This window comes from Pseudomonas sp. TSRC2-2, assembly GCF_049897785.1.
Lineage (GTDB): Bacteria > Pseudomonadota > Gammaproteobacteria > Pseudomonadales > Pseudomonadaceae > Aquipseudomonas.
This window is the reverse complement of sequence record NZ_JAFCWZ010000003.1, coordinates 509,033-566,703: the sequence shown is the minus strand read 5'-3', so window position 1 is coordinate 566,703 and position 57,671 is coordinate 509,033. Positions and strand designations below refer to the sequence as shown.

The window sequence follows — 57,671 nt, the reverse complement described above, 5'->3', positions numbered from 1 at the left end:
CGATTCTGCAGCCGGACACGCTAATGAGCGATGAGGACACCCGCCACGTCGCTGGCCTGATGCGCATCAACCACACCGGCGAGGTCTGCGCCCAGGCGCTGTATCAAGGACAGGCGCTGACCGCCAAGTTGCCGCAGGTGCGCGAAGCGATGGAGCACGCAGCTGAAGAAGAGATCGATCATCTGGTCTGGTGTGAGCAGCGCATCCATCAATTGGGCAGTCACACCAGCGTGTTGAATCCATTGTTTTATGGCATGTCGTTCGGCATCGGCGCGGTCGCCGGGCTGATCAGCGACAAGGTCAGTCTTGGTTTCGTAGCGGCGACCGAGCATCAGGTTTGCAAGCACCTGAACGAGCATCTGGAGCAATTGCCGGTCGAGGATGAAAAGTCCCGTGCGATTCTCGAGCAGATGCGCATTGATGAAGAACATCATGCGGAGAGCGCCCTGGATGCCGGCGGGTTTCGCTTTCCGGCGCCGGTGAAGTTCGGCATGAGTTTGTTGGCGAAGGTGATGACCAAAAGTACTTATCGGATCTGAGATATGTATCGCCCGATATAGCCCTATCGCTGGCAAGCCAGCTCCCACAGGGTTTTGTGTAAAGCAAGAAAAAGGCGACCAGGAGGTCGCCTTTTTTGTGCCCGAGAATCTCAGGTCGGCATGTTGCGCGCGTAGAAGATTTCCAGCATTTCGTGTTTCACACGGTCGGTCACCTGGGCACGTTGCTCGGGCGAAAGATTGCTGGTGGCGTCGCCGAACAGGTAGTTGTCCAGTTCGAAGTTCTTCAGCAGCATTTTGGTGTGGAACAGGTTTTCCTGGTACACGTTCACGTCGGTCATCTGGTACGCGTCGCGGGTGTCTTCGGAGAGGTAGTTCTGGATCGAGTTGATTTCGTGGTCGATGAAGTGCTTGTTGCCTTCAACGTCACGGGTGAAGCCGCGCACACGGTAATCCACGGTCACGATGTCCGAATCGAACTGGTGAATGAGGAAGTTGAGCGCTTTGAGCGGTGAAATGACACCACAGGTCGACACGTCGATATCCACACGGAACGTCGCAATACCATCGTCCGGATGGATTTCCGGATAGGTGTGCACCGTGATGTGGCTCTTGTCGAGGTGGGCCAGAATGATTTCCGGCAAGGGGCCCGGCGACTCTTCGATCTGGCTGTCAGTCGGGGTTACCGGCTCTTCCGAAATCAGAATCGTGACGCTGGCGCCCTGGGGTTCATAGTCCTGACTGGCGATGTTCAGGATGTTGGCACCAATGATCTCGACAACTTCTGTGAGAATCTGCGTCAGGCGTTTCGCGTTGTACTCTTGATTGATGTACTCGACGTAAGCCTGCTGGTCTTGCGGGGTTTCCGCGTAGCAGATGTCATAGATGTTGAAGCTCAAGGTCTTTGTCAGGTTATTGAACCCGTGGAGCTTGAGTTTGCTTTTCACCGTTAAAAACTCTCTATGTATGCGGCCCGGCCGCGTGATCAAGCATGCCCGTCAAGTGCGAACGACGCACCTGCGTAGGACGGTTAACACCTCTTCGCGATGGCGATTTTGGTTGTCTGTTCAGGCGGATGATCCGTCGGCTGACCGATCACTGCCCTGAAAAAAGTGGCGCATTATGCAGACGTCAGCGGGGGATCGCCAGAGTCTGCACTGCTTTTATGATAGTTGAATGTCGGATCAGCCGAGTTCGACGATTTCATAGTCGTGAGTGATTGCCACACCAGCCGCGCCGAGCATGATCGACGCCGAGCAATACTTCTCGGCAGACAGCTCGATGGCGCGCTTGACCTGGGCTTCTTTCAGGCCCCGGCCCTTGACCACGAAGTGCATGTGGATCTTGGTAAAGACCTTGGGATCTTCAGTCGCACGCTCGGCGTCAAGGAAGGCTTCGCAGCTTTCCACGGCCTGACGCGACTTTTTCAGGATGCTGACCACGTCGAAGTTGCTGCAACCGCCGACACCCAGCAAAAGCATTTCCATCGGGCGAACCCCGAGATTACGCCCACCGGCGTCCGGCGGGCCGTCCATCACCACAACATGACCGCTGCCGGATTCGCCGAGGAACATGGCTTCGCCAGCCCATTGGATGCGTGCCTTCATCGCCCAGACTCCACTGTAAAAAAAGGGTCGCCAGCTTAGCACAGCGCTTTGTCCCGGCAGGAACGACGTCCTAGGAAGGTTGCTTTCTGGCTGTAGGTAATTTCTCGAATTTTCGACGAAGTGTCTGGTAAGCTGGCGCCAATTCGCTGGCGCTCATTCGTCAGCCCTGTAGCGACCGCCTTCAGCGCCTCATAAAAACATCACCGTGCAGTCTTTTCGGGATACAACCATGGTTGCTATTACCCCCACACCCAAAATCAAGAACATCGACAAACTGTTGATGCATTGCCAGCGCCGCCGCCACGCAGCCAAGAGCAACATCATCTGCGCCGGCGATCGCTCGGACACGCTGTTCTTCATCATCAAGGGCTCGGTCACCATCCTCATCGAAGACGACGATGGTCGCGAGATGATCATTGCCTACCTCAACGCCGGCGACTTCTTCGGCGAACTGGGTTTGTTCGAACAGGCCGGCCACGAACAGGAACGCAGCGCCTGGGTGCGGGCCAAGGTCGAATGTGAAACTGCGGAAATCAGTTACGCCAAGTTCCGCGAGTTATCGCAGCAGGATCCAGACATTCTTTACGCGCTCAGCGGACAAATCGCACAGCGCCTGCGCAACACCACGCGCAAAGTCGGCGACCTCGCGTTCTTCGACGTCACCGGCCGCGTCGCCCGCTGCCTGCTGGAGCTCTGTAAACAGCCGGACGCCATGACTCACCCGGATGGAATGCAGATCAAAGTCACCCGTCAGGAGATCGGTCGAATTGTCGGTTGCTCGCGAGAGATGGTCGGCCGCGTGCTCAAGGATCTTGAAGAACGCAACCTGGTCGATGTCAAAGGCAAGACCATGGTGGTCTTCGGAACGCGCTGAGCCCGTCAATCAGGCGCTGTAGATCTGCGCCAGCATCAAACGAAACAATTCATCGAGACGCAACAACGCCTGTGGCGCGTTGAATTTTTCATGCAGGGCGATATGGCTTTGAGCCCGCACCCGCTGCTCCAGGTCGCAGGCTTCATTGAAGCGATTGACCGCGGCGACCATCGCTTCACGTTCGTCATCCATCAGCATCGCACCATGCACCAACCCCACCGGACGTTGGCCGCCCTGACTCTGGCGCCAGCGCTGGGCGGTGCCGACCATCTTGCGACCGTCGAGATTGACGTTGAAACGTCCGTCACAGAATGCGCCGTCGATTTCGCCGACCGACGAGGCGCCACCCAATTCATCCAACAACTGACAGATCGGATCGCACAGACGGCGGTAGCCGGTTTCGATGCGGTTCAGGTCACCTTCGCTGCGGGGCGGGGCATACACCAAGGCAATGTTGATGGTTGCAGCGGATTGCGGGACAGGTTCGCCGCCGGTCTCGCGCAACAGCACCGGCCAGCCGGACATAGCAGAGACTTCGCAGGCGTGGTCGAAGTGCGGGAGTCGGTTTAGGCGACGCGGCATCACTAGCGCGCGGTCGGTGGGTTGCCAGAACAGCAGGCCGAATTCGGCGTCACCGGCGCAGACCGAGGCCAACAAGTCCTGTTCGGCTTGCAGGCCGGATTCGATGGTCAGCGGGGTTGGCAGCGACATGGTGGGCTCCGGCAAATCTGCAATCTGTGGGGGTTTTGAGGGTCTCTTCGCGAGCAAGCCCGCTCCCACATTTGGAATGCACTTCCCTGTGGGAGCGGGCTTGCTCGCGAATGAGTCGACTCGGTCTGGAGCGAATCAGTCGAGGGTCGAACCGCTTATTACCGGACCGCCACGTTCCGGGAAGAACAGGCGCTGCAATTCAATGCCCGGATTTTCGGCGCGCATGAACGCTTCCCCGACCAGGAACGAATACACGTCGCTGATTTCCATCAGTTCGACGTCGGCCCGGTTGAGGATGCCGCTTTCGGTGATCACCAGGCGATCGCGCGGGATGCGCGGCAGCAGGTCGAGAGTGGTTTCCAAGTTGACGTCAAAGGTGTGCAGGTTGCGGTTGTTGACGCCGACCAGCGGCGTGTCGAGGGTCTTCAACGCGCGCTCCAGTTCGTCACCGTCGTGCACTTCGACCAATACGTCGAGACCGACACCTTTGGCCACGGCGGCCAGTTCGGCCATTTTCACGTCGTCCAGTGCGGAGACGATCAGCAGGACGCAATCGGCGCCCAGCGCGCGGGCTTCAACGATCTGGTACGGATCAATCATGAAGTCCTTGCGGATTACCGGCAGTTTGCAGGCAGCGCGCGCCTGTTGCAGGTAGGCGTCGGCACCCTGGAAGTAATCGATGTCGGTCAGCACCGACAGACACGTCGCCCCGCCCTTCTCGTAGCTTTTGGCGATGTCGGCTGGTACGAAGTCTTCGCGAATCACGCCTTTGCTCGGCGAAGCCTTTTTGATTTCGGCAATCACGGCCGGTTGTTTCTTTTTCGCTTGCGCCAGCAATGCCTGGGCAAAACCACGGGGTGCATCGGCCGCCTTGGCCAGACCTTCCAGCTCGCTCAGGCTGACCCGAGCGCTGCGCTCGGCGACTTCTTCAACCTTGCGCGCCAGAATCTTTTCCAGAACCGTCGGTACACTCATCCTTCATTCTCCACTTTGAATACCGCGGTAAAGGCACCCAGCTCCTCGAGCTTTTCCCGAGCGAGGCCAGTGTGCAGCGCATCGTGCGCCAGCTCCACACCTTGTTTCAGACTGCTTGCCAGGTCGGCGGCATACAGCGCCGCACCGGCATTGAGCACAATCATCTCGGCAGCTTTCTGGCCGTTGTCGGTTTTGCGCTTGCCGAGGGCATCGCGGATCAGCGCCAGCGACGCTTCCGGACCTTCGACCGAGAGACCGTGCAGGCTCTGGCTCTTCATGCCGAGATCTTCCGGTTCGACCCAATATTCAGTGATCTGGTTGTTTTTCAGCTCGGCGACAAAGGTCGGCGCGGCCAGGCTGAATTCGTCCAGACCGTCCTTCGAATGCACCACCAGCACGTGTTTGCTGCCCAATCGTTGCAAGACCTCCGCCAATGGGCGGCACAGCGTCTGGGTGAACACGCCCACCACTTGATGCTTCACGCCGGCCGGATTCGTAAGCGGGCCAAGCATGTTGAACAGCGTGCGCAGGCCGAGTTCGCGGCGCGGGCCGGCGGCGTATTTCATCGCTTTGTGGTGAGTCTGGGCGAACATGAACCCGATGCCGACGCTGTCGATGCAGCGCGCCACCTGAACCGGCGTCAGGTTCAAGTAGATGCCAGCAGCCTCCAGCAGATCGGCGCTGCCGCTCTTGCCGGACACCGCGCGGTTGCCGTGCTTGGCGACGGTGCAACCGGCCGCAGCGACAACAAAGGAGGACGCAGTCGATACGTTGAAGATGTTCGCACCGTCACCGCCAGTACCGACGACATCGACTACGCCGTCGAGGGTTTTCAGCTCGACCTGATCGGCGAGCTCACGCATCACCGACACGGCGCCAACGATCTCGTCGATGCTCTCGCTCTTCATGCGCATGGCCATCATGAACGCGCCGATCTGCGCTTCGGTGCATTGCCCGGTCATGATTTCGCGCATCACATCGCGCATTTCATCGGTGCTGAGGTCGAGGTGTTCGACGATACGGCTCAGGGCTGTCTTGATATTCATGGGAAGTCCTTAGCGCGTGCCGCCGGTTTGTTTGAGGAAATTGGCAAACAGTTCATGACCCTGCTCGGTGAGGATCGACTCGGGGTGGAACTGCACACCCTCGATATTCAGGGTCTTGTGACGCAGGCCCATGATCTCGTCGATCGAGCCGTCATCGTGCTGGGTCCACGCGGTCAGCTCCAGGCAATCGGGCAGGCTGTCGTGCTTGACGATCAGTGAGTGATAACGGGTAACGGTGAGCGGATGATTGAGACCGGCAAACACACCCTTGTCCTCGTGGAATACCGGGCTAGTCTTACCGTGCATGACCTGGCGGGCGCGGACCACGTCGCCGCCGAAGGCCTGGCCGATGGACTGGTGGCCAAGGCAGACGCCGAGAATCGGCAGTTTGCCGGCGAAGTGTTTGATCGCGTCGATGGAAATGCCCGCCTCGGTGGGCGTGCACGGCCCAGGGGAAACCACGATGCGCTCGGGATTCAGCGCTTCGATTTCGGCGATGGTCAGTTCGTCGTTGCGCACCACTTTGACCTCGGCACCCAGCTCGCCGAGATATTGCACAACGTTGTAAGTAAAGGAGTCGTAGTTGTCGATCATCAGCAACATGGCGTTTCGAACCTCTTGAATTCTGACTTGATGACAGCCTTCAGATGACTTGCCCGCAGGGCGCTGCGCGATGTCGGACGCGCAGAGGGCGCCAGCACAGCGGCATTTCAAACAGACAAGGAAGGCAAAGCGATACAGATCCGGCGAGGCCGGCAGAGAAGATTCAGGCGCGCCAACGCCAGCGGGCGTGTGCCTTGATGACTTGATCCAGAAGTTTGCTGGTGATCAACACGGGGAAGGTCTCGTTCATACGTTCCGGCACAGTAACTTAGCTGGGCGGAGCGTGCAATATGGCGGGGCCTGCGGGTTATAAAACGGCGGAAGGATTCGCGACCGATGGCAAAATGCCGAACGTTTTTGGTACTGTCGTTTCGTTCACCTACAACAATAAATAAACGGACTTGCTCATGATCAGACAGACGTTGTTTGTACCGCTGGCCAGCTGCGTGCTCGCACTCGCGTGCGCCCAGGCCAATGCAGCGCCCAATCCTTATTCCAGTTTCATTGTGTTCGGCGATAGCCTCAACGATGCCGGCACCTTCGCCGACACAGGCGGCCCGGCGGGTTCCACCGAGCGCTACACCAACCGCACCGGGCCGGTGTATCAGGACGGCAGCGGCGAAGTGTATTCATTGAATTCCACACAGTTGCTTGGCGGGCGCCTGGGCTATTCGCCGGACCAGACAGCCTCTTCCAGTTCCGCCGTGCGTGCGGAAAACGGCCAGCCCGACGGCAACAACTGGGCGGTCGGCGGCTATCGCACCGACCAGATTCTCGACTCGATCACCACCCAATCGGCCACCGGCGAACGCACGCGCCCCGGTTATCTGCCATCAAACGGCTTTCGCGCCGACCCGAATGCGCTGTACTACATTTCCGGTGGTGGCAACGATTTCCTCCAGGGCCGCATTTTGAGCCTGCCCCAGGCCAACGCCGCAGCCGATCGCCTGGCCGACAGCGTGCAGACGCTGCAGACCGCCGGCGCGAAATACGTGATGGTCTGGCTGCTGCCAGACGTGGGCCTGACCCCGGCACTCAACGGCACGCCGCTGCAAGCGTTCAGCAGCACCCTGGCCAACCAGTTCAACAGCCAGTTGGTGACGCGCCTGCAAGGCATCAACGCCGAAGTCATTCCGCTGAACATTCCGGTGCTGCTCTCGGAAGTCTTCGCCGACCCGGGGCGCTTCGGTCTGGCGACTGACCAGAACCTGACCGCCACCTGTTTCAGCGGCGGCGGCTGCCCTGAGAACGCCCGATACGGAATCAACAGCGCCACGCCAGATCCGACCAAACTGATCTACAACGATGGCGTGCACCCGACCGAATCCGGACAAAAACTGATCGCCGATTACGCCTACTCCCTGCTCGCAGCACCATGGGAATTGAGCCTGTTGCCGGAAATGGCTCACGGCACCGTGCGCGCGCATCAGGATGAATTGCGTAACCAGTGGCAGGCGGATTGGGAAAACTGGCAGGCGGTCGGCCAATGGCGCGCTATTGTCTCGGCCGGCGGACAGCGTCTGGATGTCGACAGCCAAAACAGCGCCGCCAGTGCCGATGGCAGCGGTTATAACCTCAACGTCGGTGGCAGCTATCGTCTCAACGAAGCCTGGCGCGTGGGCGTGGCGGCCGGTTTGTACCGGCAGAATCTTGAGGCCGGCCACAACGACTCTGATTACAAACTCAACAGCTACATGGCCACCGCGTTCGCCCAGTTCCAGCAGAACCGCTGGTGGGCCGACGCCGCGCTGACCGGCGGCAAACTCGACTACGACAACCTCAAGCGCAAGTTCGACCTCGGCGCCAGCGAGGGTGCGGAGAAAGGCGATACCGACGGCAGCCTGTGGGCGTTCAGCACGCGCCTGGGTTATGACATTGCGCAACCGGGCAGCCAATGGCATCTTTCGCCGTTTGTAAGCGCCGATTACGCCAGTGTCGATGTCGACGGTTACTCGGAAAAGAGCAACCGCGCCACGGCGCTGACCTTCGACGACCAGAGCCGCGATTCGAAACGTCTGGGCCTGGGGATTCAGGGCAAGTACAACTTCACCGCGCAGACTCAGGTTTACGGCGAATACGCTCACGAGCGTGAGTACGAAGATGACGTGCAGAAGGTCAATATCGCGCTCAATACCCTGCCGGCCAATGACTTCACCCTTGAAGGCTACACGCCGGCCAGTCACCTGAACCGCTTGAGCCTGGGTGTCAGTCACAAGCTGACGGCGGATCTGGCGTTGCGTGGGGGTTATACGTTCCGTAAGGATGATGACTTCAAGCAGCAGGGATTGAATGTCGGGGTTGTGCTGGATTTTTGAGTCGTAGATGCAAAAAAGCGGCGCCTGTCAGGGCGCCGCTTTTTTTGGCTACACACAAATCGAATGAGGGAGCGGGCTTGCTCGCGAATGCATTCGGTCAGTTGATGTAAAGGTCGACTGATCCACCGTTTTCGCGAGCAAGCCCGCTCCCACAGGGGTCGGTTGTGGGCTCAGGCTTCCGGGGTTTGCTCGGCCAGGGCCACGGCGCGGAACATTGCGCGGCGTTTGTTCAGGGTTTCTTCCCATTCCAGCGCCGGCACCGAATCGGCGACGATGCCGCCGCCGGCCTGCACGTGCAGTTCGCCGTTCTTGATCACCGCCGTACGAATGGCAATGGCAGTATCCATGTTGCCGTTCCAGGCAAAGTAACCGACCGCGCCCCCGTACACACCGCGCTTGACCGGCTCGAGCTCGTCGATGATTTCCATCGCGCGAATCTTCGGTGCCCCGGACAACGTACCCGCTGGCAGAATCGCCCGCAGCGCGTCCATCGCGGTCAGGCCCGCCTTCAACTGGCCGGTGACGTTGGAGACAATGTGCATGACATTGGAATAACGCTCGATGACCATTTTTTCGGTGAGCTTCACCGAGCCGATTTCCGAGACGCGCCCGGTATCGTTGCGGCCCAGATCGATCAGCATCAAGTGCTCGGCGATCTCCTTGTCATCCGAGAGCAGATCTTGCTCCAGCGCAGCATCGGCTTCTTCGGTCGCGCCGCGTGGGCGCGTGCCGGCGATCGGGCGTACGGTGATCAGGTTGTCTTCGACGCGCACCAGCACTTCCGGCGAACTGCCAACGACATGGAAATCACCAAAGTTGAAAAAATACATGTACGGCGTCGGGTTGAAGCAGCGCAGCGCGCGGTACAGATCGATCGGCGCAGCCTTGAAGTCGATCGACATACGCTGCGATGGCACCACCTGCATGCAGTCGCCGGCAAGGATGTATTCCTTGATGGTGTCGACGGCTTTTTCGTAATCGTTCTGGGTAAAACTGGAGCGGAACACCGGATCGGCCGATTGCTGTTTGCTGAAGTCCAGGCCACGACGCGGGGTGATCGGCTGGCGCAGTTGCTCAAGCAGTTCCTGCAAACGCGCCTGACCGTGTTCAAAGGCATCGGCCTGCGCCGGGTCGGCCAGCACGATCGCATGCATCTTGCTGGCGAGGTTGTCGAACACCACAACAGCGTCGGAGACCATCAGCAGAATGTCCGGCACGCCCAGCGGATCGGGATTCGGGCATTTGCCCAGACGTTTTTCGACATAACGCACGCAGTCGTAACCGAAGTAACCGACCAGGCCACCGTTGAAACGCGGCAGACCGGCAATGGTCGGCACGTTGTAGCGCGCCTTGAAGGTTTCGACGAAGGCCAATGGATCTTCAACGTCGTGGCTTTCGGTTTCGATGCCGTCAACGGTGATGCTGACATGATGGTCATGCACACGCAGAACGGTGCGGCACGGCAGGCCGATCATCGAGTAACGGCCCCATTTCTCGCCGCCCTGCACCGATTCGAGCAGGTAGGTGTTGGGCTGGTCGGCCAGTTTCAGGTAGATCGACAGCGGCGTGTCGAAGTCGGCCAGGGTTTCACAGGCCAGTGGAATGCGGTTATAGCCGTCAGCGGCCAGACGCAGGAATTCTTCGCGGATCATGAGGTGCCTCGTGGAATGAGGTGTAATCGGTCAGGTAGGCAAACGCGCCGGCAGGCCGGCCAGAATCAGTCAGGCGCGCCAACGCCAGCGGGCCAGGGCCTTGATGACTTTCATCCAGAGTTTGCGGGTGACCACCACGATGGCGTTTCCAGAAGGGGGTTGAACAGCGTCGGGCAACGTTATCCCACCGGCCAGATCCAGGCAACCGGGAATTAGTTTGCGCAAATCGTCGATCACCAGCGCTGGGGATTCCTCGGCAATCGGCCGGCCATGGTTGTAGCCGTAGCTCAGCGCCACACATTTGACCCCCGCCGCTTTTGCCGCCTGCACATCGCTGCGCGAGTCGCCGACGAACAACGATTGCGAGGCCGGAATGTTGGCCATTTTCATCACGAAAAACAGGGCCGCCGGGTCAGGCTTCTTCTGCGGCAAGGTATCGCCGCCAATGATCCATTTGAAGTAGCGCCCGATCTTCATCTGATCGAGCAGCGGCGCGACGAAACGCTCCGGCTTGTTGGTGATCAGCGCCATGGCCACGCCTTGCTTGTGCAGCCACTTGAGCGTGTCGCGCGCACCGGGATAGACCACGGTCAGCTCATGGCTGGCGCCGTACGCTTCCATAAAGATTTCCAGCGCGCGCTCGGCCTCGGCATCATCCACCGCCGAATGATCGATGCTACCGGCCAAGGCCCGACGCACCAGCACTGGCGCGCCATTGCCGACCCACTCGCGCACCGCTTCGATGCCCGCAGGCGGGCGGCCGAGAGAGAGCAGCATGGTGTCCACGGCCGCTGCCAGGTCGGGAACCGAATCGATCAGCGTGCCATCCAGATCGAACATCACCAACCGTGGCAGTTGCCCCGGGAACAACTGCTCAAAACCGCTCATGGGCGCGCCAGTGCCAGTTCGGAACGCATCTTGTCGATGACTTCCTGATAGTTCGGCGCGTTGAAAATGGCCGAGCCGGCGACAAAGGTATCAGCACCAGCAGCAGCGATTTCGCGGATGTTGTTGACGTTGACGCCGCCATCGATCTCCAGGCGGATGTCACGCCCCGACGCATCGATGATCGCCCGCGCTTCGCGCAGTTTGTCGAGGGTACCGGGAATGAACTTCTGCCCGCCGAAGCCTGGGTTGACGCTCATCAGCAGGACCATGTCGACCTTGTCGATCACATACTTGAGCACGTCCAGCGGGGTCGCCGGGTTGAATACCAGGCCGGACTTGCAGCCGCCTTCACGGATCAGTTGCAGCGAGCGATCGACGTGCAACGTGGCTTCCGGGTGGAAGGTGATGTAGGTGGCGCCGGCTTCGATGAAGTCGCCAACGATGCGATCCACCGGGCTGACCATCAGGTGCGCGTCGATCGGCGCGGTGACGCCGTACTTGCGCAGTGCTGCGCAGACCGTCGGGCCGATCGTCAGGTTCGGCACGTAGTGGTTGTCCATGACGTCGAAATGAACGAAGTCGGCGCCGGCGGCGAGAACGTTGTCCACTTCCTCGCCGAGGCGGGCGAAGTCGGCGGAGAGGATCGACGGAGCAATTACGAAGGGCTGCATGACGCACCTGTGCTGAGCTAAATCACGATGGCGCGCATTGTATACCTCAAGTTTCCACGCGCGCACCGGGACCGCGATGATTGGGTTGTGCCATGAGCGCTCAGCGAGCCTAGCTCAGTAGGCTGCGCGGTAGATCTTTTCGATGTCGACGGCGCTGAGCTGGCGCGGGTTGTTGCGCATCAGACGCTCGATGCCGGCGGCCTCCACGGCCATCGCCGGGATCGCTTCCTCCGGCACACCAAAACTGCGCAGCCCGGCAGGGATTTCCACCGCCGCACACAAATCGGTCATCGCCTGCACGGCTTTGTCCGCCGCTTCGGCCGCACTCAGATGCGCAGTCTTCAGCCCCATGGCTTCGGCAATATCCTGCATCCGTTCGAGGCAGGCCATCTTGTTCCAGGTCATCACATACGGCAGCAGCAAGGCGTTGCTGACGCCGTGGGCAATGTTGAAGCGCCCGCCCAGCGGATACGCCAGCGCATGCACCGCGCCCACGCCAGCGTTACCGAACGCCATGCCTGCCATCAGGCTGGCGGTGGCCATGTCTTCGCGCGCTTGCAGATTGGCACCGTTGGCGTAGGCCTTGGGCAGCGCCCTGGCGATCAGCCTGATCGCACCGATGGCAAGGGAGTCGGTGATCGGCGAGGCATTCACCGACAGATAGGATTCGATGGCGTGCACCAGTGCATCGACACCGCTGGCGGCGGTGACGCTGCGCGGGCAGGTCAGGGTCATTTGCGGGCTGACCAGAGCGACGTCCGGCAACAGATAGTCGCTGACGATGCCTTTCTTCAACTGCGCGACCTTGTCCGAGAGGATCGCCACATTGGTGACTTCGGAACCAGTTCCGGCGGTGGTGGGAATGGCAATCAGCGGCGGGCCTTTGCGTGGCACCTGATCGACGCCGAACAGGTCCTCCAGTGCCCCGTGGTAACCGGCGTAAGCGGCGACACTCTTGGCGATGTCGATGGCACTGCCGCCGCCGAGGCCGATCAAACCGTCATGCCCGCCGTCGCGGTAGGCGCGCATGCAGTCTTCGACAATGGCGATTTCCGGGTCGGGCAGCACTCGGTCGAAAATCTCGTAGTCACGCCCGCCAAGTTGCGCCAACGCCAGCTCGACGGTACCGGACTGGACCAGCGCGGCGTCGGTCACGATTAGTGGATTATCGACATCGAGGCGGGTGAGCTCGGCGGCCAGTTGTTCGATGGCTGCGGCGCCGGTGATCAGTTTATGAGCGATTTTGAACTGGGACAGACTCATGGTGCGCAGCCTCTTATAGATGTGGGAGCTGGGCACAAGATTAGCTGGGGATTTGAGGTTGTCTGCTATTCAGGTCATGAATGACCAAGAACGTTGCACACGACATAAATCCATTGTGGGAGGGGGCTTGCTCCCGAAAGCGGTGGATCATTGGCAATAGATGTTGCCTGACCCACCGCCTTCGGGAGCAAGCCCCCTCCCACATTTTTGAGCGCGTGCGGATTCAGACCTGCGCGGTACGCAATTTCTCGCTACGCCCGCGTAGCCATTCCAGCGTCAGCAGCAGGATGACGGAGAAGGCAATCAGCAACGTCGCCGCAGCGGCGATCGTCGGGCTGAGGTTCTCGCGAATCCCGCTGAACATCTGCCGAGGCAACGTCGCCTGCTCGGGGCCTGCGAGAAACAGCGTCACCACCACTTCATCGAACGACGTCGCAAAGGCAAACAGCGCCCCGGAAATCACCCCCGGCGCAATCAGCGGCAAGGTCACCCGGCGAAATGCGGTCAGCGGCGAAGCACCGAGACTTGCAGCCGCGCGCACCAGATTGTGATTGAAGCCCTGCAACGTCGCCGACACGGTGATGATTACAAACGGCACACCGAGCACCGCGTGCACGACGATCAGCGAAAAGAAGCTGTTGCCCAGGCCCAGCGGCGCGAAGAACAGATAACTCGCCACGCCGATGATCACCACCGGCACCACCATCGGCGAAATCACCAGCGCCATCACCAGCGATTTGCCGGGAAAGTCGCCCCGGGTCAGGCCGATCGCCGCCAGCGTGCCGAAGATCATTGCCAGCACCGTCGCGGCCGGGGCGACGATGATGCTGTTCCTCAGTGCGCGCATCCACTCCGCCGAGGCGAAGAAGTCGTGATACCACTGCAGCGAGAACCCCTGCAGCGGGTAGACCAGAAAACTCCCCGAGTTGAACGACAGCGGAATAATCACCAGCACCGGCAGGATCAGGAACAACAGGATCAGGCCGCAGAGGATCCGCAGGCTGTAGAACCACACCCGTTCGATGGGCGACATGTAAGGACTCAGCATCGCAAATTCCCCTTAGCTCAGGCGCAGGCGACTGGCGCCGACCAGCCAGCTGTAGATCAGATAAAGCACCACGGTCGCCAGCAACAGCAGCCCGCCGAGCGCGGTGGCCATGCCCCAGTTGATGCTGGTGTTGGTGTAGAAGGCGACGAAGTAGCTGACCATTTGGTCGTTCGGGCTGCCGAGCAGCGCCGGGGTGATGTAGTAGCCAATGGCGAGGATGAACACCAACAGGCAGCCGGCGCCGACGCCGGCGTAGGTCTGCGGGAAGTACACGCGCCAGAAACTGGCGAACGGGTGGCAGCCGAGGGAAATCGCCGCGCGCATGTAGGTTGGCGAGATGCCTTTCATCACGCTGTAGATCGGCAAAATCATGAATGGCAAAAGAATGTGCACCATCGAGATGTACACGCCGGTGCGGTTGAACACCAGTTCCAGCGGTTTATCGATGATGCCCATCGCCAACAGCGCACTGTTGATCAAGCCGCCCGATTGCAGCAGTACGATCCATGCCGCCACCCGCACCAGAATCGAGGTCCAGAACGGCAGCAGCACCAGAATCATCAGCAGATTGCTCTGCCGCGACGGCAGATTCGCCAGCAGGTAGGCCAATGGATAAGCAAGCAGCAGGCAGATCACCGTAATGACCAGGCCCATCCAGAAAGTGCGAGCGAAGATGTCGAGGTAGATCGCCTGATCAGGCGTAGCCGGGGCCAGTTCGCCGAGGTCGTCGATACGATGGTCGACCGCCGCCAGCAGGTAATAAGGAGTGATGCTGCTGGTGTTGCGTTTCACCGCTTGCCAATAAGCCGGATCGCCCCAGCGTTCGTCGAGCGCTTCCAGCGCTTCTTTATAAGAAGCCGGTTCGCTGGCGAACGGCAGCGCCCGGGCAGTTTTGGTCAGCAGGCTGCGATAGCCGGCCAACTCCATGTTCAAGCGCTTGGACAGATCGCCCAGCGTCTGGTTTTTACGCGCCTCGGCGAGGTCTTCGCTGGCAGCCTTGTACACCGGCTCGGCAGGCAGGCCACGGCCGTCCCAACTCGCAATGGCCGTGACAGTGCGCGGCATGCCGCCGACCACTTCGGGGTTGCCGACGCTTTTGTAGAGCAGCGCCACGATCGGCACCAGAAACACCAGCAACAGAAACAGCACCAGCGGCGCAATCAGCGCCTGAGCTTTCCAGCGGTTGACCCGCTCGGCGTGCCTGAGCTTCTGCTTCAAGGTGGGGCTGGCGCCCTCGTTCAGGGGAACGGCGATGGCCATGACGTACTCCGCAAATCTTTGATCGTTACAGAGGTGGCGAGCCACCCCGATCGATTGATGCACTCAGATCCAAACGTGGGAGCGGGCTTGCTCGCGAAGGCGAAGTTTCAGTCGACATCAAGGTTGAATGGACTGAAGCTCTCGCGAGCAAGCCCGCTCCCACAGGAGGGCGAGCCCTCGGCTTATTTGGCTGCCCAGGAATTGAAGCGCTGTTCCAGTTGCTCACCGTTGTCAGCCCAGAAGCTGACGTCGATCTGCACCTGGTTGGCGATGTTTTCCGGGGTGGTCGGCATGTCCTTCAGGACGTCCTTGGCCAACAGCGGTACGGCTTGAGTGTTGGCCGGGCCGTAAGCGATGTTTTCCGAGTAGGTCTTCTGCTGCTGCGGCTGCACCGAGTAGGCGATGAATTTCTTCGCCGCTTCGGCACGCTTGGCGTCCAGACCTTTCGGGATGGCCCAGGCGTCGAAGTCGTAGATGCCGCCGTTCCACACGACTTTCAGGTTGGATTCTTTCTGCACCGCAGCGATGCGACCGTTGTAGGCCGAACTCATGACCACGTCACCGGAAGCGAGGTATTGCGGCGGCTGCGCGCCGGCTTCCCACCACTGAATGCTTGGCTTGAGCTCATCGAGTTTCTTGAAGGCGCGATCCTGGCCGCCCTTGCTCGCCAGCTCTTTGTAGACATCTTTCGGTGCCACACCATCGGCCATCAGCGCGAATTCGAGGGTGTACTTGGCGCCTTTGCGCAGGCCACGTTTGCCGGGGAATTTCTTCGTGTCCCAGAAATCCGCCCAGCTTGTGGGTGCGGTTTTCAGTTTGTCGGCGTTGTACGCCAGTACGGTCGACCAGACGAAGAAGCCCACGCCGCATGGCTGAATGGCGCCTTTGACGTAGTCTTCGGTCTTGCCGAACAGCGCCGGATCGAGTTGTTCGAACATGTCTTCGTCGCAACCACGGGACAGCTCTGGCGATTCCACTTCGACCAGATCCCAGGACACGCTCTTGGTGTCGACCATGGCTTTGACCTTGGCCATTTCGCCGTTGTACTCACCGGCAACGATCTTGCCGTTGCCCGCCGCTTCCCACGGTGCATAGAAGGCTTTGACTTGCGCTGCCTTGTTCGCCCCGCCAAACGACACCACGGTCAAATCCGGGCCGGCAGCCATCGCGCCGCTCGCACCCATCAGGCCCAGGGTCAGGGCGGTGAACTTCAGGGATCTCAACATTTATTGTTCTCTCCACGTGCAGGGTTGGTGTTGGTATTGCCGGGGCGCTTAGTGCGCCTCTAAAAGCGGATCGAGCGCACGAACGTGCTCAACCTGCCAGCCAAGCGGTACCACGTCGCCGACGCTAAGCGCTGGATCAAGCTCGGCAATCGGTTGTTTCACGAAGAAGTCGGTCTTGCCGCAGACTTCCAGGCGCACCCGGACGTGGTCGCCCAGATAGATGAATTCCGCCACCCTCCCTGAGAAGCGGTTGACGCATTGATCGCTCGAACCGTTGAGGCTGACGCGCTCCGGACGGATCGAGAGGGTCACTGGCTCGCCGGTCTGGCCGACATTGACCGCCAGCGCCTCGACCTTTTCGCCACGGCCCAGCTCGACCACGCAGCGCTCGCCGCTCTGGCTGAGCAGACGACCGTTGAGGCGGTTGTTCTCGCCGATGAAGTTGGCGACGAAGGTGTTTTTCGGCTCTTCGTAAAGCGTGCGCGGCGGCGCGATCTGCTGGATCTCGCCTTGATGGAACACGGCGACACGATCAGACATGGTCAGCGCTTCACCCTGATCGTGGGTCACGTAGACCACCGTCACGCCGAGGCGCTGGTGCAGGTGCTTGATTTCCATCTGCATGTGTTCGCGCAACTGCTTGTCGAGGGCGCCCAACGGTTCGTCCATCAGGACCAGTTGCGGTTCGAACACCAAGGCGCGAGCCAATGCCACACGCTGTTGCTGACCACCGGACAACTGCGCCGGATAGCGCGAAGCGAAGGCATCGAGCTGAACCATGCTGAGGACTTTCTTCACCCGCTCACTGACGTCGCTTTTGTTCAAGCCACGCACGGTCAGCGGGAAGGCGAGGTTTTCCGCCACGGTCATGTGCGGGAACAACGCGTAGTTCTGGAACACCATGCCGATGTCGCGCTTGTGCGGCGGCACGTTGTTGATCGAACGCCCGGCCAAGAGGATTTCGCCGGCGGTCGGCGTTTCAAAACCGGCGAGCATCATCAGGCTGGTGGTCTTGCCGGAACCGGACGGCCCGAGCAGGGTGAGGAATTCGCCTTTGCGAATGTCCAGGTTGAGGTCTTTGACGATCAGGTTCTCGCCGTCGTAGCTCTTCTGCACACCACGAAAGCTGACCAGCACATCACCGGCCCCTGCGCTTGTATCGACCTGGCTCATACCCACACCTTTGTTGTTGATGACTGCTTGTTCATCAAGCCTAGTGGCTGGCGCCAGCCACGCAAATCGGGGCGCAGGAGAGAATCGCTTAAGCGCAATGGAAGGTTGGGTGTAGGGATCGCCCTACAAGGATGGCGCTAATGGATAAAGCAGTGCCAAGCGGTGAGCTGCAAGCTGCAAGTCCAGGCAAAAGCGTCTGTCGCTAACAGATATGCCCAAGATGCCAGCCTGAAAGCACATCCCTTGTGGGAGCGGGCTTGCTCGCGAATGCGTTGTGTCAGTACTGAATGAGTTGAATGACCCACCGCATTCGCGAGCAAGCCCGCTCCCACAGTTTTGATCGCAGTGATCTTTAGAGCAGTTTGTGCTCCATCGCATATTTCACCAGTTCGGCCAGCGAGGTGATGTTGAGTTTCTGCATCAGCCGCGCTTTATGGGTGCTGATGGTCTTGCTGCTCAGGGCCAGTTGTTGAGCGATGTCGTTGACGTTGGCGCCCTGGGCCAGGCGCTCGAACACCGAGAATTCGCGCTCCGACAACAGCGAATGCAGCGGCCGGGTATCGGTCAGGCCAACTTCGAAAACCATGCGGTCGGCCAGCTCCGGATCGATGTAACGACCACCCGCAGCAACTTTGCGGACCGCCGTGAGCAGCAGCGCCGGATCGCTGTCCTTGGTCGCATACCCGGCCGCGCCGACCTTCAATGCGCGCGCAGCCATTTGCGCTTCGTCGTGCATCGACAGCACCAGAATCGCTGGCGGATTGTTCAGCGCGCGGATACGCGGGATCGCTTCCAGGCCGTTGACGCCGGGCATGGAGATGTCCAGCAGCACCACCTCGCACGGCACGCTGCGCAGGGTTTCGAGCAGTTGCTCACCATTGCTCGCCTCTCCCACCACTTGCAGATCCTTGGCCAGGCCGATCAATTGCTTGATGCCCTCGCGGACGATGGTGTGGTCTTCGGCTACCAATACTCGGATCACTTGGATTTCCTCGATATTTGCATGAAGCGAAAAGATCGCACCCTTCGGCAGCTCCTACAGGGGTATGCGCTCAGTGCAGGAGCTGCCGAAGGCTGCGATCTTTTAGCGATCTACAGGCACCCACACCTTAAGAGTGGTGCCCTCCCCCGGCTCGCTCACCAGCTCCAGCCGCCCGCCCATGATCAGCACCCGTTCACGCATGCCGACCAGGCCAAATGACGTCGGCCGACCCTCGGCGGCGACAAATCCTACGCCATCATCGCTGACCGTCAGGCACAATTCGTCGCCCGCAAGCGCCAGCGTCAACTCCACCGTATGCGCCTGGGCATGACGCATCACGTTGGTCAGCGCCTCCTGCAAAATCCTGAACAGCCCCACCGCTTTGGCATCGCTGAGCGCCGGCAGGTTATCCGGCACCTGCACCAGACACGGTATCTGCGTGCGTGCCTCGAAGCGTCGCGCCTGCCACTCGATCGCCGAGGCAATGCCGGCATCAAGAATCGGCGGGCGCAACGCCGTCGCCACATCACGGACCAACTGAAACAACTGCGCGATCAGGCGTTTCATGCTGTTGAGCCGCTCCTGCAGACCCGAATCGAGTTGCGCATAAGCCAGTTCGCACATCGAAGTTTCCAGTTTCAGCACGGTGAGCATCTGCCCCAGCTCATCATGGACTTCGCGGGCGATGCGCGCCTTCTCTTCTTCGCGCACGCTTTCAAGGTGCGCCGACAGTTCGCGCAATTGCTCGCGCGAGGCGGCCAGTTCAAGCTCGATGCGCTTGCTTTCGCTGATGTCCCAGACAATGCCGTCCCACACGTAGGCGCCGTCTTCCAGTTGCCGGGTGATCGCCTTGATCTCGGCCCAGCGCTGCTCGCCCTGGCGGGTGACGATGCGGCCCTGCCAAGACCAGTCGCTGTCGGTATCCAGTGCCTGATCCTGGGTGCGGTGATAACTGGCCTTGTCGTCGGGGTGTACCAGACTGCGCAGGCCCATGTCGCGATGAGCGATGGCGGCCGGCGCGTAACCGACCAGAGTTTCGCTGCCCTCGCTGATGTAGGCAAAATCGATCTGCCCGGTGACCGGCGCCCGCTCCAGCCGAAACACCAGGCCCGGAACGTTGGCGGCAATGCCTTGCAAGCGTGCTTCGCTTTCCTGCAAAGCGGCGAGCGCGCGCCGGCGGTCGGTAACGTCGGTGAGGTAGACCACCAGATATTCACTGTCGCGAAAACGCAGAAAACTCAAAGACACGTCCGCCGGTAACACGCTGCCATCGGCGCGCAGGCAACTGGTTTCGAAACTCAGCGGCCCCTCTTCACTGGCCCGTGCACGCTTCCACAGATTGAGCCAGCGGTCCATGTGCAGGCCGGGCTCGAAATCGATCAGCGGCCGTTCAATCAGCCCGCCCGAGGGATAACCGAGCATGTTTTCCGCCGCGCGGTTGGCGTAGCGCACATGGCTGTCCCAATTGACCCAGAGAATGCCGACGGTGCTTTGATCGATAGAAAACTGCGTCAGCCGCAGCGCTTCTTCACTGGCCGTGCGCATCGCGATGTCTTCGCGGGCGCTGAGCAGACGCTGTTCAAGGTTGTGCTGTTGGCGCCGCTGCCAGAACACGATCGCCGCGCAACTGAGCAGCATCACCGCGAACAACAGGCTGAGGTTCTGCCAGAACCCCGGCGACTCGGTCAGCCGCGGATATTTTGGCTGCAGCCATTGGTTGTGCAGTTGTTCCAGGTCCTTGGCTGGTATTGCGCGCAAGCCACTCTGGACGATGCCGGCCAGTTCCGGCCAGTCGCGCCGCGAGGCCACGCGCAGCAATTGCGGCAGGCCGATATCGCCGACCACCACCAGTTCGGCGAACTCCGGCTCCACCGACAGCCGGCCCAACTGCGCTTCGTCGATCACCGCGTAGGAGGCCTGCTGACTCAGCAGCAACTGCAAGGCCTGACGCTCCAGCGGCACGCCTTGCAGATTCAGGTGTGGATAGTTGCTGCGCAGATAATCGGCGGTGCTGCTCGGCATGCGTACGGCGACGCGAGTCTGGCTGTCGAGCTTTTCCAGATCGACCGCACCGCTGCTTTTCTGGTCGCTGACCACCAGTTGCGGCACGCGCATGTACGGGTCGGAAAACAGCCACAGGCGCAGCGCGCTCGGGGTCTGGCTCAGGCCCGGGGCGATGTCGATCTCGCCCTCGCGCAACGCATTTTCCAGTGCACCGAGATCCTGAAAGTTGCGCCAGCTCAGTTCAACGCCCAGGGTTTTGGCGAGCAGTTTCATCAACTCGACGTTGGCCCCGGACAGTCGCTGCAGGCGCCGATCGTAGGTCGCGTAGGGCGCCTGCAGAACCAGGCCGACGCGCAACTCATTGTGCTGCGCCAGCCATTGATGCTGGCTCGGCGTCAGCTGTGCGACATGTGCCGATGGCGCAGGCGCCGCCCAGCCCATCAAGGGAAACCACAAACAGCCGATAACCCACAGGCAGCAAAATCGCTTCATTGAAGTCTCATACACTGACAAATTCTGACCAACCCATTAGGCTGCCGGGATACTTTCTGGCCTGGAATAACCGATGCCCTCTGTCTACCGCCTGGCACTGCCAGCATTGTGCCTGTCGCTGATCCTGCCTTGTGCGTTTTCCGTCGAAGCCGCCGACCCGGCGCCCGCCGCCACGGATAAACCCGCTGAAGAACAACCGGCGCAGCGCCAGCCACTGCTTGAGCGTAGTCAGGAAGAGGCCGCCGCACTGCAACGTAAACTGCCGGCGCAAGAGCAGCAACAACTGCAGGCTGGCAGCGACACTTTCCTGGCCTTGTGGAAACCGGCCAACAGCGCCGACCCCAAAGGCGCGGTGATCATCGTTCCCGGTGCCGGCGAAACCGCCGACTGGCCGCAGGCAGTCGGCCCGTTGCGACGCAAATTGCCGGATGCCGAGTGGAGCAGCCTGAGTATCACCCTGCCGGATCTGCAAGGCGACGCCATTGCTCCGCGCGTGATCGAACCGACCGCCGCGCCGAAAGCTGCGGAGACCGCAAGCAAGGACGCCACCACCGCGCAACCGATCGAGCAAGCAGCTGGCGGTGAAGCGGAAGTTGCCGAGCAGGTGGTCGCCGAGACCCGCGAAGAACAAGCCAGGGCCGATGCCGATCGCATTTTCGGGCGGATCGACGCGGCGATTGCCTACGCCGAACAGCAGAGCGCGCGCAGCATTGTCGTGCTCGGCCACGGCACAGGCGCCTATTGGGCAGCGCGTTTTCTCAGTGAGCGGCAGACGCCGCAGGCGGAGAAACTGGTGATGGTTGATGCGCAGGCACCGGCCAAGGCCCTGCCGCCACTCGCCGAACTGACACCGACACTGAAGCTGCCCACGGTAGATATTTTCTACATGGACAAAGCGCTCGATCGCAATGCGGCGCTGGAGCGCATGCAGGCGAGCAAACGCCTGAAGACCTCGGCGTTCAGCCAAGTGGCGCTGAAGGTGTTGCCGGACAAAAAGGCCGAGCAGGAACAACTGTTTCGGCGGGTGCGGGGTTGGTTGAACCCTCAGGCTGTTGACTGACTGTCACACCGAGTCGCCCTGATTCGCGAGCAAGCCCGCTCCCACATTCACCCCTGTTCCTTCAGATAGAACACGGCTAAATGTGGGAGCGGGCTTGCTCGCGAAGGGGCCCTTGCAGGCGCCACATCTTCAATGCCTAGCGAAAATCCCGCCGCTCGCGAATCAACGTATAGGCATGGTGCAATTCCCGCGTACGTTCGGTCGCCTCACGCACCTGCGCCGGGGTCGCGCCGCTGCCGGCGATCTTGTCCGGGTGATGGCGACTGAGCAAACGTCGGTAAGCGCGCTTGATCTGCGCCGGCTCGCTGCTCGCCGACACCCCAAGCAATTTCATCGCCTCCTGATAACTCACCGCTGCACTGACAATCGGCCGCTTGCCCGGTTCATAATCGCTGGCCAATGCCTGCACCTGCTGCGGCGTCCAGCCCAGCCACTTGCCCCACTGCGCCAGCAACTCGCGTTCGCTGACCCCGGCGCGACCATCGGCCCAGACCATGCGCCAACAGGCGCGCAACACACCTTCGGCTGCATGCGGTTGCGCACTCAAGCGGCGCAGATAGCCGCGCAGATTGTCGCTGCCGGACTTGCCGCGATTGAATGCGGCAATGGCCCGCCGCGTCGCCGGCTCGCTCATTTCCAGTGAGCGCATTTCATTGCGTGCCTGCTGGATATGCCCGTCAGTGACACGCCCATCGCTCTTGGCCAGACGCCCGAGCAACACGAACAGCAGTTCGTCGTTGCGCAGCATCGGCCGGCCGCCGAGCTTTTCGCGTAAATGTCCCCAGCTCTGCAGGTGCAGGCGCCGATCCAGCGCCTGTCCCAACAACGCCCCAAGCATGGCCCCCGGAATGCTGGCAATCGCATAGCCCACTCCGGCTCCAATCAGAGTCCCTGGCCACAGCATTTCAGCGACTCGCTTCTATCAGGGCTTCAGCTTCGGCCAAGCGTTCATGGGTGCCGACATCCACCCAATGCCCTTTCAGACGCTCGCCCGTCACTTCGCCGGCGGCCATGGCTTTGCGCAACAGCGGCGCGAGTTTGAAAGCGCCATCGCTGCAGCCATCGAACAATTGCGGATGGAGCACGGCGATACCACTGTAAGTCAGCGTTTGCGCGCCAGGCTCACCGTCCTGCACCTTGCCGTCGATCAGGGTGAAATCACCTTTCGGGTGGTGCGCCGGATTATCCGCCAGCACCAGATGCGCCAGGCCATTGCCCGGCTGGTGCAACACGCTGAAGTCGTAATCGGTCCAGATATCGCCATTGACTACCAGAAACGCATCGTCACCGAGCAGCGGCAGCGCGCGGAAAATCCCGCCACCGGTTTCCAGCGGCTCGCCCTCCGGCGAATACTGGATGCTCAGGCCGAAACGCGAACCGTCGCCCAGATAATCCTCGATCTGCTGACCGAGCCAGGCGTGGTTGATGACAATTTCGTTGAAACCTGCGGCCGCGAGGGCACGCAGGTGATACTCGATCAGTGGCACGCCACCGGCACGCACCAGCGGTTTCGGCGTCGTCAGGGTCAGCGGGCGCATGCGCTCGCCTTTACCCGCCGCCAGAATCATTGCCTTCATGCCGTCGCTCCAGCACGCAGGCTGCTGAACAGCGCTTGCAGCTCCGCCAGCTCGGGACGGCGCGCGATCACGGCTTCTATATAAGAGAAGAAGCGCGGCACGTCCGCCAGATAGCGTGGCTTGCCATCGCGGTGGCAGATGCGCGCGAAGATGCCGATGACTTTGAGGTGACGCTGCACGCCCATCAGGTCGCTGGCGCGCAGGAATTCTTCGAAGTCGGCCTGCACCGGAATGTCCAGCGCCGAGGCTTGCTGCCAATAACTTTCCAGCCAGCCGCGCACGCGTTCTTCCGGCCAGCTGAGGAAGGCATCCTTGAACAGGCAAGTCACGTCGTAAGTCACCGGGCCGTACACCGCGTCCTGGAAATCCAGCACGCCAGGGTTCGGCTCGCTGAGCATCAGGTTGCGCGGCATGTAGTCGCGGTGCACCAGCACTTTCGGCTGCGCCAGCGCGCTTTCGATCAGCAGCTCGCTGATGTGCTGCCACTGTTGCTGCTGGGCCGCATCGAACTCAACGCCCAACTCATGCTTGACGTACCACTCGGGGAACAACTCCAGCTCACGGCGCAACAAGGCAACGTCATAACCGGGTAACGGCGCAACCATCGGCAGCTGTTGAAAAGCCAACAGCGCTTGCAAGGCGTCGTGGAATAACGCGTCGGCATTTTCGCCGTCGATGATGTCGAGATAGGTCTTGTTGCCCAGGTCATTGAGCAAAAGAAAACCGCGCTCGAGGTCTTCGGCGTAAATTTTCGGCACATTAATTCCGGATTTCGCCAGTAAAAAAGCGATATCCACGAACGGTTTGCAGTTTTCCTGCGGTGGCGGCGCGTCCATCACGACGAAGCTGCGACCGTCGCCCTGCCAGCGGAAGTAGCGGCGGAAACTTGCGTCGCTGCTGGCTGCGGTCAACGTGGCCGGGGGCACGGTGCCCCAGCCCTGCTCGGCAAACAGTTTTGCCAACTGCTCATCGAGCCAAACTTTCAGGTGTTGCAAGCGTACATCTTGATCAGGCATTGCAAGGGTCTCCGACGGCGCTAGCCGTCAAGCGGGTCATGCTTTATTATCCAGCATCTTTTTCAGACCATCGAGAGGCGTGCGGCCCACACCGCGGGCAGATGGCACGCAGGAAGCCCGGACTAATAAGATGGCATTGAAATCCCCCGCGTTTCGTAAAAAATTTCCGTTGTTGGTAACCGGCAGTCTGCTGGCTATGCAACCTCTGGCCAGTCAATTCGTTGTTGCCGCCGAGCAGTATGACTGCTCCGTCTCGGCTACGGGTGGCTGGGACTGTGCGCCCAAGTCGCCCGCTGCGGCATTGCCGCCGCGTCCGGTGCATGACGGCAGTGCCGTCAGCGTCGCCGGCGAGCCTGTGGCCGACAAGGGTTCCGACGCCGACACTGGCGCGAAAACCGCACTGGTCACCGAAGCCAAGGGCCGCGGCCTGAAATCCCGTAGCGAAGACTACAGTCACCTCGACTGGGTTCCGCGCGAGAAGCTCACCGCCGCCCAACTGGCCGAGACCGGTCCTTACTGCTCTGGTTCCTATATCGAACCGATTCGTCCTGGCATGAATGACAAGACGAATAAAAGTGACGCGCCGACTTTCATCGGTGCCAAAGCGTCGCGTTATGAGCAGGACACACAGGTCGCCAGCCTCGCGGGTGACGTGATCATGCGCCAGGGCAGCATGCAGGTCGAAGCTGACGAGGCCAACCTGTATCAGGCCGAGAGCCGTGGTGAACTGGCCGGCAACGTGCGTATCCGCGACAACGGCGCGCTGATCGTCGGCGACCACGCCGATGTGCAGCTCGACACCGGTGAAGCCAAGGTCGACAACGCCGAATACGTGATGCACAAATCGCGCATCCGCGGTAACGCGCTGTACGCCAAGCGTGCCGAAAACGCGATCATCCGCTTGAAGGACGGCACGTACACCACGTGCGAACCGAACAGCAACGCGTGGCAGCTCAAAGGCAACAACATCACCCTGAACCCGGCGACCGGTTTCGGTACCGCGACCAACGTGACGTTGCGCGTCAAAGACATTCCGATCCTGTACACGCCATACATCTACTTCCCGATCGACGACCGTCGCCAATCGGGCTTCCTGCCGCCGACCATCGGTTCGGGCAGCGACACCGGCTTCATGCTGGTCACCCCTTACTACTTCAACCTGGCGCCAAACTACGACGCCACGTTGTACCCGCGCTACATGAGCAAGCGCGGCATGTTGGTGGAAGGCGAATTCCGCTACCTGACCAAGTCCAGTGAAGGGCAGTTCGGTGCGGCGTACCTCAATGACGAGAACGACGATCGCAAGCTCCAGTCCGACTACAAAGACACTCGCTATATGTACAACTGGCAGCACAAGGGCGGTCTCGACTCCCGTGTGCTCACAGAAGTCGATTACACCAAGATCAGCGATCCGTATTACTTCCAGGATCTGCAAACCGATCAAATTGGCGTGCAAAGCAGCGATTTCGTCAACCAGCAGGGTGCTGTCACTTATCGTGGCGACAGCTATACCGCTCGCTTGAACGCGCAGCAGTACCAGTTGGCTACCGTTTCGAACATCACGCCGTATGGTCGTTTGCCGCAGATCACCTTCAATGGTCAGTTGCCCTACCACCCGGAAGGCCTGAATTTCGATTACGAGACCGAGCTGGTTCGTTTTGATCGTGATCTGCGTGACGGTGACTTCATCAATGAGGATGGCTTTGCCGAGCGTCGGCTGGATAGAAACATCACCGGCCTGGCTCGGGCCAACGGTGATCGCTTGAATCTGAAGCCGGGCGTCAGCCTGCCGATGAACTGGACGTATGGCTTCCTCAAGCCATCGTTGAAGTATCAGTACACGCAGTATCAGCTTGATCTGGACAGCACCGGCAAATCGCAGATCGATGCGATGAGCGCAGAACAGAAGAAGCTCAACGGCGAATTCGATAGCAACCAGAACCGTGGCGTTCCAATCGCCAGCATCGACAGCGGCTTGTACTTCGACCGCAACACGTCGTATTTCGGTAAAAACTACCGTCAGACCCTGGAACCGCGCCTGTTCTACCTCTATGTGCCTGAGGTTGATCAGGAAGACATTCCTGTGTTCGATACCAGCGAAACGACGTTCAACTACTCGTCGCTGTTCCGTGACAACCGCTTTACCGGCGCCGACCGTGTCGGTGACGAAAACAAGCTGTCGCTGGGCGTGACCAGTCGCTGGATTGAAGACAACGGTTTCGAGCGCCAGCGCATCAGCGTCGGCCAGGCTCTGTACTTCAAGGATCGCAAGGTTCAACTGCCGGGCATCGCGTTCAACGATCGTGACGACGCCAAATCCGACGTTTCGCCTTACGCGCTGGAATACGAATACCGCTGGAACCGCGACTGGCGCACCACCGCCGACTACAACTGGGATCCGGACAGCCGCAGCCCACGCTCCGGCAGTGCGATGTTCCACTATCAGCCGGAAGACAACCCGAACAAGGTGGTCAACGTCGGTTATCGCTATCGCAACGACCAGGTCCGTTACGACCAGAACACCGGTAAGTGGACAGTGGGCGGTGGCGACTACGGCACCCCGGGTCAACCTGGCTACGTGAAGGACTACTACAAGATCCAGCAGCATGACTTCTCGGTCATCTGGCCGATCGTTCCACAGTGGAACGCGATCAGCCGCTGGCAGTATGACTACAACCGCAATCGCACGCTGGAAGCCTTCGGTGGTTTCGAATACGACAACTGCTGCTGGAAACTGCGCCTGATCAACCGTTACTGGGTCGCCTATGACGAAAACAGTCAGAACGCCCCGGAAAACGAAAAAGGCGACCATGGCATCTTCCTCCAAATTGTTCTGAAGGGACTCGGCGGCCTGACTGGCGCCAAGGTAGAGAGCTTCCTCGACAAAGGCATCCAAGGTTATCGTGAACGTGAAGACCAAGCTTTCTGATTGTCTGCGCCCGCTGCTGCTGGGCGCGCTGTTCCTGGGTACGTCGGCCAACGCCGCCGTACAGTCCATCGATAAAGTGGTGGCAATCGTCGACAACGACGTGGTCATGCAGAGCCAACTGGACCAGCGCGTTCACGAAGTTCAGCAGACCATTGCCAAGCGCGGTGGTGGCTTGCCGCCTCCGGGCGTGCTGGATCAACAGGTGCTTGAGCGCCTGATCGTTGAAAACCTGCAACTGCAGATCGGCGAACGTTCCGGCATTCGCATCACCGACGAAGAGCTCAATCAGGCCGTCGGTACCATTGCCCAGCGCAACAACATGACGGTTGATCAGTTTCGTGCAGCGCTGGCGCGTGATGGCCTGAACTATGACGACGCCCGTGATCAGATCAAACGCGAAATGATCATCAGCCGTGTACGTCAGCGTCGTGTCGCCGAGCGGATTCAGGTCTCCGAGCAGGAAGTGAAGAACTTCCTCGCCTCCGACCTGGGCAAGATGCAACTGTCCGAAGAACTGCACCTGGCCAACATCCTGATTCCGACTCCGGAAAGCGCCAACTCCGATGCCATTCAGAGCGCCGCGCGTCAGGCCATGGAGGTTTACCAGCAGCTCAAGCAAGGCGCCGACTTCGGTCAGATGGCCGTGGCCAAATCCGGTAGCGACAACGCACTGGAAGGCGGCGACATGGGCTGGCGTAAAGCCGCACAACTGCCACCGCCGTTCGACCGCGAGTTGAGCAGCATGGCCGTCGGCGACATCACTCAACCTGCGCGCACGCCGGGTGGTTTCATCATCCTGAAACTGCTGGGCAAACGTGGCGGCGAAGCGCAGATGCGCGACGAAGTGCATGTTCGCCACATTCTGGTCAAGCCAAGCCCGATCCGCGACGAAGCCAAGACCAAGGCGCTGGTGCAGTCGTTGTACGACCGCATCACCGCTGGCGAAGACTTTGCCGAACTGGCGAAAAACTACTCGGAAGATCCGGGTTCGGCGCTCAACGGCGGCGACCTGAACTGGATCGATCCGAACGTGCTGGTACCGGAGTTCCGCGAAGTGATGGCCTCGACGCCACAAGGTCAGCTGTCGAAGCCGTTCCAGACTCAATACGGCTGGCACGTACTGGAAGTCCTTGGCCGTCGCGCCACGGATAGCACCGAACAGGCCCGCGAGCAGCAAGCCATGACCGTATTGCGTAACCGCAAATACGACGAAGAGCTGCAAACCTGGCTGCGTCAGATCCGCGACGAAGCGTACGTAGAGATCAAACTCCCTGGTGCAGACCAGGCAGCGCAGTGAAACCCAAGCGTTTCGCGCTGACACCCGGCGAACCGGCCGGCATCGGTCCCGACCTGTGCCTGCTGCTCGCCTCGCAAGCCCAGCCACATCCCCTGATTGCCATCACCAGCCGCGACCTGCTCCTTGAGCGGGCCGCGCAGCTGGGGCTGGCCATCAACTTGCTGGACGTCGCGCCCGGGCAGTGGCCTGACCTTCCGGCGCCGGTTGGCAGTCTTTACGTCTGGGACACCCCGCTCAGCGCACCGGTGGTTGCCGGGCAACTGGACAAGGCCAACGCGGCGTTTGTCCTCGAGACTCTGACTCGCGCCGGCAACGGCTGCCTGAACGGCGACTTCGCCGGGATGATCACCGCGCCGGTGCACAAAGGCGTGATCAACGAATCTGGCATCGCCTTCTCCGGACACACCGAATTCCTCGCTGACCTGACCCAGACTGCGCAAGTGGTAATGATGCTTGCGACTCGCGGACTTCGCGTGGCACTGGTGACCACCCACCTGCCCCTGCGCGAGATCGCCGATGCGATCACCCCCGAGCGCCTCGAGCGGGTCACGCGAATTCTGCACGCCGACCTGCAAGAGAAATTCGGCATTGCCCGGCCGCGCATTCTGGTCTGCGGACTCAACCCGCACGCTGGTGAAGGCGGCCATCTGGGCCATGAAGAAATCGACATCATCGAACCGACATTAGAGCGCCTGCGCGGCGAGGGCATGGACCTTCGTGGCCCGCTGCCTGCCGACACTCTGTTTACCCCCAAATATCTGGAGCACTGCGATGCAGTGCTGGCGATGTACCACGATCAGGGCTTGCCCGTGCTCAAGTACAAAGGCTTTGGCGCTGCGGTCAACGTGACGCTGGGCCTGCCGATCATCCGCACATCGGTCGACCATGGCACAGCCCTGGATCTGGCCGGCAGCGGCAGGATCGACACCGGCAGCCTGCAAGTCGCGCTGGAAACCGCCTACCAGATGGCCGAGACCCGTTTATGAACGAGCAATACCAACACAAGGCGCGCAAACGCTTTGGCCAGAATTTCCTGCACGATGCCGGCGTTATCGACCGCATCCTGCGCTCCATTCACGCAAAGCCTGACGACCGCCTGCTCGAAATCGGCCCCGGCCAGGGCGCCCTGACTCAAGGTTTGCTCGGCTCCGGCGCGCAACTCGACGTGGTGGAACTGGACAAGGATCTGATCCCGATCCTCAACCAGCAGTTTGCCGGCATGAGCAATTTCAGTCTGCATCAGGGTGATGCGCTGAAATTTGACTTCAACACGCTGAACGCCGCACCGAACAGCCTGCGCGTGGTCGGTAACCTGCCGTACAACATCTCCACGCCACTGATTTTTCATCTGTTGAACAATGCTGGCATCATCCGCGACATGCACTTCATGTTGCAGAAAGAAGTGGTCGAGCGCCTGGCGGCAGGCCCGGGTGGCGGTGACTGGGGGCGTTTGTCAATCATGGTTCAGTACCATTGCCGCGTCGAACACCTGTTCAATGTCGGCCCCGGCGCGTTCAATCCGCCGCCGAAAGTCGACTCGGCAATCGTTCGTCTGGTGCCGCACGCAGTGCTACCGCACCCGGCCAAAGATCACAAGTTGCTCGAGCGCGTTGTGCGCGAAGCCTTCAATCAGCGCCGCAAAACCTTGCGAAATACCCTCAAGCAATTGCTCAGCAATGCCGAAATCGAAGCCGCCGGCGTCGATGGCAGCCTGCGTCCCGAGCAACTGGATCTGGCCGCATTCGTACGCCTGGCGGACCAGCTCGCGATACAGGTCCCGGCAGCTCCCGCCGCCGACTGAGCCGCGATGAACGCTATCGGGCAGCACACCACTCTGGTTTACTGCCCGATACTTGCCTAGACTGATTCCCCATCAGCTACGCCCCGCGTTCCGCTTCATAAGGCCTTCTTGCATGTCCGATTCCCGTTATCAGGTCGATGTCAGCGTCGTCACCCACTATCTGGCAGACCAATCGCAACCCGAACAAGACCGTTTCGCCTTCGCCTACACCATTACCGTGCAGAACAACGGCGAGATTGCGGCCAAGCTTCTCTCCCGGCATTGGGTGATTACCGATGGCGATGGCCATGTAGAAGAAGTACGCGGTGAAGGTGTCGTCGGGCAGAAGCCGCTGATCGCCGCAGGCGAAAGCCACACGTATACCAGTGGCACGGTGATGACCACCAAGGTCGGCACCATGCAAGGCAGCTATCAAATGCTTGCCGATGACGGCAAGCGTTTCGACGCGATCATCAAACCGTTTCGCCTCGCCGTACCGGGAGCCTTGCACTGATGACGACATACGCGGTCGGTGACCTGCAAGGCTGCCTCGAACCGCTCAAATGCCTGCTCAAGCAAGTGGCCTTCGAACCGGCGCTGGATCGCCTGTGGCTGGTGGGCGATTTGGTCAACCGAGGTCCGCAGTCGCTGGACACCCTGCGCTTTCTTTACCAGATGCGTGAGTCTCTGGTGTGCGTGCTCGGCAATCATGATCTGCATCTGCTGGCCGCTGCGAAGAAAATCGAGCGATTGAAGAAAAGCGACACTTTGCTCGAGATCATCGAGGCGCCGGATGGCCCGCAACTGATGGAATGGCTGCGCCAGCAGAAGCTGATGCATTACGACGAAACGCGCGACGTGGCCATGGTTCACGCTGGCATCCCGCCGCAATGGTCGCTGCGCCGTGCCTTGAAGTGCGCCGCAGAAGTCGAGGCCGCACTGCGCGACGACAACGTGTTCCCCGCCTACCTCGACGGCATGTACGGCAACGAGCCGGTGAAGTGGGACAACGATCTCAAAGGCATCGATCGTCTGCGGGTGATCACCAATTACTTCACGCGCATGCGCTTTTGCACCGCAGAGGGCAAGCTTGACCTCAAGAGCAAGGAAGGCCTGGACAGCGCCCCGCCCGGCTACAAGCCATGGTTTCAGCACAAGGAGCGCAAGACCAAAGGCCTGCGCATCATCTTCGGTCACTGGGCAGCGCTCGAGGGCAATATCCACGAGCCGGGGATTTCGGCGCTGGACACCGGATGTGTATGGGGCGGCAGCCTGACGCTGATGAACGTTGACAGCGGCGAACGTTTGTCATGCAAATGCGATGAGCACGGCGGGCTAGCGCCATCAGTCGCACCACCCTCCCCTGACAATTCGCCCGCCAACGTCTCGCGTTAGACTGCGCCTTCAGTTGAGCAACAGGAACTTAGTAATGACCGAATTCAAACGAATCCCTCCGGAACAAGCGCAGGCCCTGCGTGAACAAGGCGCCGTCGTCGTTGACGTGCGCGATCCGGCAACCTTTGCCGCGCTGCATATCAGCGGCTCGAAGCATCTCGATAACCATTCGCTGCACGCGTTCATTCAAGGCGCCGACCTTGATGCCCCGACCGTCGTGGTCTGCTACCACGGCAATTCCAGCCAGGGCGCAGCCGCCTATCTGGTCAGTCAGGGCTTCTCCGATGTTTACAGCATGGACGGCGGCTTTGAGCTGTGGCGTGCGACCTATCCGTCGGAAACCGCGCAAGGCACCGCCGAATAATTTTTTTGCGCGGCGCAGGCCCCGGCTGCCGTGGGCCTGCGCGCGGCAGACGAACGGTCTGCCATAACTAATTACGTATCTCGCCTTTACCTCTCGAATTCCCAACTATCCTTAAGCGCAGGCCATCCAAAACAGGGGAGAGCCGGTACACCGGCGCGCGGGTCATCGGGAGTAGCTTTTGCGGTTTGTCGACCGTGGAAGAATTCTGGGGGGTAAACAGCAGCTGCCATAGCGACTGCTGCCAGCATCGACTGAGTGATCCGGCGTCGGCTCCACGTATCGAGCGAGGTGACGTCATGAGTATCTTTAGCCACTTCCAACAACGCTTCGAATCCACACGCCAGGAAGAACTCTCTCTGCAGGAGTACCTGGAGCTGTGCAAAAAAGATCGCAGCGCCTACGTTTCCGCCGCCGAGCGTCTATTGATGGCGATCGGGGAACCGGAACTGCTCGACACTTCGACCAATTCGAGGCTGTCGCGCATCTTCTCCAACAAGGTGATCCGCCGCTATCCGGCCTTTGAAGACTTCCATGGGATGGAAGAATGCATCGATCAGATCGTCTCGTATTTCCGCCACGCCGCCCAAGGCCTGGAAGAGAAGAAACAGATCCTCTACCTGCTCGGCCCCGTAGGCGGCGGTAAATCGTCCCTGGCCGAGAAGCTGAAGCAACTGATGGAAAAAGTGCCCTTCTATGCCATCAAGGGCTCGCCGGTCTTCGAATCGCCTCTGGGTCTGTTCAACGCCACCGAAGATGGCGCGATCCTCGAGGAGGATTTCGGCATTCCACGGCGCTACCTGAACACCATCATGTCGCCTTGGGCGACCAAGCGCCTGGCCGAATTCGGCGGCGACATCAGTCAGTTCCGCGTGGTCAAACTGTACCCGTCGATCCTCAATCAGATCGCTGTCGCCAAGACCGAGCCCGGTGACGAGAACAACCAGGACATCTCGGCGCTGGTCGGCAAGGTCGATATCCGCAAACTCGAAGAATTCCCGCAGAACGACGCCGACGCCTACAGCTACTCCGGTGCGCTGTGCCGGGCCAACCAGGGCTTGATGGAATTCGTCGAAATGTTCAAGGCGCCGATCAAGGTGCTGCACCCTTTGCTGACTGCTACCCAAGAGGGCAACTACAACAGCACCGAAGGCCTCGGCGCGATTCCGTTCACCGGCATCCTGCTGGCTCACTCCAACGAATCGGAGTGGCACACCTTCCGCAACAACAAGAACAACGAAGCGTTCATCGACCGGATCTACATCGTCAAAGTGCCGTACTGCCTGCGCGTCAGTGATGAAGTGAAAATCTACGACAAATTGCTGTTCAACAGTTCCTTGTCGAAGGCGCACTGCGCACCGGATACCTTGAAGATGCTTGCGCAGTTCACCGTACTGTCGCGCCTCAAGGAGCCGGAAAACTCCAACATCTATTCGAAGATGCGCGTTTACGACGGCGAAAACCTCAAGGACACCGATCCGAAAGCCAAGTCGATTCAGGAGTACCGCGACTCGGCGGGTGTCGACGAGGGCATGAACGGTCTGTCGACCCGCTTCGCCTTCAAGATTCTGTCCAAGGTGTTCAACTTCGACCCGCACGAAATCGCCGCCAACCCGGTGCACCTGCTCTATGTGCTGGAACAGCAGATCGAACAGGAACAGTTCCAGGCCGAGACCCGCGAACGCTACCTGCGCTATCTGAAGGAATACCTCGCGCCGCGCTACATCGAGTTTATCGGCAAGGAAATCCAGACCGCTTACCTCGAGTCTTACAGCGAGTACGGTCAGAACATCTTCGACCGCTACGTGCTCTATGCGGACTTCTGGATCCAGGATCAGGAGTATCGCGACCCGGAAACCGGCGAGATCCTCAATCGCGTGGCCCTGAACGAAGAACTGGAGAAAATCGAAAAACCGGCCGGCATCAGCAATCCCAAGGATTTCCGCAACGAGATCGTCAACTTCGTCCTGCGCGCCAGGGCCAACAACAACGGCAAGAACCCGACCTGGCTCAGCTACGAAAAACTGCGGGTGGTCATCGAGAAGAAAATGTTCTCCAACACCGAAGACCTGCTGCCCGTCATCAGCTTCAACGCCAAGGCCAGCAAGGAGGACCAACAGAAACACAACGACTTCGTTACGCGAATGGTCGAACGTGGCTACACCGATAAACAGGTACGCCTGCTGTCTGAATGGTACCTGCGGGTCCGCAAGTCGCAGTGAGGCAGCTGCAAGCTTCCAGCTACAAGCTGCAAGAAAAAGCGTGTAACCGAAGTTTTTTCGGGATCGGCTTCGACTTGCAGCTTGCGGCTCAAAACTTGAAGCTCCCCGGAGGGGCCTATGAGCTATGTGATCGACCGACGCCTCAATGGCAAGAACAAAAGCACGGTGAACCGTCAGCGTTTCCTGCGGCGTTACCGTGATCACATCAAAAAGGCTGTCGAAGAGGCAGTCAGCCGCCGCTCCATTACGGATATGGAGCACGGTGAACAGATCAGTATTCCCGGTCGCGACATCGACGAACCGGTGCTTCACCATGGTCGCGGCGGCAAGCAGACCGTTGTGCATCCCGGCAACAAGGAATTCACCGCCGGCGAACATATCGCCCGCCCCCCGGGAGGCGGCGGTGGCCGCGGTCCGGGCAAAGCCGGTAATTCCGGCGAAGGCATGGACGAGTTCGTCTTCCAGATAACCCAGGAAGAATTCCTCGAATTCATGTTCGAAGACCTCGAACTGCCGAACCTGGTCAAACGCAACCTGACCGGCACCGACACGTTCAAAACCGTACGCGCGGGGATCAGCAACGAAGGCAACCCGTCGCGGATCAACATCATTCGAACCTTGCGTTCAGCCCATGCTCGCCGCATTGCGCTGTCTGGCAGCAGCCGCGCGAAACTGCGCGAAGCCAAGGAAGAGCTGGCACGACTCAAGCGCGAAGAACCAGACAACTTCGGCGATATTCAGGAACTGGAAGCCGAAATCGAGAAGCTCAGCGCGCGCATACACCGCGTGCCGTTCCTTGATACCTTCGACTTGAAATACAACTTGCTGGTCAAGCAACCGAACCCAAGCTCCAAAGCGGTGATGTTCTGCCTCATGGATGTCTCCGGCTCGATGACCCAGGCGACCAAGGACATCGCCAAGCGCTTTTTCATCCTGCTGTACCTGTTTCTCAAGCGTAATTACGACAAGATTGACGTGGTGTTCATCCGCCACCACACCAGCGCCCGGGAAGTGGACGAAGAAGAGTTCTTTTATTCAAGGGAAACCGGCGGCACCATTGTTTCCAGCGCCTTGAAGCTGATGCAGGAAATCATGGCCGAGCGCTATCCGAGCAACGAGTGGAATATCTACGCCGCACAGGCATCCGACGGCGACAACTGGAACGACGACTCGCCGATCTGCCGGGACATCCTGATCAACCAGATCATGCCGTTTGTGCAGTACTACACTTATGTGGAGATTACGCCGCGCGAGCATCAGGCCCTGTGGTACGAGTACGAACGCATCGCCGAAGCCTTCTCTGACACATTTGCCCAGCAGCAACTGGTCTCGGCCGGAGATATCTATCCGGTCTTCCGTGAACTCTTCCAGCGCAGGTTAGTGACATGACCGCCAAAGAGCAGAAGCGCCAACCCATTTCCACCGGCTCCGAATGGACGTTCGAGCTGATCCAGACCTACGACCGCGAGATAGCCAGGATCGCGGCACGCTATGCGCTGGATACCTACCCCAACCAGATCGAAGTGATTACCGCCGAGCAAATGATGGATGCCTATGCTTCGGTGGGCATGCCGCTGGGCTATCACCACTGGTCCTACGGCAAGCACTTCCTTAGTACCGAAAAATCCTACAGCCGTGGGCAGATGGGCCTGGCCTACGAGATTGTGATCAACTCGGACCCTTGCATCGCCTATCTGATGGAAGAAAACACCATCTGCATGCAGGCGCTGGTGGTGGCGCATGCCTGCTATGGCCACAACAGCTTTTTCAAGGGCAATTACCTGTTCCGGACCTGGACCGACGCCAGCTCGATCATCGATTACCTGGTATTCGCCAAGCAGTACATCATGCAGTGCGAAGAGCGCCACGGCATCGATGCCGTGGAAGACCTGCTCGACTCCTGTCATGCGCTGATGAACTATGGTGTCGACCGCTACAAGCGTCCTTACCCGATCTCCGCCGAAGAAGAGCGGCGCCGGCAGAAGGATCGCGAAGAGCACCTGCAGAAGCAGATCAACGATCTGTGGCGCACCATTCCCAAAGGTGCGGACAAGTACAGCGACAAGGACAACGCCCGATTCCCGGCCGAGCCGCAGGAAAACATCCTCTATTTCATCGAGAAACACGCACCTCTGCTGGAGCCGTGGCAGCGCGAGATCGTGCGGATCGTGCGCAAGATCGCTCAGTATTTCTATCCCCAGCGCCAGACCCAGGTCATGAACGAAGGCTGGGCGACGTTCTGGCATTACACGCTGATGAATGACCTGTATGACGAAGGCCTGGTCACCGACGGTTTCATGATGGAGTTCCTCACCTCGCATACCAGCGTGGTGTTCCAGCCCGGGTTCGATAGCCCGTACTACAGTGGCATCAACCCCTACGCGCTGGGTTTCGCCATGTATCGTGACATCCGCCGCATGTGCGAAGACCCCACCGAAGAGGATCGCCGCTGGTTCCCGGACATCGCGGGCTCCGACTGGCTGTCGACCATCAAGTTCGCCATGAGCAGTTTCAAGGACGAAAGCTTCATCCTGCAGTATCTGTCACCCAAAGTGATCCGCGATCTGAAACTGTTCAGCATCCTTGATGACGACCAGAAAGATGACCTGCTGGTACCAGCCATTCATGACGAGGGTGGCTACCGGATCATCCGCGAAACCCTGGCAGCGCAGTACAACCTTGGCAATCGTGAGCCGAACGTGCAGATCTACAGCATCGATCGGCGCGGCGATCGCTCACTGACGCTGCGTCATCAGCAGCACGACCGCAAACCGTTGGGTGATTCAACCGACGAAGTGCTCAAGCATTTGCATCGGCTATGGGGGTTCGACATTCATCTGGAAACCCTGCAGGGCGATCAGATCATGAAAACCCATCATGTGCCTCCGCGCAGTGAACACAGCGAGGGCGATTACGGCCGGCTCGACCTGGCCGTGATTCATCTTTGATCCGTTCCGGCCTCCGCAAGTCTGACGCAAGGGTTATCCTGTCGGGCTAACGGAGGTTTTTTATGCGGGTTTACAAGGTTGGCGGCGCGGTACGTGATCGCCTGTTGGGTTTGCCGGTCACTGATGTTGACCGGGTCGTGGTGGGCGCCACCACTGAAGAGATGCTCGCCAAGGGGTTTCGCCCGGTCGGCGCGGATTTTCCTGTGTTTCTGCACCCGAAAACCGGAGAGGAATATGCCCTCGCCCGTACAGAACGCAAGAGCGGCCGGGGCTACGGTGGTTTCACCTTCTACGCAAGTCCCGAAGTAACACTGGAAGAAGACCTGATTCGCCGCGACCTGACGATCAATGCCATGGCCGAGGACGAGCAGCTCAACCTGACAGACCCGTATCATGGTCAGCGCGACCTCGAAGCACGAATTCTGCGCCATGTTTCCCCGGCATTCGCCGAAGATCCGCTGCGAGTACTGCGCGTTGCCCGCTTCGCCGCGCGTTATGCCGGCCTGGGCTTCACGGTTGCCGACGAGACCATGGGCCTGATGCGTCAGCTCAGCGAATCCGGCGAACTGCAGGCCCTGACTGCCGAACGCAGCTGGAAGGAAATCTCTCGTGCATTGATGGAAAACCACCCACAGGTATTCATCCAAGTGTTGCGTGACTGTGGCGCCCTGAGAGTGCTGATGCCGGAAGTCGACGCCTTGTTCGGCGTACCGCAGCCGGAGACCCATCATCCCGAAATCGACACGGGACTGCACACTCTGAGCGTGCTGGAGCAATCAGCCTTGCACAAGCAGCCGCTGACGGTGCGCTGGGCCTGCCTGCTGCATGACCTCGGCAAAGGCCTGACTCCGGAAGAAGACTGGCCTCGGCATATCGCTCATGAGCACACCGGTCTTAAATTGATCAAAGCGGTCAACGAGCGCTTCAAGGTGCCCAAGGATTGTCAGGAACTGGCGCTGCTGGTCGGGCAGTACCACACCCATGGGCACCGGGCGCTGGATTTGAAAGCCTCGACGCTATTGGAGTTGCTGCAGAGTTTCGATGTCTATCGGCGACCGCAGCGCTTCGAGGAGTTCATCGCTGCGTGCGAGATGGATGCGCGTGGCCGCAAGGGCTTGGAGCAGCAAAGTTACCCACAGGCGGATTATTTACGCGGAGCCGCAACCGCTGCGCGCGGGGTAGCAGTGCAGCCATTGCTGGCGAAGGGCTTCAAAGGGCCGGAATTGGGCGAAGCGCTGAAGCGTGAGCGGCTGAAAGCATTGCAGATCTACAAAGACAACGCCTGAAGCAAGATCAAAAGATCGTCCGAAGGCTCGGGCCGCGATCGGACGATCTTTTGCTTTAAAGATTCGACGGAGTCAATTGCTGCCCATTCCATTCGAATGCAACCGGCGCCAACACCTGATCAATTTGCGCCTCAGCCCACAACGTCGCAAAGCTCTTGCCCACCCCCGGATGCACCCGATCCGGCGCAATCAACGACAGCGGCCACAGCACAAAAGCATTTTTCAGGATTTCCGCCCGGGGCAGTACCAGTCCGTCGAAATTCCCCACCAGATCGCCATACAGCAACACGTCGATGTCCAGCGGCAGGCCCTTGCGATCCGGGGCATAACGACCATTGTCCGCCTCGATGAATTTCAAGCGGCGATCCAGCTCCATTAGCGACAGATGAGTGTAGGCAGAGACAACGAAATTGAAGAACGGCCCGCTCTTGATGCCGACCGGCTGGCTCTCGAACACCGCCGAACATCGGATATCCACCAGAAATTTGGCCAGCGCGTCGAGCCCGGCGCGCAGATGCGTTTCGCGCTCGATATTGCTACCGAGCCCGAGATAGACCTGAGTCAGCGACATCCGCGCTCGATCTCCACACCCACACCGCCCTTGGCCGCCGGCACCGCGCCCGGCTTGGTCAGTTTAAGCCGCACCCAGGTGATCTTGAATTCGGTCATGAGCACTTCAACCAGACGCTCGGCAAAGGTCTCGACCAACTGGAACTGCGCCTGCTCGGCAAAGGCCTGAATGCGCGCGGAGACACTGGCGTAATCGAGCGCCTGGGTCAGGTCGTCACCGGCGGCGGCCGGACGATTGTCCCAGGCAAAGCTCAGATCAAGCCGCAGACACTGACGGATGCCGCGCTCCCAGTCGTAGGCACCGATCACGGTGTCGACTTCCAGGCCCTCGATAAACACTCTGTCCAAGCACTTCTCTCCGCTGCACGACAAGGGCGCGATGCGCCGTTAGAATCAGGGCGTCCTCGCCCGGAATAGTTAGCATGTTTTGGTTACTGGCGATTCTCGCCTACCTGCTCGGCTCGCTGTCCTTCGCCATTTTGCTCAGCCGCCTGACCGGAAATCCCGATCCGCGAATGAGTGGCTCGGGTAATGCCGGCGCCACCAACATGCTGCGCTTGGCCGGTCGCAAACTGGCGATCCTGACCCTGCTCGGTGATCTGTGCAAAGGCCTGCTGCCGGTGCTGATCGCCTCCGGCGCGGGCCTTTCCCTGCAGGATCAGGCCTGGATTGGCGTGTGCGCCGTGATCGGTCACCTGTTCCCTTTGTACTTTCGCTTTCGCGGCGGCAAAGGTGTCGCCACGGCTGCCGGCATGTTGCTCGGCCTGTATCCACCCGCCGCGCTGCTGGCCGGGTGCGCCTGGCTGCTGACGTTCTACCTGACCCGCACCAGTTCACTGGCGGCGCTGATTGCCACGCCACTGACCCTGCCGTTGCTGGCCTGGCAGGAGCCGGAAGCCTTGCTGCCAATGAGCGCGCTGACCTTGCTGATTGTCTGGCGTCACCGCGGCAATCTACGCGACCTGTTTGCCGGGCGCGAACGGCATTTTTAAATGTCGTTCGTGAGCATCGCTGATCACAGTGCCGACAACTGCTCCATCGGCCAGCGTGCCTGCACGGTGATTGCCAGACTTTCCTGCTGGCCGGCTTTCAGGCGCTGGCAACCGGCAAACGCGATCATCGCGCCATTGTCGGTGCAGAACTCCGGGCGCGCGTAGAACACATCACCTTTCATGTCACCGAGCATTTTTTCCAGCGAAACCCGCAACGCCTTGTTGGCGCTGACGCCGCCGGCAATCACCAGCCGCTTCATCCCCGCCTGTTTCAGGGCGCGCTTGCACTTGATGGTCAAAGTCTCCACCACAGCCTGCTGGAACGCCAGCGCGATGTCGCAACGGGCTTGCTCGCCGTCGTCCCCGGCGCTGACACATTGCTGCCAAGTGTTGAGGGCGAAGGTTTTCAGCCCGCTGAAGCTGAAATCCAGCCCTGGGCGATCACACATCGGACGCGGAAAGGTGAAACGCCCTGCGACGCCTTTCTCGGCCAGTTTGGCGATTTCCGGCCCGCCCGGGTAATTCAGGCCCATCATCTTCGCGGTTTTGTCGAAAGCTTCGCCGGCCGCATCGTCGAGCGTCTCGCCGAGCAGGCTGTATTGGCCAATGCCATCGACCTGAACCAGCTGCGTATGCCCACCGGAGACCAACAAAGCGACGAACGGAAATTCAGGCGGTTTCGGCTCCAGCATCGGTGCCAGCAAGTGGCCTTCCATGTGGTGCACACCAAGCGCCGGTATGCCCCAGGCAAACGCCAGCGCCTGTGCGCAGGAAGCACCGACCAGCAACGCGCCGACCAGGCCAGGACCCGCAGTGTAGGCGATTGCATCGATCTCGGTCGGCACGCAGTCGGCCTCGGCCAACACCTGACGGATCAAGGGCAGCATGCGCTTGACGTGGTCACGCGAGGCCAGCTCCGGGACCACACCGCCATAGACGCGGTGCAGGTCGATCTGACTGAACAGTGCGTCCGCCAACAGACCACGCTCACTGTCATACAATGCGACGCCGGTTTCGTCGCAGGAGGTTTCTAATCCCAGTACTAGCATGGGTTTGCGCCTTGTTTAGGCTGAATTCGAAGGCGCGCATGATAGTCGCCACGTGATGCCCCGACCAGCGGTTTTCGATCAGAGGCTTTGCATTCCGAGCGATGAGGGGTTAACATCCGCAACCCTTAAAAACCGACGTCTTCAAGTGCTCTTTTGCCGCGAGGATGTTGACCCCGGTAATGAATGAAGGTAGCTCTGGATGCCAGCCGTCAAAGTAAAAGAGAACGAACCCTTCGACGTAGCTCTGCGTCGTTTCAAGCGCTCCTGCGAAAAAGCCGGTGTACTGGCTGAAGTTCGTAGCCGCGAATTTTACGAGAAGCCAACTTCTGAGCGTAAGCGCAAGGCAGCAGCCGCTGTTAAGCGTCACGCCAAGAAAGTTCAGCGCGAACAGCGCCGCGCCGTTCGTCTGTACTAATACACAGACGTTCGTAGCAAGCTTCTTGCCTAAGCCCGGCCCTCAGCCGGGCTAATGGCATTTGCGTAAAACGCTTGATGCTTCACCGTCGACGCCGCCGATGCGACCGAGACAAATCTGCTTCACCGCGTCAGGCCTGGCTCTTTTGCCAGCGGTGCACGTCTTTTCTGACGAGCCTTTCAAGGCTACTGACGAGCACACCCACTGATTCCTCTTACGACGATCAGCCCAAGGCACCTGTATGCGTGCCCGCGTTATTGAGCTATCCGAGGTCGACAACCGGCCGTCAGCGGATTCGGCGCAACACTTCCAAATAGTCGAAGACTGATAGGTACTAACGTCAGTGGATTTTCGGCAGATACACTTCCCGACAGCGATCACGCAGACGACACCGGTCGAGCCGCATATTTTGTGCGTTTCCAACAATGGCCCGCGTCCGACAGCCTGTCGCAACGGACTCATTACAGCGCAGACGACGAGAACGCCATGGCCGGGCTGATTCCCCAGAGCTTCATTGACGACCTGCTGAACCGCACCGACATCGTCGACGTGGTCAGCTCGCGCGTGCAATTGAAGAAGGCCGGCAAGAACTACACCGCCTGTTGCCCGTTCCACAAAGAGAAGACCCCGTCATTCAGCGTCAGCCCCGACAAGCAGTTCTATTACTGCTTCGGCTGCGGCGCCGGTGGCAACGCCCTCGGCTTTCTCATGGATCACGACAACCTGGATTTCCCCCAGGCCGTTGAAGATCTTGCCAAAGCCGCCGGCATGGAAATCCCTCGCGAAGAAAGCGGCCGCGAGCGCAAGCCGCGCCAGCCGACCGATTCGCCGCTGTATCCGCTTCTCACCGCCGCCGCCGACTTCTATCGGCAGGCACTCAAGAGTCATCCGTCGCGCAAGGCTGCTGTGGATTACCTCAAGGGACGCGGCCTGACCGGCGAGATCGCTCGGGATTTCGGCCTCGGCTTTGCTCCGCCGGGCTGGGACAATCTGCTCAAGCATCTGAGCAGCGACACCCTGCAACAAAAGGCCATGATCGAAGCCGGCCTGCTGATCGAGAACGCCGAAACCGGCAAGCGCTATGATCGCTTCCGTGATCGCGTGATGTTCCCGATCCGCGACACCCGCGGACGAATCATCGCCTTTGGCGGCCGCGTACTGGGCGACGACAAGCCCAAGTACCTGAACTCACCGGAAACTCCGGTATTCCACAAAGGCCAGGAGCTCTACGGCCTTTATGAAGCGCGCAAGAACAATCGCAACCTCGACGAAATCATCGTTGTCGAAGGCTATATGGACGTCATCGCCCTTGCCCAGCAAGGTTTGCGCAACGCCGTCGCGACGCTGGGTACCGCAACCAGCGAAGAACACTTGAAACGCCTGTTCCGCGTTGTGCCGAACGTATTGTTCTGCTTCGACGGCGACCAGGCCGGCCGCAACGCCGCGTGGCGCGCACTGGAAGCGACCCTGCCGTGCCTGCAGGACGGTCGTCGCGCGCGGTTTCTGTTTCTGCCCGAAGGCGAAGACCCGGATACCCTGGTTCGCGCCGAAGGCACCGATGCCTTCAAGGCGCGCATCAATCAGCACGCGCAGCCGCTGGCCGACTATTTTTTTCAGCAACTGACCGAAGAATCCGATCCGCGCTCGCTCGAGGGCAAGGCGCACATGGCCACTCTCGCCGCACCGCTGATCGACAAGGTGCCGGGCGCGAATCTGCGCATCCTGATGCGCCAGCGCCTGACAGAAATCACCGGCCTGAGCAGCGAGACCGTCAGCCAACTGGTTCAGAGTGCGCCGCAGGAAGCACCGCCCGCTTACGATCCGGGCATCGATTACGACGCCATGCCGGATTACAGCGACTACCATCAGCCGCAGGCACAGGACATGTATGTGCCGCAGCAGGAATGGACGCCGAAGAAACCCGGCGCCGGCGGCAAGAAGTGGGACAAGAAACCGTGGGACAAGAATGGCAAGCGTGGCGGCGATCGCGAACAGCAGCGCCCGCGCACACCGATTGGCGTTGAATCGCCAACCCTGACGGCCCTCAGAACATTGCTCCATCATCCGCAACTGGCCAAGCGCGTCGAAGACGCCGGGCACATCGCCGATGAAAATCAGACCAACGCCCAGCTGCTTGTGGCGTTGCTGGAAGCCGTACAGAAGAATCCCAAGCTAAACTCATTTCAGTTGATCGCGCGATGGCACGGCACTGAACAGGGTCGCTTGCTAAAGGCACTGGCAGAAAAGGAATGGCTGATTGATGGAGATAACCTTGAACAACAGTTTTTCGACACCATTACTAGCTTGTCAGCCCGCCAACGCGAGCGAAATCTCGAACAGTTACTCAGGAAAGCGCGGCAAAGCGAACTGAGCGTCGAAGAGAAAAATCAACTGCGCGACCTTTTAAGTCGCAATGTTTCCGCATCAAACCCGACCTCAACTGGCGCGTGAGGTCATAGCTCAGGTATAATCCTCGGCTTGTTTTTTGCCCGCCAAGACCTTCAGTGGATAGGGTGTTATGTCCGGAAAAGCGCAACAGCAGTCTCGTATTATTGAGTTGATCAAACTGGGTCGTGAGCAGAAGTATCTGACTTACGCCGAGGTCAACGACCACCTGCCCGAGGATATTTCAGATCCGGAGCAGGTGGAAGACATCATCCGCATGATTAACGACATGGGGATCCCCGTACACGAGAGTGCTCCGGATGCGGACGCCCTTATGTTGGCCGACGCCGATACCGACGAGGCCGCTGCGGAAGAAGCAGCCGCTGCGTTGGCGGCGGTGGAGACCGATATCGGTCGCACCACTGACCCGGTGCGCATGTACATGCGTGAAATGGGTACGGTCGAGCTTCTGACCCGTGAAGGCGAAATCGAAATCGCCAAGCGGATCGAAGAAGGCATTCGTGAAGTGATGAGCGCAATCGCGCACTTCCCTGGCACGGTTGACCACATTCTCTCCGAGTACACCCGCGTCACCACCGAAGGTGGTCGCCTGTCCGACGTCCTGAGCGGTTATATCGACCCGGACGACGGCATCGCGCCGCCTGCGGCAGAAGTGCCGCCGCCGGTCGATCCGAAAGCCGTCAAGGCCGACGACGATACCGACGACGATGAAGCCGAATCTTCCGATGACGAAGAAGAAGCCGAAAGCGGTCCGGACCCGGTCATTGCTGCGCAGCGCTTCGGCGCCGTGGCCGACCAGATGGAAATCACCCGCAAGGCGCTGAAAAAGCACGGTCGTCACAACAAGGCAGCCGTTGCCGAGTTGCTCGCTCTGGCCGAGCTGTTCATGCCGATCAAACTGGTGCCGAAGCAATTCGAAGCCCTGGTCGAGCGTGTGCGCAGTGCCCTGGATCGTCTGCGTCAGCAAGAGCGCGCGATCATGCAACTGTGCGTACGTGATGCACGTATGCCGCGCGCCGATTTCCTGCGTCAGTTCCCTGGCAATGAAGTCGACGAAAGCTGGTCCGACGCTCTGGCCAAAGGCAAGAGCAAGTACGCCGAAGCCATCGGTCGCGTACAGCCGGACATCATTCGTTGCCAGCAGAAGCTGATCGCGCTGGAAACCGAAACCGGTCTGACCATCGCAGAAATCAAGGACATCAACCGTCGCATGTCGATCGGTGAGGCCAAGGCCCGCCGCGCGAAGAAAGAGATGGTTGAAGCCAACCTGCGTCTGGTGATCTCGATCGCCAAGAAGTACACCAACCGCGGCCTGCAATTCCTCGATCTGATCCAGGAAGGCAACATCGGCCTGATGAAAGCGGTGGACAAGTTCGAATACCGTCGCGGCTACAAGTTCTCGACTTATGCCACCTGGTGGATCCGTCAGGCGATCACTCGCTCGATCGCCGACCAGGCCCGCACCATCCGTATTCCGGTGCACATGATCGAGACGATCAACAAGCTCAACCGTATTTCCCGGCAGATGTTGCAGGAAATGGGTCGCGAACCGACCCCGGAAGAGCTGGGCGAACGCATGGAAATGCCTGAGGACAAGATCCGCAAGGTACTGAAGATCGCCAAAGAGCCGATCTCCATGGAAACCCCGATCGGTGATGACGAAGACTCCCATCTGGGCGACTTCATCGAAGACTCGACCATGCAGTCGCCAATCGATGTCGCCACGGTGGAAAGCCTGAAGGAAGCGACTCGCGAAGTACTGTCCGGCCTCACTGCCCGTGAAGCCAAGGTATTGCGCATGCGTTTCGGTATCGACATGAACACCGACCATACGCTCGAAGAGGTCGGCAAACAGTTTGACGTAACGCGTGAGCGGATCCGTCAGATCGAAGCCAAGGCGCTGCGCAAGCTGCGCCACCCGACGCGAAGCGAGCATCTGCGCTCCTTCCTCGACGAGTGACACCAGAACCCCCGGCCCAGGCCGGGGGTTTTGTTTTATGGCAGATTAAATTCCCCGCTCCCCCCTCCCCGCCGCATACCCCGTCTACACTCGAAACAATCCCCCCAGCCCTGACGAGAGCGTTATGCCCAGACTGGCGCCCGTGCTTTTTCTGCTGTCATTGATGATCTGCACCGCCACGGCTGACGCGCTGACTCTCACCGATGAAGAACGCAGCTGGCTGGCGGCTCACCCTGACTTGCGCCTGGGTGTCGATGCATCGTGGCCGCCGTTCGAATTTCGGGATGATCAGAACCGTTATCAAGGGTTGGCAGCCGACTATATCGACGTGATCCGTCAACGCCTGGCGATCAAACTCACGCCCATCGAACCAGTGAGCTGGACGGTAGTGCTGGAGCAGGTGAAGAAGGGCAAGATCGATTTGCTGCCGGGAATCATGTCGACGCCGGAGCGCCAGAACTATCTGTCATTCACCCGGCCGTACCTCGACTTCCCGATCGTCATCCTCGCCCATGTCGGTGGCGCCCAACCGCGCAAACTTGACGACTTGTACGGGCTGAAAATCGCTGTGGTGGAAAACTACGCCCCCCACGAACTGCTGCGCACTCACCACCCCGATCTGAATCTGGTCGCCATGCCCAATGTCAGTTCAGCGCTGCAAGCGCTGGCGACCGATGAAGTGGACGCGGTAGTCGGCGATCTGGCTTCCAGCGTCTGGAGCCTGCGCCAGCTCAAGCTCGACGGCCTCTACGTCAGCGGCGAAACGCCGTATCGTTATCAACTGGCGATGGCTGTGCCCCGCGATAACAAAGTGCTCGTCGGGATTCTCGATGAAGTCCTCGCCGACATGACGCCAGCGGAAATCAGCAGCATCCAGGAACATTGGGTGGGTAATGTGCTCGACCACCGTACCTTCTGGTCGGACCTGCTGATGTACGGGCTGCCCGGCCTGTTGCTGCTGATGACAATCCTGGCCGTGGTAATCCGCATCAATCGCCGCCTGAGCTCTGAAATCACCCGGCGCATCGACCTTGAGCAGGAATTGCGCAGCAGCGAATATCACTACCGCGGCCTGGTGGAGAGCTTGTCGGCCATCGCCTGGGAAGCGCGTATGAGCGACTTCACCTACAGCTATGTTTCGCCGCACGCTGAGGATTTGCTCGGTTATCCACAGGCTCATTGGCTGATCCCGGGCTTCTGGCACAACATCATTCACCCCGCCGACCTGACCCGCACGCAGAACTACTGCAAGGAAGCGCTGCGCCAGGGCCGCGACCATATCGTTGACTATCGCGTGATCACCGTCGACGGCCGCTGCCTGTGGGTGCGCGATATCGTCAGCCTGATTGAGCATGGCCACGAGCCAGTGATGCGCGGGTTGATGATCGACATCAGCGAAATCAAGCGCACCGAAGAGGCGCTGCGCCTGTCGGAGCAGAAATTCGCTTCGGTGTTCGAGCAATGCCCGGACATTCTGGTGATCGCACGCCTGTCCGACGGCTGCCTGCTGGAGGTCAACGAGGCGTTCGAAGAGCAGATCGGCCTACGGGCCGAGGACGTGATCGGCCAAACTGCCACCAATCTCAATATCTGGGGCATTCCCGGCGTCGGGCCGGGCCTCTTGCAGCGTTTGCAGGCTGGCAGCATCCGCAATCTGGAAATGCCCTTTCGCCGCAATAACGGCCAAGTGTTCACCGGGCTGATTTCCGCCGAGCCCTTCGACCTCGACACCACCCCGGCGCTGGTGGTTGTAGTGCGCGACATCAGCCAGCTCAAGGAAACGCAACAGCAACTGCAAACCTCGGAGGAGAAGTTTGCCAAGGCTTTCCATGCATCACCGGATGGCTTGCTGCTGTCGCGCCAGAGCGACGGGCTGCTGTTGGAGGTCAACGAAGGCTTCAGTCGCATCACCGGCTTCAACAGCGCCATGTCAGTAGATCGCTCGACGCTGGATCTGGGGATCTGGGTCAACCTCAATGAACGCAAACAGATGCTCGACCTGCTGCAACGCGACGGTTTTGTCCGCGACTTCACTTGTCATATCCGTCGCAGCGATGGGCAGATCCGCCTGTGCGAGGTCTCCAGTCGCCCACTGCCGATCGGCGACGAAGACTGCATGCTGACCATCGCCCGCGACATCACCGAACGCCATCTCATGCAGGAAAAACTGCAACAGGCCGCGACCGTTTTCGAGAGCACCGCCGAAGGCGTGTTGATCACCGATACCCAACAACACATCAGCGCGGTCAATCGCGCCTTTACTGAAATTACCGGCTACAGCGAAAGCGAAGCGCTGGGCCACACGCCACGGCTATTGGCGTCGGGGCTGCATGACAGCGCTTTCTATGCGGCGATGTGGCACCAGCTGACCGATGAAGGCCACTGGCAAGGCGAGATTTCCAACCGGCGCAAGAATGGCGAGCTGTACCCCAGCTGGCTGACCATCAGCGCCGTGCGCAATCGTGACAAATTCATCACCCACTTCGTCGCGGTGTTCGCCGATATTTCCAGCCTCAAGCACGCCCAGGCCAAGCTCGATTACCAGGCTCACCACGACCCGCTCACCGGCTTGCCGAACCGCACATTATTCGAAAGCCGTTTGCAAATGGCCCTCACCAGCCAACAGGAAAATGGCGGCCAGGGCGCCGTGCTGTTTCTCGACCTCGATCGCTTCAAACACATCAACGACAGCCTCGGCCACCCGGTCGGCGACCTGTTGCTCAAGGGCATCGCCGTGCGCCTGAAGGAACAGTTACGGGATATCGATACCGTTGCGCGGTTAGGTGGCGACGAATTCATCCTTCTGCTGCCGGGCTTGCAGCAAGCCAGCGACGCCGACAACATCGCGACGAAACTGCTCAATTGCTTCGGTGCGCCTTTTCAGGCCGGCGAACACGAGTTTTTCATCAGCGCCAGTATCGGTACCAGCCTCTATCCACGAGACGGTTGCGACGTGGCCACGCTGGTAAAAAACGCCGACGCGGCGATGTACCGCTCCAAAGCCAAGGGGCGCAACCGCGTCGAAAGCTACACACGCGACCTCACCGCCCAGGCCAGTGAACGCATAGCGCTGGAACACGAACTGCGCCGCGCCATCGAGCGCGACGAACTGTTTCTCTACTACCAGCCGAAAATCAGCTTGGACGACCACCGTCTGGTCGGTGCAGAAGCTCTGATTCGCTGGCGCCACCCGACCTTCGGCGAAGTGCCACCCGAACACTTCATCCCATTGGCCGAAGAGAACGGCATGATCCTGCAGATCGGTGACTGGGTGCTGGAAACCGCATGTCGGCAGATGTTCGAGTGGAACCGGATCTACCAACCACTCGGCCCCCTTTCGGTGAACCTCGCCGGCGCGCAACTACGCCAGCCAAATCTGCTGGTGCGCATCGAACAGCTGCTCAAGGAAAACCGCCTGCGCCCGGATTTACTGCAACTGGAAATTACCGAAAATTTCATCATGAGTCAGGCCGAGGAGGCGCTGGCGGTACTGCACCAGCTCAAACACCTCGGCGTGCAACTGGCGATCGATGACTTTGGCACCGGCTATTCCTCGCTCAGCTACCTCAAGCGCCTGCCGCTGGACATCCTCAAGATCGACCAGTCTTTCGTTCGCGGACTGCCCGACGACCCCCACGACGCGGCGATCGTGCGCGCCATCATCGCACTCGGCCGCAGCATGCAGTTCACCGTGATTGCCGAAGGCGTGGAAACCCAGGCGCAACAACAATTCCTTGCCGCGGAAGGCTGTGAACAGATCCAGGGCTACATCGTCAGTCTGCCGTTGCCACCGGACGAATTCGCCGCGACATTTCTGCATGTAACCGTATCGGATTTTTCGGATAGCACAGCCGCGAAACCGTCGCTATAATCCGCCGCCTACTGAGGGCCTATAGCTCAGTTGGTTAGAGCAGAGGACTCATAATCCTTTGGTCCACGGTTCTTATGTGGTACGAATGCCAGTGTGGTATTTGGAGCCAATTTTTGTTAGTTTGTAGTTACTCAATGCCACTGTAGCTCAATCGGTTAGAGCGTCCGACTCATAATCGGCAGGTCGAGGGTTCGATTCCCTCCAGTGGCCCCATACCCCCCCCTAAAATCAAGCACCTACCCAACTCCGCAGAAGGTCGATGACCACGCTGACGGAGCTTTCTTCGTTCCAAGAATCCGGCGATTTTCGATTTTTCCTTGACACTGCAAGGGCAACACCCAAAGCTAATAGGGTGTGGTATTTGGAATCGAGAGCTCATGAAAAACTTCATCTTGGTCGAAGCGCCTGTTACGAGCGAGGCTAACTACATCCTGCTTCATCTCGACCCTGACATGCCCGACGAGGCACGCGAGTTCAAACCGTTCACCGACTACACGACTTGGCTGGCACGTAAGGGCTATGCAGCAAACACCGATAAGCTCTACTCGGAGCACGTTGGCCGCTTCATCGACTACGTGTATGAGGCGACGAAGACCCAATTTCCTGCAGATGTCGAGGTCACTATCGAGACCGTCATCTACAGCTACCAGGTTTATCTCCTCTTCGGTACGGACGCCACGAACCCAATAGCGAAGACGCTGGCCCATAGCCTGGGGAAGACACGGCTGACCGGTCAAAACTCAATCGCAGAATCCATAGAGTCGTCTATTCGATGGTTTCTTGAGGTAGCCGAGTCAAAAAACATGACAGCACCTGACCATCTGTTCAGTCGGTTCTACTTGAGCAAGGCCGAATATCGAAGTCAATGTGAGGTTTCGGCCCAAAAAGCCAATTCTTGGATGGCAGCAGTCATTCGTGGCTCGCTGAACTCAGTTCTGCCAAAACGTAAGAAAGATAAGCTGTTTCCTAAAGCAGGGCGTAGGAGCGGGAAAAACGAGAAGCAGCCGTTCAAGATTCTCCCATTCCCTATAGAACGATCCGTCGACTTTCTCAGACAGGCCAAGCCTGCAAAGTCCACGACATTTTACAGGGACATGACGCTATATGCCCTACTCGCCGCGACAGGTTCGCGTACAAGCGAGGCGCTACAAGTTCGAATGCCTGACATCGATGATGACGATTTTGCAGTGTTCCTACGCGACCCCTTTGCAAGAAAAACGCCTGGCATTACTGAAGAAGAGCATAAGCTTCTCTCCTGGAAAGGTCGGGAGACCGAGGTGACCTTCATGATTGAGCCATTCGCTAAAATATTCTGGGAGAACCTTGAGAAGTACCTGACCCTAGAATACAACTCTAGCGTTGGACACGATTTCTTATTCCAAAACTCTGACGGTAGGCCCTTCTTCGCAAGCGACAGGAGTAGCCGTGACAAAACCCTCAAGAAATACGCCTTGAAGGCAGGCTTGCCGGACGTCACAGGCATCAGCACTCATTCGCTTAGGCATATGTACGGAACTTACACGCTTAATTACATGCCAGTTTCTGGACAGCCCCTTCCTGGCCTGCCCATTACATACGTGAAGATCCTGATGGGCCATGCCAGCGTCACATCCACGATGAAGTACGCAAAGCACGATACCGACATCATCGAAGCATATATCCAGCATGCTAACCAATACGTCATGCAGAGAGGCGATGCCTCCTTTAGCACTATTCGTGAGGAATTTCATCTACGCCAGCTCGAAATATTGAAGGAAGAGGCGAATCGCATTCAAGGGACGCAACATGATTAACCTGACCAAAGATATTCAGATTATCAAGACCGGAACATCCTTGGAGAGCTCAATCAAAGAGGCGATCACCAAAGCAAAGGCTTGCGTCTGCAAAGAGTTGTTTGGCACGAACTATATCTCTCCAAGCAAGGTTACAAGCAGCGCTCGTAACGAATATTACAACGCGTCCATCGTGCGCCTGTTTGATGACCACCTGAATGTGGCGAATGCACCTATTTACGATGAAGTGTGGGTGCGAAATGCTTTAGCTTGCACGAAAAAGACTGCGCCGATAGAAATTGCGAGGCAGGTCGTTCCGAAGTCCTCTATTGACTGGCTCAACAAGTCTTCTTTGGAGAGGCTGAGTAGGGACTGCGTCTTAATTCTCCACTTTCTCTGGCAGACGCGAGCTGTTCTGCTCCCAGCTGACCTAAGGAAGCCCACGGTTCACAATCAGGAAGCAGGAACCAATTTCTATGAGTTTGCTGCAGCATCCTACACCGAGGTGCTAGCATTTGTGAGCAAACCATTTGTCTCGCATGTTCCCTACGAAGACATTCCGGATATCACCTCCGTAATGAAACCTAGTGCAGTCAGAAACTTTGGATGGTGCGCATGGCGCATGATTCGTTGCACAGACTGGCATAGAATCGAAGACATCAACCCAAAAGACATCGCTGACCTCGCCGACCACTTAGTCTTAGCGCGAAGAAATGACGTTGACTGGTTCCAGTACCCCATCGCCCCAGCCGCGTTTTGGAACTATGTTCAGAGGCTGTATTCTGACAGATGTAGCCAGGCAGTCGTCCGCCCTAAAAATTACTTGCAAGCCAGCAGAAAAGCCTTGGCGTCTGGAGAATATGACTATCCTGATGAGCATAAGGAAAGTGTCGAATTATGGTTGAAATATCAAGACAAATACATCACCCTACAAAAGTCTCGGGGAATTAAATCTTTCGATGCTTACACCAAAAGCTTTTCAGTCCTGAATACTTGGTTATTTGGCGAATACCCTACTGCCACAGGATTGCTTCCTCCTCAACCGACTGAGCTTAATCGGACGCACATGGAAGGTGATGGATACATAGGCTTCCTCACTTTCCTGCACAGAGGCTGGTCAAACTCAACGATCCAACAGATCATGTACCACATCACAAGCTTTTTTAACTACTTGGCGGCTCGCTCAAACACCGACGAGAAGCTTTGTGGTTTTGTTTGCCCCATACTTGAGCTCGACTTCCCCATCGTCCGAAGAAGTAATAGCTCTAACAAACCTGCGTTTCATTCCGAGCATTTCCCATACCTTATCCAATACTGTTACGCGATAGAATCTTTCACAACACACCTGGCTGAAAGGGTATATCACGAACAAATAAATCTGTTCGACAAAATATACAGGGCCGACATTGAGACAAAGGACTGGAATAAAACCCAAAAAGTCGTCCAAACTGAAAAACTTGGGTACGTTCCAATTGTGTTCTACAAGAACCCATCATTTGACGCTTCGCAGCCCAAATCCGAAAACAATCGTCCGATGAAATACGAGGCACTGAAACTTCTCCCAAGGTTCGTCGTGCCAATTATTGATCACTCGGTGGAGCGAGAGGGAAAATGGGTATTCTATCCCCAGCTCAATTACATCAGACATAATATCATCGCGCTGGAGACAGGTGTCCGTAGCATTCACATACGTTGGCTGGAGAAGCGAACCTATGACATGCTAATTGATAGATCAAGACCCCTACCTCCGCTCTGCAAGTTACGTATCAACACTGATAAAGTAAACGGCGCATGGGACGCAACAGTTTCGAAGTCAGTAATTGAACTACTGGATCGTCAAAAAGCCATGATCCCTTGGTTTAACGACCCAGCAATGGATATCGAGACTTGGTATGACTACCATGAGGAAAATGAGCACGGAAAAATCATCACGCTATTTCCAAAGGGAAATACTCCTGGCGTGCTGAATCCAGAGGCGTACGCAAAATATTTTAAAAGACTCATTTACTCTTTCGACCTCTTCTGCAGGTTTCAGCTGGGCATTCAGACGACGAACGCAATGCCAGAGGCTGTGGGAGAGCTGGAATCTATTGATGACCCTCACGACTACCTCACTGCGATCAAACTTGAACGGCAGGCCTGCAAACTAATTGAACATACTCCGCACTCCTGCCGAGTATCAGTTGTGTCTGAATACATCCCAATTTTGCCGCCCCACATCATCGGTGCATTCATTACCGGCCAGGCCAGTGATGAACATGTAATGTATTACGCAAAAGTTGACCCTGTGTACCTCAGATCTGTCGCCCAGTATCAAAAAATGAGTATTGAACATGGCTGGTTAGCCGACCGCCCATCAATGTCCAACATTAAAGCCGAGGACGTTGCATCGAAGCTTCAGCAAGCGTTCCGGCGAGACAAAGAGAAGTCTCTGATTGACTTCGGTGCAATCTCATTTGACCGTGAGACCAAGGATGATGTGGTTTCGGGCGTCAGGGAGACAAGGCAGCGTCCCATAGATTCGCTGGCCTTCATGCCCACTCATATCTGCCCATTTGGTAATCGCTGTCCAGCGGACGTCATTAAAGACCTGGGCGCCATTCCTGGGGTTAGCATGCCGTGCGGAGGCTGCTATTACTCGGTCAAAACCGTCGACCATCTCCCGAGGATTTATGGTCACATCCGTGTGCTGACTGATGAGTGTAGCGAGCTGGAGGCATACATTGCCGAGGCTAAAAGAAATGGGGCATCGCCTGAAAGCCTTGTACCGAAAGCCAATCGTCGCAAATTTCTCGCCGCTGAGATCATTTCATGGAGCGTTACTGCTCACTGCCTTGAGCAAATGCATAACGAAATCAAAACGCGCGAGAGCTTTCTGGTAGAGAAACCTGAAATCGTCTCGGAGCACCTAGAGCGCTTAGAGCTTAAAAAAGACTCCCTTTCCAACCTGATTGCTCGCACTGCAGAAGCCAAGTCGCATGCGGAGTATTTCACTCCACAGTTAGACAAGCAGGTTAAAGTGGCAAGAAACAAGCTCCTTGCATTCACTGGGGACTTTAACCGCATGCTGCAAGAAGCTCCTACAGGATTCACGTTGATCGATGAATTTAGGGGCCTGATTCGGTCTACGTGTGAAGTTCTGGGTCTTTCACTGCATGATTTGAATGATGCAATGAGTAAGCCCATGGCCTTGGAACGACCTACTGCAATCCTGAAGCTAATTTCGAGCCCAGGAGGTGTTCCTGCATGAGCAAAGGTGCGAAAAAGGGCCAAAACCGCTTTGCAGGCTCTCAAAAGCTGAACCGCGACTATAGAATTTCCCGAATTAAAGACGAAGTAATACCTAAGCTGAAGTCTTTCGTAGGAAAAGCATCATTCGATGGGGTTACGCCTTACTCAAGATTCTGCGCCGAACTTTACAACGATGGGCTTCCTGTAAACGAAAAGAAGATTGGCTACAGAACCTTGGTACAGAGCACTGACTATTGGACTCTGCTCGGGCCAATATTCTTCAAGCACTGGGATGCTGCTGGAAACATGGAGTCCAAGAAGGACAAGCTTGTCGGAAAGCTGGCCGTTCAGCGAGCAGACCAACTTCAAGCTGAGACAGAGAAACTGAGGAAGGAGGTCGAAGCTCTGCGCTCAGCCCTCCGTAGCCATGGTGCTCAGCCAGTAACCCTGCCGGACACAACGCATGTGGATCAAGGATTCATGGCGAAGTTTGACAAAACCTGCCGGGGCCTCAAGTTGGTGCTCGATGCAAGTGATGGGATGTTTACGGTTGACATGCAGGCTAAAAAGATTTGCTGCAGTTTTGACGACCTTGAACCTAGGGAGGGACTCGTGCCAACAGAGGTAGTTGAGCCGTTCATTCTGTGGTTGAAAGCGAAAGAGAAAAGCCATGGACACAAGTGATCAGAAGCGCTCTCCGTACGACCGCTACAGGGACTACGTGCTGCAGCTTGAACAGGCTGGAAAAAAATTCCCTGTGAATCAGTTTGGCGCCGTCAACTTCAGCAAAATCGCTGATGAATGTGGTAATCGTAGGCAGTGGTTTTCTGAAAGCGCCAAGAAGATCTTTTGCTCACAGGGCAAAACCCTTGAGCAGGTCATCGCGAAGGACATTCGCCGCATAGGCAGTGAGTTTGTTGCGGCCAAAGATCCTGAGTCTCTGGCGATTGATATGGCGGATTCGAAAAGTCGCGAAGCGAATCGGTTGCGAGTAATGCTTGAGCAAAAGTCGAAGGAAAACGAACTGCTCCGCGAGCAAGTTGAGCAACTCTCTGCCGAGCTGCGGTTGCTTCGGACATCTGCACAGGAAATCAGTAGCCAGCAGGACTTGATGATCGACTCCGGGCGGTCATTCATCCTATGAGCAATCTGTCGAGCGTGATCCAGGTGAGCTCGGTGAAGCCAGGCAGTTTTGGCGGTGCAGTCTTTTCCGGGCGCATCATTGGCCAAAACAAAATTTACACATGCAGAGCAAGCTATAAAGTCATCACCCGCATTCCTCAACCCGGTGAATGCTGGCAGTTCAAAGGCTCGATCACAGGGCATGATCAGTACAGGGATTTCGTTCTGATCGAAAGCTGTCACATCGTAAACCTGCCCATAGCGGCATATGTGGAACGATTGCTGATAAAGCATCCTGCATTTCGCGGGCTGTCATTCGGCAAAGCGAAAGTCTCGAAACTGGTCAGGGCATTTGGCGCAGAAGACCTTGCTCAGGCATTGACTGCAGGCAGAGTCAGCCACCTGGCGGAACTGATTAATCCTGATCTCGCCCAAAAGGTCGTGGATGCCTGGAGGACACTGCAGGATGAGATTTCAACAATTGAATTTCTCATGGAGCACGACTTCGATCCTGGGCTCGCCAAAAGCGTTCTCAAGGTTTGCCAGACGGATACGGTAGAGCGCCTGAAGCTTAATCCGTACAGCCTCATTGCGTTTCAAGGCATCCACCCAAACATGTGGAAAATCGTAGACGCCGCAGCAGCCAAGCTAGGCATACCTCGTGATGACCCACGCAGGCTGGCCGGCCTTGTGGAGAATTTGCTCTATGTGCGCTTGGATCAGGGCCATACCGCATACGAAGTAGGAGAGCTAAAAGCCGCCCTGATGCAGAAGCTTCCATCCGCCAGACTGGTAGACCAAGCTATCGAATGCGCCCTACAAAGGCGTGCTGTATGCGTTAAGAAGCATCAAGGGACGACGCTTATCCAGCCACTGGGAGCGGCCCTTGTCGAAAGTAAACTCGAGCAGCGAGTAGCGACTCTACTGTCCGCTCAGGCCTCATTGCTTCACGGCTCTCCGCAGGAACTGGAGCAAGCGATTGAAGATCGCTGCGCACATAGCGAGAGCGCGTCTGGATACCCACTCACCCGAGACCAGAAAAATGCAGTGCTGATGGCGCTTACTAATCGCATCAGCACGCTGACTGGATTTGGCGGTACGGGCAAGACAACCGTGCTGAAAGCC

47 protein-coding genes and 2 tRNA genes (2 of these 49 running past the window's edge) are annotated in these 57,671 nt (G+C 58.6%); 27 read left to right on the top strand and 22 right to left on the bottom strand.

What is annotated here, in order from left to right; genetic code table 11:
• Positions 1 to 539 carry the 3' portion of a 2-polyprenyl-3-methyl-6-methoxy-1,4-benzoquinone monooxygenase gene (gene coq7, locus ACP7D9_RS08600; protein WP_426156698.1) on the top strand. 109 nt of this gene lie to the left of the window's left edge, so only the last 539 of its 648 coding nucleotides appear in the window; the start codon falls outside the window, past its left edge; the stop codon is at positions 537 to 539.
• Positions 540 to 649: 110 nt separating this feature from the next.
• Here coq7 and speD read toward each other — a convergent pair whose 3' ends face one another.
• Positions 650 to 1,444: an adenosylmethionine decarboxylase gene (gene speD, locus ACP7D9_RS08595; protein WP_024014530.1), complete on the bottom strand. Its 795-nt coding sequence runs from the start codon at positions 1,442 to 1,444 to the stop codon at positions 650 to 652.
• Between the two features lie 237 nt (positions 1,445 to 1,681).
• A complete protein-coding gene (locus tag ACP7D9_RS08590) occupies positions 1,682 to 2,104 on the bottom strand; it encodes an OsmC family protein (RefSeq protein WP_016772921.1) in 423 nt (140 codons plus the stop codon).
• 229 nt (positions 2,105 to 2,333) lie between these two features.
• Between ACP7D9_RS08590 and crp the strand changes: the two genes are divergently transcribed.
• Positions 2,334 to 2,978 carry a cAMP-activated global transcriptional regulator CRP gene (gene crp / locus ACP7D9_RS08585; RefSeq protein ID WP_101160829.1) on the top strand — a complete coding sequence of 215 codons (645 nt, stop codon included), beginning with the start codon at positions 2,334 to 2,336 and terminating at the stop codon, positions 2,976 to 2,978.
• Between the two features lie 9 nt (positions 2,979 to 2,987).
• Here the strand turns inward: crp and ACP7D9_RS08580 are convergent, their stop codons facing one another.
• The 4 genes from ACP7D9_RS08580 to ACP7D9_RS08565 form a co-directional block, all read right to left on the bottom strand.
• Entirely contained in the window at positions 2,988 to 3,689 is a 702-nt protein-coding gene (locus tag ACP7D9_RS08580; protein ID WP_426156695.1) for a lipoate--protein ligase family protein, read from the bottom strand.
• 135 nt (positions 3,690 to 3,824) lie between these two features.
• Positions 3,825 to 4,664 (bottom strand): indole-3-glycerol phosphate synthase TrpC, encoded by an 840-nt coding sequence (gene trpC / locus ACP7D9_RS08575; protein WP_101160835.1) that lies wholly within the window; start codon positions 4,662 to 4,664, stop codon positions 3,825 to 3,827.
• Positions 4,661 to 5,710 (bottom strand): anthranilate phosphoribosyltransferase, encoded by a 1,050-nt coding sequence (gene trpD, locus ACP7D9_RS08570; protein ID WP_101160837.1) that lies wholly within the window; start codon positions 5,708 to 5,710, stop codon positions 4,661 to 4,663. The genes trpC and trpD overlap by 4 nt, the downstream gene beginning before the upstream one ends.
• Before the next feature lie 9 nt (positions 5,711 to 5,719).
• Positions 5,720 to 6,313: an aminodeoxychorismate/anthranilate synthase component II gene (locus tag ACP7D9_RS08565; protein ID WP_426156692.1), complete on the bottom strand. Its 594-nt coding sequence runs from the start codon at positions 6,311 to 6,313 to the stop codon at positions 5,720 to 5,722.
• 407 nt (positions 6,314 to 6,720) lie between these two features.
• Between ACP7D9_RS08565 and estP the strand changes: the two genes are divergently transcribed.
• The gene (gene estP, locus ACP7D9_RS08560; protein WP_397479796.1) at positions 6,721 to 8,628 is read left to right on the top strand and encodes an esterase EstP; all 1,908 of its coding nucleotides are present in this window, start codon (positions 6,721 to 6,723) and stop codon (positions 8,626 to 8,628) included.
• Positions 8,629 to 8,798: 170 nt separating this feature from the next.
• Here estP and trpE read toward each other — a convergent pair whose 3' ends face one another.
• The 10 genes from trpE to ACP7D9_RS08510 form a co-directional block, all read right to left on the bottom strand.
• The gene (trpE, locus tag ACP7D9_RS08555; protein ID WP_426156690.1) at positions 8,799 to 10,280 is read right to left on the bottom strand and encodes an anthranilate synthase component I; all 1,482 of its coding nucleotides are present in this window, start codon (positions 10,278 to 10,280) and stop codon (positions 8,799 to 8,801) included.
• A gap of 69 nt (positions 10,281 to 10,349) precedes the next feature.
• Positions 10,350 to 11,168, bottom strand: coding sequence for a phosphoglycolate phosphatase (locus ACP7D9_RS08550; protein WP_426156688.1), 819 nt, complete (start codon positions 11,166 to 11,168; stop codon positions 10,350 to 10,352).
• Positions 11,165 to 11,839, bottom strand: coding sequence for a ribulose-phosphate 3-epimerase (gene rpe, locus ACP7D9_RS08545; RefSeq protein WP_426156686.1), 675 nt, complete (start codon positions 11,837 to 11,839; stop codon positions 11,165 to 11,167). The genes ACP7D9_RS08550 and rpe overlap by 4 nt, the downstream gene beginning before the upstream one ends.
• A 114-nt stretch (positions 11,840 to 11,953) precedes the next feature.
• The gene (locus tag ACP7D9_RS08540) at positions 11,954 to 13,102 is read right to left on the bottom strand and encodes an iron-containing alcohol dehydrogenase (protein ID WP_426156684.1); all 1,149 of its coding nucleotides are present in this window, start codon (positions 13,100 to 13,102) and stop codon (positions 11,954 to 11,956) included.
• 223 nt (positions 13,103 to 13,325) lie between these two features.
• Positions 13,326 to 14,150, bottom strand: coding sequence for an ABC transporter permease (locus ACP7D9_RS08535; protein WP_101160854.1), 825 nt, complete (start codon positions 14,148 to 14,150; stop codon positions 13,326 to 13,328).
• 12 nt (positions 14,151 to 14,162) lie between these two features.
• Positions 14,163 to 15,410, bottom strand: coding sequence for an ABC transporter permease (locus ACP7D9_RS08530; protein ID WP_101160857.1), 1,248 nt, complete (start codon positions 15,408 to 15,410; stop codon positions 14,163 to 14,165).
• 182 nt (positions 15,411 to 15,592) lie between these two features.
• On the bottom strand, positions 15,593 to 16,636 hold the full coding sequence (locus ACP7D9_RS08525; RefSeq protein ID WP_313005116.1) for an ABC transporter substrate-binding protein: 1,044 nt from the start codon (positions 16,634 to 16,636) through the stop codon (positions 15,593 to 15,595).
• 48 nt (positions 16,637 to 16,684) lie between these two features.
• Positions 16,685 to 17,809, bottom strand: a complete 1,125-nt coding sequence (locus tag ACP7D9_RS08520) for an ABC transporter ATP-binding protein (RefSeq protein WP_426156681.1) — start codon at positions 17,807 to 17,809, stop codon at positions 16,685 to 16,687.
• Positions 17,810 to 18,161: 352 nt separating this feature from the next.
• Positions 18,162 to 18,791, bottom strand: a complete 630-nt coding sequence (locus ACP7D9_RS08515; protein WP_426156679.1) for a response regulator — start codon at positions 18,789 to 18,791, stop codon at positions 18,162 to 18,164.
• Between the two features lie 102 nt (positions 18,792 to 18,893).
• A complete protein-coding gene (locus ACP7D9_RS08510; RefSeq protein ID WP_426156677.1) occupies positions 18,894 to 21,287 on the bottom strand; it encodes a PAS domain-containing sensor histidine kinase in 2,394 nt (797 codons plus the stop codon).
• Between the two features lie 73 nt (positions 21,288 to 21,360).
• Here ACP7D9_RS08510 and ACP7D9_RS08505 point away from each other — a divergent pair, with 73 nt between their 5' ends.
• Positions 21,361 to 22,347 (top strand): alpha/beta hydrolase family protein, encoded by a 987-nt coding sequence (locus ACP7D9_RS08505; RefSeq protein ID WP_426156675.1) that lies wholly within the window; start codon positions 21,361 to 21,363, stop codon positions 22,345 to 22,347.
• 136 nt (positions 22,348 to 22,483) lie between these two features.
• Here the strand turns inward: ACP7D9_RS08505 and ACP7D9_RS08500 are convergent, their stop codons facing one another.
• From ACP7D9_RS08500 to ACP7D9_RS08490, 3 genes are read right to left on the bottom strand one after another with little or no spacing between them, the layout of a single operon-like run.
• Positions 22,484 to 23,251 carry a TerB family tellurite resistance protein gene (locus ACP7D9_RS08500; protein WP_426156673.1) on the bottom strand — a complete coding sequence of 256 codons (768 nt, stop codon included), beginning with the start codon at positions 23,249 to 23,251 and terminating at the stop codon, positions 22,484 to 22,486.
• A 1-nt stretch (position 23,252) separates the two neighbouring features.
• Entirely contained in the window at positions 23,253 to 23,924 is a 672-nt protein-coding gene (murU, locus tag ACP7D9_RS08495; protein WP_101160872.1) for an N-acetylmuramate alpha-1-phosphate uridylyltransferase MurU, read from the bottom strand.
• Entirely contained in the window at positions 23,921 to 24,940 is a 1,020-nt protein-coding gene (locus tag ACP7D9_RS08490; protein ID WP_426156670.1) for an aminoglycoside phosphotransferase family protein, read from the bottom strand. Before ACP7D9_RS08490 ends, murU begins: the two co-directional genes overlap by 4 nt.
• A 130-nt stretch (positions 24,941 to 25,070) precedes the next feature.
• Between ACP7D9_RS08490 and ACP7D9_RS08485 the strand changes: the two genes are divergently transcribed.
• From ACP7D9_RS08485 to ACP7D9_RS08435, 11 genes are all read left to right on the top strand, one after another.
• Complete coding sequence (locus ACP7D9_RS08485) at positions 25,071 to 27,869, top strand: LPS-assembly protein LptD (protein WP_101160878.1); 2,799 nt, start codon at positions 25,071 to 25,073, stop codon at positions 27,867 to 27,869.
• Positions 27,844 to 29,166, top strand: a complete 1,323-nt coding sequence (gene surA / locus ACP7D9_RS08480) for a peptidylprolyl isomerase SurA (RefSeq protein ID WP_426156668.1) — start codon at positions 27,844 to 27,846, stop codon at positions 29,164 to 29,166. Before ACP7D9_RS08485 ends, surA begins: the two co-directional genes overlap by 26 nt.
• The gene (gene pdxA, locus ACP7D9_RS08475) at positions 29,163 to 30,152 is read left to right on the top strand and encodes a 4-hydroxythreonine-4-phosphate dehydrogenase PdxA (protein WP_426156666.1); all 990 of its coding nucleotides are present in this window, start codon (positions 29,163 to 29,165) and stop codon (positions 30,150 to 30,152) included. The genes surA and pdxA overlap by 4 nt, the downstream gene beginning before the upstream one ends.
• Positions 30,149 to 30,967: a 16S rRNA (adenine(1518)-N(6)/adenine(1519)-N(6))-dimethyltransferase RsmA gene (gene rsmA, locus ACP7D9_RS08470; protein ID WP_426156664.1), complete on the top strand. Its 819-nt coding sequence runs from the start codon at positions 30,149 to 30,151 to the stop codon at positions 30,965 to 30,967. Before pdxA ends, rsmA begins: the two co-directional genes overlap by 4 nt.
• A gap of 112 nt (positions 30,968 to 31,079) precedes the next feature.
• Entirely contained in the window at positions 31,080 to 31,460 is a 381-nt protein-coding gene (gene apaG / locus ACP7D9_RS08465) for a Co2+/Mg2+ efflux protein ApaG (RefSeq protein WP_426156662.1), read from the top strand.
• The gene (locus ACP7D9_RS08460; RefSeq protein WP_426156660.1) at positions 31,460 to 32,341 is read left to right on the top strand and encodes a symmetrical bis(5'-nucleosyl)-tetraphosphatase; all 882 of its coding nucleotides are present in this window, start codon (positions 31,460 to 31,462) and stop codon (positions 32,339 to 32,341) included. Before apaG ends, ACP7D9_RS08460 begins: the two co-directional genes overlap by 1 nt.
• A gap of 34 nt (positions 32,342 to 32,375) precedes the next feature.
• A complete protein-coding gene (gene glpE / locus ACP7D9_RS08455; RefSeq protein WP_101160888.1) occupies positions 32,376 to 32,705 on the top strand; it encodes a thiosulfate sulfurtransferase GlpE in 330 nt (109 codons plus the stop codon).
• A gap of 296 nt (positions 32,706 to 33,001) precedes the next feature.
• Positions 33,002 to 34,924, top strand: coding sequence for a PrkA family serine protein kinase (locus ACP7D9_RS08450; protein WP_039757710.1), 1,923 nt, complete (start codon positions 33,002 to 33,004; stop codon positions 34,922 to 34,924).
• Between the two features lie 117 nt (positions 34,925 to 35,041).
• Complete coding sequence (locus ACP7D9_RS08445; RefSeq protein WP_039757709.1) at positions 35,042 to 36,313, top strand: YeaH/YhbH family protein; 1,272 nt, start codon at positions 35,042 to 35,044, stop codon at positions 36,311 to 36,313.
• On the top strand, positions 36,310 to 37,872 hold the full coding sequence (locus ACP7D9_RS08440) for a SpoVR family protein (RefSeq protein WP_397479789.1): 1,563 nt from the start codon (positions 36,310 to 36,312) through the stop codon (positions 37,870 to 37,872). Before ACP7D9_RS08445 ends, ACP7D9_RS08440 begins: the two co-directional genes overlap by 4 nt.
• Before the next feature lie 62 nt (positions 37,873 to 37,934).
• On the top strand, positions 37,935 to 39,158 hold the full coding sequence (locus ACP7D9_RS08435) for a multifunctional CCA addition/repair protein (RefSeq protein ID WP_426156657.1): 1,224 nt from the start codon (positions 37,935 to 37,937) through the stop codon (positions 39,156 to 39,158).
• Positions 39,159 to 39,213: 55 nt separating this feature from the next.
• Here ACP7D9_RS08435 and folK read toward each other — a convergent pair whose 3' ends face one another.
• Together folK and folB are read right to left on the bottom strand one after the other, a co-directional pair.
• The gene (folK, locus tag ACP7D9_RS08430; protein ID WP_426156655.1) at positions 39,214 to 39,729 is read right to left on the bottom strand and encodes a 2-amino-4-hydroxy-6-hydroxymethyldihydropteridine diphosphokinase; all 516 of its coding nucleotides are present in this window, start codon (positions 39,727 to 39,729) and stop codon (positions 39,214 to 39,216) included.
• The gene (gene folB / locus ACP7D9_RS08425; protein WP_426156653.1) at positions 39,720 to 40,076 is read right to left on the bottom strand and encodes a dihydroneopterin aldolase; all 357 of its coding nucleotides are present in this window, start codon (positions 40,074 to 40,076) and stop codon (positions 39,720 to 39,722) included. Before folB ends, folK begins: the two co-directional genes overlap by 10 nt.
• Positions 40,077 to 40,150: 74 nt before the next feature.
• Here folB and plsY point away from each other — a divergent pair, with 74 nt between their 5' ends.
• Positions 40,151 to 40,720 carry a glycerol-3-phosphate 1-O-acyltransferase PlsY gene (plsY, locus tag ACP7D9_RS08420; protein WP_101160897.1) on the top strand — a complete coding sequence of 190 codons (570 nt, stop codon included), beginning with the start codon at positions 40,151 to 40,153 and terminating at the stop codon, positions 40,718 to 40,720.
• Between the two features lie 23 nt (positions 40,721 to 40,743).
• Here the strand turns inward: plsY and tsaD are convergent, their stop codons facing one another.
• Positions 40,744 to 41,769 carry a tRNA (adenosine(37)-N6)-threonylcarbamoyltransferase complex transferase subunit TsaD gene (gene tsaD, locus ACP7D9_RS08415; protein WP_039757706.1) on the bottom strand — a complete coding sequence of 342 codons (1,026 nt, stop codon included), beginning with the start codon at positions 41,767 to 41,769 and terminating at the stop codon, positions 40,744 to 40,746.
• Between the two features lie 199 nt (positions 41,770 to 41,968).
• Here tsaD and rpsU point away from each other — a divergent pair, with 199 nt between their 5' ends.
• The 11 genes from rpsU to ACP7D9_RS08360 form a co-directional block, all read left to right on the top strand.
• Positions 41,969 to 42,184 (top strand): 30S ribosomal protein S21, encoded by a 216-nt coding sequence (gene rpsU, locus ACP7D9_RS08410; RefSeq protein WP_002551877.1) that lies wholly within the window; start codon positions 41,969 to 41,971, stop codon positions 42,182 to 42,184.
• Positions 42,185 to 42,670: 486 nt separating this feature from the next.
• Positions 42,671 to 44,635: a DNA primase gene (dnaG, locus tag ACP7D9_RS08405; RefSeq protein ID WP_397504714.1), complete on the top strand. Its 1,965-nt coding sequence runs from the start codon at positions 42,671 to 42,673 to the stop codon at positions 44,633 to 44,635.
• Between the two features lie 67 nt (positions 44,636 to 44,702).
• Positions 44,703 to 46,550: an RNA polymerase sigma factor RpoD gene (gene rpoD, locus ACP7D9_RS08400; RefSeq protein WP_039757703.1), complete on the top strand. Its 1,848-nt coding sequence runs from the start codon at positions 44,703 to 44,705 to the stop codon at positions 46,548 to 46,550.
• A gap of 124 nt (positions 46,551 to 46,674) precedes the next feature.
• A complete protein-coding gene (locus ACP7D9_RS08395; RefSeq protein ID WP_426156650.1) occupies positions 46,675 to 50,421 on the top strand; it encodes a bifunctional diguanylate cyclase/phosphodiesterase in 3,747 nt (1,248 codons plus the stop codon).
• Between the two features lie 16 nt (positions 50,422 to 50,437).
• A tRNA-Ile gene (locus ACP7D9_RS08390) sits at positions 50,438 to 50,530 on the top strand.
• Positions 50,531 to 50,557: 27 nt separating this feature from the next.
• Positions 50,558 to 50,634 (top strand) — tRNA-Ile (locus ACP7D9_RS08385).
• A gap of 164 nt (positions 50,635 to 50,798) precedes the next feature.
• Complete coding sequence (locus ACP7D9_RS08380; RefSeq protein ID WP_426156648.1) at positions 50,799 to 52,214, top strand: tyrosine-type recombinase/integrase; 1,416 nt, start codon at positions 50,799 to 50,801, stop codon at positions 52,212 to 52,214.
• Positions 52,207 to 55,443, top strand: coding sequence for a hypothetical protein (locus ACP7D9_RS08375; RefSeq protein WP_426156646.1), 3,237 nt, complete (start codon positions 52,207 to 52,209; stop codon positions 55,441 to 55,443). The genes ACP7D9_RS08380 and ACP7D9_RS08375 overlap by 8 nt, the downstream gene beginning before the upstream one ends.
• Entirely contained in the window at positions 55,440 to 56,108 is a 669-nt protein-coding gene (locus ACP7D9_RS08370; RefSeq protein ID WP_426156645.1) for a hypothetical protein, read from the top strand. Before ACP7D9_RS08375 ends, ACP7D9_RS08370 begins: the two co-directional genes overlap by 4 nt.
• Positions 56,095 to 56,568, top strand: coding sequence for a hypothetical protein (locus ACP7D9_RS08365; RefSeq protein WP_426156643.1), 474 nt, complete (start codon positions 56,095 to 56,097; stop codon positions 56,566 to 56,568). Before ACP7D9_RS08370 ends, ACP7D9_RS08365 begins: the two co-directional genes overlap by 14 nt.
• Positions 56,565 to 57,671: the 5' portion of an AAA family ATPase gene (locus ACP7D9_RS08360; protein WP_093097764.1), read on the top strand. It continues 1,059 nt past the right edge of the window; 1,107 of the gene's 2,166 nt are visible here — the first part of the coding sequence; the start codon lies at positions 56,565 to 56,567; its stop codon lies beyond the right edge, outside the window. The genes ACP7D9_RS08365 and ACP7D9_RS08360 overlap by 4 nt, the downstream gene beginning before the upstream one ends.

What these genes read in the sequence shown, in the direction of transcription:
- rpoD (WP_039757703.1), top strand. Translation starts at nt 44,703, where the DNA reads ATGTCCGGAAAAGCGCAACAGCAGTCTCGTATTATTGAGTTGATCAAA.
- ACP7D9_RS08365 (WP_426156643.1), top strand. Translation starts at nt 56,095, where the DNA reads ATGGACACAAGTGATCAGAAGCGCTCTCCGTACGACCGCTACAGGGAC.
- ACP7D9_RS08530 (WP_101160857.1), bottom strand. Translation starts at nt 15,410, where the DNA reads ATGGCCATCGCCGTTCCCCTGAACGAGGGCGCCAGCCCCACCTTGAAG.
- ACP7D9_RS08580 (WP_426156695.1), bottom strand. Translation starts at nt 3,689, where the DNA reads ATGTCGCTGCCAACCCCGCTGACCATCGAATCCGGCCTGCAAGCCGAA.
- dnaG (WP_397504714.1), top strand. Translation starts at nt 42,671, where the DNA reads ATGGCCGGGCTGATTCCCCAGAGCTTCATTGACGACCTGCTGAACCGC.
- tsaD (WP_039757706.1), bottom strand. Translation starts at nt 41,769, where the DNA reads ATGCTAGTACTGGGATTAGAAACCTCCTGCGACGAAACCGGCGTCGCA.
- ACP7D9_RS08485 (WP_101160878.1), top strand. Translation starts at nt 25,071, where the DNA reads ATGGCATTGAAATCCCCCGCGTTTCGTAAAAAATTTCCGTTGTTGGTA.
- rpe (WP_426156686.1), bottom strand. Translation starts at nt 11,839, where the DNA reads ATGCAGCCCTTCGTAATTGCTCCGTCGATCCTCTCCGCCGACTTCGCC.
- ACP7D9_RS08505 (WP_426156675.1), top strand. Translation starts at nt 21,361, where the DNA reads ATGCCCTCTGTCTACCGCCTGGCACTGCCAGCATTGTGCCTGTCGCTG.
- trpC (WP_101160835.1), bottom strand. Translation starts at nt 4,664, where the DNA reads ATGAGTGTACCGACGGTTCTGGAAAAGATTCTGGCGCGCAAGGTTGAA.
- ACP7D9_RS08525 (WP_313005116.1), bottom strand. Translation starts at nt 16,636, where the DNA reads ATGTTGAGATCCCTGAAGTTCACCGCCCTGACCCTGGGCCTGATGGGT.
- ACP7D9_RS08370 (WP_426156645.1), top strand. Translation starts at nt 55,440, where the DNA reads ATGAGCAAAGGTGCGAAAAAGGGCCAAAACCGCTTTGCAGGCTCTCAA.
- ACP7D9_RS08380 (WP_426156648.1), top strand. Translation starts at nt 50,799, where the DNA reads ATGAAAAACTTCATCTTGGTCGAAGCGCCTGTTACGAGCGAGGCTAAC.
- ACP7D9_RS08395 (WP_426156650.1), top strand. Translation starts at nt 46,675, where the DNA reads ATGCCCAGACTGGCGCCCGTGCTTTTTCTGCTGTCATTGATGATCTGC.
- ACP7D9_RS08550 (WP_426156688.1), bottom strand. Translation starts at nt 11,168, where the DNA reads ATGAGCGGTTTTGAGCAGTTGTTCCCGGGGCAACTGCCACGGTTGGTG.
- murU (WP_101160872.1), bottom strand. Translation starts at nt 23,924, where the DNA reads ATGAAGGCAATGATTCTGGCGGCGGGTAAAGGCGAGCGCATGCGCCCG.
- ACP7D9_RS08535 (WP_101160854.1), bottom strand. Translation starts at nt 14,150, where the DNA reads ATGCTGAGTCCTTACATGTCGCCCATCGAACGGGTGTGGTTCTACAGC.
- estP (WP_397479796.1), top strand. Translation starts at nt 6,721, where the DNA reads ATGATCAGACAGACGTTGTTTGTACCGCTGGCCAGCTGCGTGCTCGCA.
- ACP7D9_RS08440 (WP_397479789.1), top strand. Translation starts at nt 36,310, where the DNA reads ATGACCGCCAAAGAGCAGAAGCGCCAACCCATTTCCACCGGCTCCGAA.
- glpE (WP_101160888.1), top strand. Translation starts at nt 32,376, where the DNA reads ATGACCGAATTCAAACGAATCCCTCCGGAACAAGCGCAGGCCCTGCGT.
- ACP7D9_RS08435 (WP_426156657.1), top strand. Translation starts at nt 37,935, where the DNA reads ATGCGGGTTTACAAGGTTGGCGGCGCGGTACGTGATCGCCTGTTGGGT.
- ACP7D9_RS08500 (WP_426156673.1), bottom strand. Translation starts at nt 23,251, where the DNA reads ATGCTGTGGCCAGGGACTCTGATTGGAGCCGGAGTGGGCTATGCGATT.
- trpD (WP_101160837.1), bottom strand. Translation starts at nt 5,710, where the DNA reads ATGAATATCAAGACAGCCCTGAGCCGTATCGTCGAACACCTCGACCTC.
- ACP7D9_RS08375 (WP_426156646.1), top strand. Translation starts at nt 52,207, where the DNA reads ATGATTAACCTGACCAAAGATATTCAGATTATCAAGACCGGAACATCC.
- ACP7D9_RS08510 (WP_426156677.1), bottom strand. Translation starts at nt 21,287, where the DNA reads ATGAAGCGATTTTGCTGCCTGTGGGTTATCGGCTGTTTGTGGTTTCCC.
- rsmA (WP_426156664.1), top strand. Translation starts at nt 30,149, where the DNA reads ATGAACGAGCAATACCAACACAAGGCGCGCAAACGCTTTGGCCAGAAT.
- ACP7D9_RS08520 (WP_426156681.1), bottom strand. Translation starts at nt 17,809, where the DNA reads ATGAGCCAGGTCGATACAAGCGCAGGGGCCGGTGATGTGCTGGTCAGC.
- ACP7D9_RS08540 (WP_426156684.1), bottom strand. Translation starts at nt 13,102, where the DNA reads ATGAGTCTGTCCCAGTTCAAAATCGCTCATAAACTGATCACCGGCGCC.
- ACP7D9_RS08565 (WP_426156692.1), bottom strand. Translation starts at nt 6,313, where the DNA reads ATGTTGCTGATGATCGACAACTACGACTCCTTTACTTACAACGTTGTG.
- ACP7D9_RS08450 (WP_039757710.1), top strand. Translation starts at nt 33,002, where the DNA reads ATGAGTATCTTTAGCCACTTCCAACAACGCTTCGAATCCACACGCCAG.
- folK (WP_426156655.1), bottom strand. Translation starts at nt 39,729, where the DNA reads ATGTCGCTGACTCAGGTCTATCTCGGGCTCGGTAGCAATATCGAGCGC.
- ACP7D9_RS08445 (WP_039757709.1), top strand. Translation starts at nt 35,042, where the DNA reads ATGAGCTATGTGATCGACCGACGCCTCAATGGCAAGAACAAAAGCACG.
- crp (WP_101160829.1), top strand. Translation starts at nt 2,334, where the DNA reads ATGGTTGCTATTACCCCCACACCCAAAATCAAGAACATCGACAAACTG.
- plsY (WP_101160897.1), top strand. Translation starts at nt 40,151, where the DNA reads ATGTTTTGGTTACTGGCGATTCTCGCCTACCTGCTCGGCTCGCTGTCC.
- apaG (WP_426156662.1), top strand. Translation starts at nt 31,080, where the DNA reads ATGTCCGATTCCCGTTATCAGGTCGATGTCAGCGTCGTCACCCACTAT.
- rpsU (WP_002551877.1), top strand. Translation starts at nt 41,969, where the DNA reads ATGCCAGCCGTCAAAGTAAAAGAGAACGAACCCTTCGACGTAGCTCTG.
- ACP7D9_RS08490 (WP_426156670.1), bottom strand. Translation starts at nt 24,940, where the DNA reads ATGCCTGATCAAGATGTACGCTTGCAACACCTGAAAGTTTGGCTCGAT.
- ACP7D9_RS08590 (WP_016772921.1), bottom strand. Translation starts at nt 2,104, where the DNA reads ATGAAGGCACGCATCCAATGGGCTGGCGAAGCCATGTTCCTCGGCGAA.
- ACP7D9_RS08460 (WP_426156660.1), top strand. Translation starts at nt 31,460, where the DNA reads ATGACGACATACGCGGTCGGTGACCTGCAAGGCTGCCTCGAACCGCTC.
- trpE (WP_426156690.1), bottom strand. Translation starts at nt 10,280, where the DNA reads ATGATCCGCGAAGAATTCCTGCGTCTGGCCGCTGACGGCTATAACCGC.